A 57671-nucleotide genomic window follows, 5' to 3' on the forward strand; every position below is an offset into this window, starting at 1 on the left:
ACGGTACAGTCGCCCTGCCCGCCGTCCTGGTCCTCCTCCTGTGGACGGTACTGGCCGGTGCCGCCGCCATCCGCTGGTTCAAGTGGAACTGACCCGGCCCGGAATCAACCAACCAAGCAGAACTGAGAAGTGAGAAAACTGTGAGCACGGCTTCGCGCCTTCCGAAAACCGTCCAGCGCCTGACGTCCAAGTTGCCGACCGAGGTCAACACGACTGTCCGCCGTCTGGCCCTGTTCTCGCTTATCGGGCAGACCGTCCTGGTTGTCACCGGCGGCGCTGTCCGCCTCACTGCCTCCGGCCTGGGTTGCCCCACATGGCCGCGGTGCACCAGCGACTCGCTGGTGAACACTCCTGAAATGGGAGTTCACGGATTCATCGAGTTCGGCAACCGACTCCTGACATTCGCCCTCGCGGCCGTCGCCGCGCTCATGTTGGTGTACTTGTGGAACCTCCGCAAGGAACGGCGCGATCTCTTCCTTTTGGCGTTGGGCCTGCTGGCAAGCATCCCGGCGCAGGCCATCATCGGCGGAGTCACTGTCCTGTCCGGGCTTAACCCCTGGGTGGTGGGTCTGCACTTCCTGGTGTCCATGGCACTGGTTGTCTTTGCGACACTCCTGGTGAACCGGGCATACGGCCGGACGGGCCGTTTCATGAACCGCACCTTGCCGGCGCTGCCAAGCGTAGCCCGTCCGCTCATGCTTGCCGTTGCTGTGTTCTCTGCTCTCTCCGTCATGCTGGGCGTCGTGGTCACAGGTGCCGGGCCGCACGCCGGCGACGCAGACGCGCCACGCAACGACCTTGACTGGGATCTTTTCTCGCATATCCACGCCGTGCCTGCGTACCTCATTACCGGCGGCACCCTCTTCGCCATCTACCTGGTAATCCGCCACCGCATACGGGGGCTTTTCCGCACTGCAGCGTACTTGCTGCTCGGGGTGACACTGCTCCAGGCCGTGATCGGCTTCACGCAGTACTACAACGGTATTCCGGCCCTGCTTGTGGGTGCGCACATGTTCGGTGCGGCCGTCCTGATGAGCGCCGCCACCAATGCTGCCGACATTGCGACGTCCAGCCCGGTGCGCTAGCTTCGGATCAATTGGGCCGGGTTGGCCCGTGAGGCGATCACTGCAGGGTAGACCGCAGAGAGAATTCCGCTGAGCAGTCCGGCCAGGATTCCCCAGCTTGCCGTGTAATCGGGGAGGATCGGCACCCAACCTTCGCTGGAGGCATAGGCCAACGCCGCGAAGATACCAACGGTTGCCCCTGCAGCACCCCCGAGGACGCCCACTACTGCCCCCTCCACCAGGAACATGGCCGCTACGGTGCTTCTCCGCATCCCCAGGGCGAGCCTGAGGGCAATCTCGGCCGACCTTGCAAGAACGCCCACGTACATCGTTGTTCCTGCGCTGAGGCTGGCGATGGCAAGCAGGATCACCGAAACTATCGCCACCAGTCGTCCGAGGTCCGTGTTGATGCCGTGCTTGAGGTCCCTCAGGTCGGCCACGGTCTGTACGTCGACAGTATCTGTCGCTGCGGGATCCAGGGCTTTCGGCAGCGCTTCAGCTATGGCAGCAGGCGCTCCGGGCTGGGTACGCACCACCACCTGCGCTGCCATTTTCGACGTCATGGGGTAGGAACCAACGCCCACCACCACGGCACCCGAGAGCACAGGATCGCGGCCCGGTTCTTCGATGAGTCCCACCACGGGCACGGGTTGGCCATACAGCCAGAGCACGACGCCGGGTCCTGGCCTTCCGACGCCCAGTTGACGGGCAGCATCCAGGCCAATGAGGGCCACGGGCCTTCCGAACGATTGGTCAAGCAACGCTGTGTCACCGTACCGGACAGCTACTCCTTGTGTCCGCAGATAGGCGGAATCCGCCACACGGACGGCACCGTTGAAAGCATCCGGTGCCGGCAGGGACCCCGGACGGAACGTCGATGGCTGCACCTCGCTGGCTGGAAGGTCTGCCACCACACCAGCGTCAACCACCCCCGGTAACGCCAGCACCGACGACACGTCGCTCCGCACCGCTTCCCAGGATGAATACCCGGTTTTCCTGGAGACTTTGACCTCGTCGTGGGCTTCGACGTCCAGGCGGGTCGAAACCTTGATGGCGGCGCTTTCACTGAGTCCTACGGCCGCCCCAAGACCACCACTTCCCAACAGGAACGCCAGAACCAGGAGGAGGGCTTTGGCAGGGCGAAGTGTCAGCGCTGAGAGTGCATCCGCCGTAAGGTCGACGATTTCATGACGACGGCGCCTCACCAGACCGGGCCGGTGGCCGGCCGGGGCAGGATCCGTGCCTGCAGCGGTCCTTGCTGGTTCGCAACTGCCGGTATCACCGACGATCCAGCCATCCTGCATGGTCACGATCCTGTCCGCCGAGGCAGCAAGGCCCGGATCGTGCGTGACCAGGATGACGGTCGTGCCGGACCGATGAAGCTCTCGGAGGTGGTCCACAACGATCTGCCCATTGGCAGAGTCGAGACTGCCCGTGGGTTCATCAGCCAACACCACCTCGGGAGCTCCAATGACGGCCCTCGCCATGGCAAGGCGTTGACGTTCGCCGCCGGAGAGCATGGAAGCCGGTGTGTTCCTGCGGTGCTCCAACCCGAACCTGCGCAAGGCCGGCACCAGCAGCTGTGCCTGTGTCTTCGGAGCAATGCCCCGCGCCCTGAGTCCAAGTACTGCGTTACGGGCCGTTGAGTCCCGGCCCACCATGTTCGACTCCTGGAAGACGAAACCAAAGACTCTCCCTCGCAGCTCGGCCCGCTGCTTGGTCCGGACTGCCGCAATGTCCTCGCCGTGGAGGAGATAGGTGCCTGAACTGGGGGTATCAAGGAGTCCAAGGATGTTCAGGAGCGTGGATTTTCCGGAACCCGATGGGCCCACGATCGCAAGGAATTCACCTGGGTGGACATCGAGGTCCACCTCCTGCAGGACTTTGGCGCCCGGGAATGCACGGCCCACATTTCGCAGGGAAAGGAGCGGCCTTCCGTCGTGCCGCTGTAGCTGATGTTCTCCTTCGCTCATGGCAGCAGGACCGAATCTCCCACGGCGAGGCCGCCGCCGTCGTCTATGGCGGCCCAACCGTCGGCTTGTGCCGTAACGGTCACGTCGATCCGGCGTGGGCCATCAGGGCCGCTGAGCTGGACGTATGCTATGCCGTTCTCCTGTCGGATCGCGATAAGCGGTACCGCCAGCGATTCAGGAGGAACACTTCCCGAGGTCACGGTCACAGACTGTTCAGGACTGAGTCCCTGGGCTCCGGCGGGTATGGGCAGGGTGATGTCCACTCCCGGGACTTCGTTCTTGCTCTCATCTCCTTCTACGAAGGCACTGACCGCGGCTACCGAGGAATCCATGCTTGCGGAGCCTGCCCTGACGGTGGCCGGCGCGCCCACTGCGAAATCCTTGGCTTGAAGAAGATTCGCCCTCGCCACGATCGTGTCCTCAGCAATGGCAATATGGGCCACGACACCATCCTCCGGCAGCAGCGTTCCGACGGCGGCCATGGAGGCGATCCTGCCTGTGTCACCAGGAACCTGCACAAATTCCCGCCAGGAAAACATGACGGTCGAAGCTTCCAAGGTTTTGCCGCCGCCGTTCGTGGCCGCGGAAACAGATTCCAGCGGTGAAGGGGCCTCGAAGCCTGCGTTGCCGTACCAGGTCTTCAAGGCGCTTTGCGTGGGCTGATCAAAGATGCCACTGATTTTCACAGCAAGACCGAGCCCGACCAAGGCCCGCTGCAGCGCTTGGACGTCCATGCCCGCATCGCCGGGCTTGATGTCGCGGTATAGCGGCACGCTGGCCTGGATCATCAGGAGGGGGCGGCCGGATACGACGGCGAGCAGTTCCCCGGGAGCTACGCTGTCCCCTGCCGCTTTCGGCGTTGATGTGAGAATCAGCCTGTCTGTACCCTCAGGCAGGCTGGCCCGGACAGCGGACGTTGCCCCGGCGACCACCCTGCCGGTAAGGATGGCCTGCTGGTTCACCGCCCGCTTCTGGACAGTTGCAGAGACGGGAATCTCCGCAGGGGGCTCGTAGTGTGGCCCCGCGGACGCCGCTGCAGCCGATCCGGCCCAGTAAGCTGCGACCAAGCCTGCGACCACCAGCGCGACACAGGACAGAAGCAACCACCATCGTGGCACGCGCGTCATGGCACGGCGGCTGAGTGCCGTCTCAGAGTCGGGCATCAGCCACGCCATGATCGCGGAGGACTTGCCTGGCCCTCTCCACCGCAGCGCTCTTTTGTTCCGCCAAAGCGTTCAGTTCTGCCTGGTGATCCTTCATTTGGGCTGCCTGGTACTGCGCAAAGATGTCGTACGGCTTGCGTGCGCCCCCGCTGGATTCCTTGCATTCAACGTCAAGCAGTGCAACGCGGATTTCATCCTCCGTTGACCCGCTCGACTCGACGGTCCAGGTATCACCGGCCCTGAGCTTCAATCCTTTCGAGGCGAGGCATCGCTGCCAGGCCTCGCGATATTCGACGTACTCAGCATCACGCTCTGTGAGCCCGACAGCATTTTGAGTTATCTGTTGCTGGACAGACAGGTCACCGGCCAGCCCCTCAAGGAGCTCCGGAAACCCGGCCCGTCCTACAGCGTTCATGCACGTGGTTTCTGCCCGCTGATGCTCCGGGCTCAAGGCAGGTCTGGCCGGCTGTTCCGGCATCACGCCGGGGATCTTACGGATCTCGGGCTTTTGACCGTTCTTAGCGGCCAGCATCTTGGACCACTGCCCGTAACGGCGGTCTTGAAGTCCTTTCCCGTCGCCGCCCCATGGTGCCACGGTGTATCCGGCGTGCTCGACGCAGTCGTAGACAAGGAATGCCACCGCGGAATTGACCAGGATATTCTCCCGGTCGGAGTACCAGTAGGCACTCATCGGGAGCGCTACCTCTCCAGTGGCGTCATTGAGGACCGCCCGCGCACCTGCTCCTGCTGCGCGATTCACAACAGGAAGGCTCGGCGTTGACGTTGGCGCGGGCGGGACGTGGTCCACGGGCGAACAGGCTGTGACGATGCCTGAAACCACCAGCATCGTCACAGCGCCGCATACGGCTTGAGGCAGGGTCGTTGCATTGCGCAATCGGTCAGCCCCAGACACTCGTGATTTCGTCGTCCCAGTTCCTGCCGGCCACCATGGCACTGCCCCTCAGGTCGTTCATGGCGTTCCCGCCCCGGAAGATGATGCTGTATCCCGAGAAGTTGTCATCAACGTAGAAATAGACATACGGAGAAGCCGGATCGGCCGCTGGCCCTACCACCAGGGAACTTGCCTTGTCGTTGGCTGCCGTTCCGACGTTGGAGGTCACCCAGCCGAAGGTTCGCTGCGTTCCCGTAAACCAATAGTCGTCGTAGAGGCAGACCCTTGCCGTGGAGCAAGCCGGTGCGGCCTGGGCGGCGGAAACGCCCGTCAGGACCGAAGCCCCTGCAATGGTCATCACTCCGGCAGTACGCAATGGCTTCTTCATCGCTTCCCCAAGTCTTCGTCGGAAATGGAACAGCTTTGTTCCGCTTCGAACGGTAGGGGGTGTATTGCGACACCTAGTCGCCATCCAGCCCAACTAGGTGTTGTTTGCGCAGAAAATGAGTGCACGGAGCCCTGAACTAGGTGCTGAAGGAAGCCGTGTAGGTGGTGCGGGCAGGCGCGGTGCGGTGGGTGAAAGCAAAAGGCACGACGCCGCACCCGGGTAAGTGGCGGCGTCGTGCCTTTGCGTTGGGGTAACTGAAGAGTCGGCTTAGCCGCCGATAAGCGGTGAACCAATGAAGGGATCGACTGCCAGCGCGATGAACAGCAGTGTCAGGTAGCTGATGGAGCCGTGGAAGACCTTCATGGCGCCCTTGTTGGAGACGTCGCCGCCCTGTGCACGCTTGTAGAGGGCGTGGCTCTCGTAGAGGAACCAGGCGCCGGCAGCAACCGCGACGATGGTGTAAACCCAGCCGGCACCGCCAACAGGAACCATGAGGAGCGAGCAGGCAACCATGGCCCAGGCATAGAGGACGACCTGCACCGAAACCACTTTGGCTCCGGCGATTGCTCCGAGCATGGGTACGTTGGCGTTGCGGTAATCCTCGCCGTAGCGCATGGACAACGGCCAGTAGTGCGGAGGCGTCCAGAGGAAAATCACCATGAAGAGGACAATCGCCGGCCACTCAACGGTGTTGGTCACAGCGGCCCAGGCGATGAGGACCGGGAAGCAACCGGCGGCGCCGCCCCACACGATGTTCTGGGCTGTTCGGCGCTTGAGGATCATGGTGTAGATCACCACGTAGAAGACAATTGCCCCCAGGCCAAGCCATGCGGACAACGGGTTCGCGCCGAACCAAAGGATCGCGATGGAAGCGGCACCAAGGATCCAGGCGAAGACCAGTGCCTCCCGCGGAGTCACTTCACCGGTAACCAGCGGACGCTTCTCCGTGCGGTGCATCAGTTTGTCAATGTCGCGGTCGATGTAGCAGTTGAAAACGCCCGCACTGCCGGCAGCGAATGCGCCACCGACCAAAGTTGCCAGGATCAGCCCGATGGAAGGGAATCCCCGCTGCGCAAAGATCATGGTGGGCAGCGTGCTGACCAGCAGGAGTTCGATGACACGGGGTTTGGTCAGAGCCAGATACGCCTTGAATTTACGGGACATTCCAATGCTTCCCCGGGCCGGGGACGCGTTGACGGGCGTATCAGTTGTGCTCACGGCGGCAGTCACTCTGTTCTATGCTCTGGGGTTCTCGCAGCGGCTGCCGTCCCGGTTTTCGAAAGCAAACACGGGCGCATGAACCGCTGGTGGCCTCCAAATATCATACCGTGGCCGGAAGTGGCCCAATGTCCGCAAAATTCGTCAATGTTTCCGAATCTTCACTCCCGCGCCGGGCCATCGTGATTCATATAAGGGAATTTCTGTCCAGTTATTGGGATTCCCTGAGTTCCATGACACGTTTGGGGCTAAGCTGGTGAGCAGATCAGCACACGTTGAGCATCCGGGAAACCGTATTCTCGGATATCCGTGCGTCTGGATGAGAGATCAACGTTTCAATGGTGAACGGCTGGTAGACACATTGCAGCGGGCGCCATCCTGTGCTTCCTGCGTGCTGTCCGTACGCCTGCCGTCAGCACAGAGAGGGGCTCGGTTTTCGTGCCACATTTGGAAGAGCAAGAACTGTCATGGACCGATCTGGACAAGAAGGCTGTTGACACCGTTCGCGTGTTGGCCGCCGACGCCGTGGAGAAGGTCGGCAATGGCCACCCTGGTACGGCAATGAGCTTGGCTCCGGCAGCGTACCTGCTGTTCCAGAAGCTGATGCGCCACGACCCGAAGAACCCGGACTGGATCGGCCGTGACCGTTTCGTCCTGTCCCCCGGCCACACATCGCTGACGCTCTACATCCAGCTTTTCCTCTCCGGCTATGGCTTGGAGTTGAAGGACCTTGAGGCACTGCGTACCTGGGGTTCGCTGACCCCGGGCCACCCCGAGTACAAGCACACCGCCGGTGTGGAGATCACCACCGGCCCGCTCGGCCAGGGCCTCGCATCCGCCGTTGGGTTCGCTTACTCGCAGCGCCGCCAGCGCGGCCTGTTCGACGCCGATGCTCCCGCCGGCGAATCGCCGTTCGACCACACCATCTGGGTGATCGCATCCGACGGCGACCTGCAGGAAGGTGTCACGTCCGAGGCGTCCTCGCTGGCCGGGCACCAGGAACTGGGCAACCTCGTAGTGATCTACGACGAGAACCACATCTCCATCGAAGACGACACCGACATCGCCTTCACCGAGGACGTCCTCAAGCGCTACGAAGCCTACGGCTGGCACACCCAGCGCGTGGACTGGACCAAGACCGGCGACTACGTCGAAGACGTCCAGGAACTGTACTCGGCCCTGCAGGCTGCGAAGGCTGAAACGAACAAGCCGTCCATCATTTCGCTGCGCACCATCATCGGCTACCCGGCCCCGAAGAAGCAGAACACCGGCAAGATCCACGGCTCCGCACTGGGCGCCGAGGAAGTCGCAGCGCTCAAGACGGTGCTCGGTTTCGACCCGGCCAAGTCCTTCGACGTTGACGAAGAAGTCCTGGCCCACGCCCGCAAGGTCCTGGACCGCGGCGCTGAGTCGCGTGCTGCCTGGCAGACCTCGTTCGAGGCATGGCAGGCCGCCAACCCGGACGCTGCTGCCCTGCTTGAGCGCGTTGAAGCCAAGAAGCTTCCCGTTGGCATTGACGCCGCACTTCCGGTGTTCGAAGCCGGCAAGGATGTATCCACCCGTGCCGCCTCCGGCAAGGTCCTGAACGCCATTGGCCCGGTCCTTCCCGAACTCTGGGGCGGCTCCGCCGACCTCGCCGAGTCCAACAACACCACGATCGAAGATTCGCCGTCGTTCATCCCGACGTCGCGTTCCACGGACGCCTGGAAGGGCAACCCGTACGGACGTGTCCTGCACTTCGGTATCCGTGAGCACGCTGCCGCGTCGATCGTGAACGGTATCTCCCTGCACGGCCGCACCCGGGCATTCTCCGGCACGTTCCTGATCTTCAGCGACTACCAGCGCCCGGCCATCCGCCTCGGCGCACTCATGGGTGTTCCGTCCCTGTACGTCTGGACCCACGATTCCATCGGCCTGGGCGAAGACGGACCTACCCACCAGCCTGTCGAGCAGCTCGCGTCACTGCGCGCCATCCCGGGCCTGGACGTTGTCCGCCCCGGCGACGCCAACGAGGTCTCTGCCGCATGGAAGGCCATGCTGGAGAACCACGAAAACCCTGCCGGCATCGTGCTCACCCGCCAGAACATCCCCACCTACGCCCGCGGCGAAGGCGAGGCTGCCGGTGACACCTTCGGTTCCACCGCAGGTGTTGCCAAGGGTGGCTACGTCCTGGCCGAAGCCTCCAAGGACGGCGAGACGGTCGACCCGCAGGTGATCCTGATCGGCACCGGTTCAGAGGTCCAGCTCGCGGTCGCTGCCCGCGAAGCCCTCCAGGCCGAAGGCATCGCTGCCCGCGTGGTTTCCATGCCCTGCGTTGAATGGTTCAACAAGCAGGACGAGGCCTACCGCGAGTCTGTCCTTCCCGCGTCCGTAAAGGCCCGCGTTTCCGTTGAGGCCGGCCTGGCCCTGGGTTGGAAGGAATTCGTCGGCGACGCCGGCCGTTCCATCTCCCTGGAACACTTCGGCGCCTCCGCCGACTACAAGCGGCTCTTCAACGAGTTCGGCATCACCGCCGAAGCCGTTGCCGCCGCAGCCAAAGACTCCCTCGCGGACACCAACGCGTAACAGTCTGAACCCCAAAACAGGAGAAATACACATGTCTACTACTCCCACCCAGCAACTCTCCGACGCCGGCGTTTCGATCTGGCTCGATGACCTCTCCCGTACACGCCTTGAGACCGGCACCCTGCAGAAGTTGATCGACGAGAAGAACGTGGTTGGCGTGACAACCAACCCGTCCATCTTCCACGCCGCCATCACCGCCGGTACCGACTACGACGCCACCATCGCCGCCAAGGCCGCTGCCGGCGCCAGCGTCGAAGAGACCATCTTCGAAATCACCACAACGGATGTTGCGGACGCCTGCGATCTGTTCGCACCGATCGCCGCTGCCACCAACGGTGTCGATGGCCGGGTCTCCATCGAGGTGGATCCCCGCCTCGCCTGGGACACCGAGGGAACCATCGCCGAAGCCAAGAACCTCTACGCCAAGGTCAACAAGGACAACGTCCACATCAAGATCCCGGCAACACTGGAAGGCCTGGAAGCCATCACGGCAACCTTGGCCGAGGGAATCAGCGTCAACGTGACCCTGATCTTCTCCCTGGAGCGCTACCGCGCCGTCATCAACGCTTTCCAGTCCGGCCTGGAGCAGGCCAAGGAGAACGGCCACGACCTCTCCAAGATCCACTCCGTGGCTTCCTTCTTCGTCTCTCGCGTTGACTCCGAGATCGACAAGCGCCTCGACGCCATTGGCACCGAAGAGGCCAAGGCACTCAAGGGCAAGGCAGGCGTAGCCAACGCACGCTTGGCCTACCAGGTCTACGAAGAGCTCTTCTCCACTGAGCGCTGGGCAGTACTGGCCGCGGCCGGGGCCCTGCCCCAGCGGCCGCTGTGGGCGTCCACAGGCGTAAAGGACCCGGCGTACCCGGACACTCTTTACGTCACCGAGCTCGTTGCCGCCGGAGTGGTCAACACCATGCCGGAGAAAACGCTCGACGCCACGTTCGACCACGGTGTCGTCACCGGGGACACCATCACGGGGACCTACGACGAAGCGAACGAGACCCTCAACGCCCTCGAAGCACTGGGAGTCTCCTACAACGACGTCGTCACCCTCCTGGAGACCGAAGGCCTCGAGAAGTTTGTTGGCTCCTGGAAGGAACTCCTCGCCGACGTCGAAGGCGCACTCGTCACCGCACGGAAGGCTTCCTAACCCACTATGAGCACAATCAGCTACGACGCCAGCGGTGCCGCCCAGCAGGCCATCGCCCAGCACATCGACGGCCTGGTCGAGGAAAAGATCGCCACGCGGATTTTCGCCAAGGACCACACACTGTGGGGCCCTGATGCGGAGTCCGAGTCGGCGATCCGCCTCGGCTGGGTAGAAGCCGCCACAGTGTCCCAGGCCTTGGTCGCGGACATCCTGGAACTTCGTGATTCCCTCCGTGCCGAAGGAGTCTCACGCATTGTCCTCTGTGGCATGGGTGGCTCGTCCTTGGCTCCCGAGGTTATTGCCGGCACCGCCGGCGTCGAGCTGACCGTGCTGGACAGCACCGACCCCGAACAGGTAGGTGCTGCCCTGGCTGACCGGCTGGAGGAAACGGCCATCGTCGTTTCCTCCAAGTCGGGCTCCACCGTGGAAACCGACTCGCAGCGGCGCGTATTCGAGAAGGCGTTCACAGACGCCGGTATCGATGCCAAGAGTCGCATCGTCATCGTCACCGATCCTGGTTCCCCCTTGGACAAGGCATCCCGCGAGGCAGGCTACCGGGCGGTGTTCAACGCCGATCCCAACGTTGGCGGCCGGTTCTCTGCACTCACTGCTTTTGGCTTGGTTCCTTGTGGCCTTGCCGGAGTGGACATCCAGGCGTTCCTGGATGAAGCCGAGGAAGCGGCCGAGATCCTCAACGAGGACTCGGCAGACAACATCGGCCTGGCTTTGGGCAGCGCCCTGGGCGGCACCAACCCCCTTCGCAACAAGATCGTCATTGCAGAGGACGGCTCCGGCATTGTTGGCTTTGCCGACTGGGCTGAACAGCTCATTGCGGAATCCACGGGCAAGCTGGGAACCGGCCTCCTGCCGGTCGTGGCCGGTCCTGAATCCCCGGAGGCCCTCAACGGAGCCGAGGATGTCCTGGTGGTTCGGCTGGTAGGTGCCGACGCCGACGTCGAACTTCGCGAAAACGAGGTTGCAATCGCCGGCGGACTGCCTACCCAGATGTTCGTCTGGGAGTTTGCCACCGCGGTCGCGGGCCGTCTTTTGGGCATCAACCCCTTTGACCAGCCCGACGTCGAAGCCGCCAAAGTGGCCGCCCGCGGCCTGCTTGATGCACGCCCGGAGCCCACACCGGCCGCTTTCACGGACGGTGTGGTGGAAGTGCGCGGTGGTGACTGGCTCGGTTCTGCTGCGACCGTGGCCGAAGCCGTGCAGGCGCTCCTCGACCAGCTCGGCGCGGACGGCTACCTGAGCGTCCAGGCGTACCTGGATCGCATTTCCTACGCCCCCCTTGAGGGGATCCGGGATGAGCTTGCCGCTGCGAGCGGCCGCCCGGTCACGTTTGGCTGGGGTCCCCGGTTCCTTCATTCCACCGGCCAGTTCCACAAGGGCGGACCGGCCATCGGCGTTTTCCTGCAGGTCACTGCCGCCGCTTCCACCGATCTCGAAATCCCGGAGCGCCCGTTCACGTTCGGGCAGCTCATCGCCGCGCAGGCATCGGGTGACGCCCAGGTCCTTGAAGGACACGGCCGTCCTGTGCTGCGCCTGCACCTCACCGAGCGCGCCGCAGGTGTAGCGCAGCTCCAGGACGTCGTCGCTGCGCTTGCCGGCCAGGCCAGCGCACTCGAAAGCTAAGGCACAAAACACAACATGCCAGAAACTGAAAACGGCAGGAAGAACGCCGGCCTGCGGAACCCCTTGCGGGATCCGCGGGACCGGCGCCTGAACCGCATCGCCGGGCCTTCGTCGTTGGTGTTCTTCGGAGTCACCGGCGACCTCGCCCGTAAGAAACTCATGCCCGCGGTCTACGACCTCGCAAACCGTGGCCTGCTGCCTCCCAGCTTCGCTTTGGTGGGCTTCGGCCGGCGCGAGTGGGACAACGCCGACTTCGCCGCCGAGGTGAAGGAAAACGTCAAGGCCAACGCCCGGACAAAGTTCGATGAAGGGGTCTGGGAGCAGCTTGCGTCCGGTATCCGCTTTGTCCAAGGCGAGTTCGACGACGACGACGCTTTCGAGCGCCTTGGCGACGTCCTGGACGAACTTGACGAGACGCGCGGTACCCGCGGCAACCATGGTTTCTACCTGTCCATCCCGCCCAAGGCTTTTGAACAGGTGTGCCGCCAGCTGTCCAAGCATGGCTTGGCCCAGGCCAAGCCCGGCCAGTGGCGTCGTGTGGTCATTGAGAAACCTTTCGGCCACGACCTGGAATCCGCGCGTCAGTTGAACGACATTGTCGAATCGGTGTTCCCGCCGGACGCCGTGTTCCGGATCGACCATTATCTGGGCAAGGAGACGGTGCAGAACATTCTCGCCCTGCGCTTCGCGAACCAGTTGTTCGAGCCGCTCTGGAACGCCAACTACGTTGACCACGTGCAAATCACCATGGCCGAAGACATCGGCACCGGGGGCCGTGCAGGCTACTACGACGGCGTGGGCGCAGCCCGCGATGTCATCCAGAACCACCTGTTGCAGCTTCTGGCCCTAACGGCCATGGAAGAACCCATCTCCTTCAACGCCGATGACCTGCGCGCTGAGAAGGAAAAGGTCCTCGCCGCCGTCAAGCTGCCCGAAGACCTGTCCACTCATTCGGCGCGTGGGCAGTTCACCGGCGGCTGGCAGGGCGGCGAGGAAGTCCTCGGATACCTGGACGAGGACGGTATCCCCGCCGACTCCAAGACCGAGACCTACGCTGCGATCCGGGTGGACATCAACACCCGCCGTTGGAACGGTGTTCCGTTCTACCTGCGTGCGGGCAAGCGCCTCGGCCGCCGCGTCACCGAGATTGCAGTGGTGTTCAAGCGTGCACCAAACCTGCTTTTCCGTGACCACGGTGAGGACGACTTCGGCCAGAACGCCGTGGTGATCCGCGTCCAGCCCGATGAGGGCGCCACGATCCGTTTCGGGTCAAAGGTACCGGGCACCCAAATGGAAGTCCGCGATGTCACCATGGACTTCGGGTACGGGCATTCGTTCACGGAGTCCAGCCCCGAAGCGTACGAACGCCTCATCCTGGACGTGCTGTTGGGCGAGCCGCCGCTGTTCCCCCGGCACCAGGAAGTCGAACTGTCCTGGAAGATCCTCGACCCGTTCGAGGATTACTGGGCCGGGCTCGACGAACAACCGCAACCTTACGCCCCCGGCAGTTGGGGGCCGGCCTCGGCCGACGCCCTGCTGGCACGTGACGGACGAACCTGGAGAAGGCCATGATCGTAGATCTTCCCGATACCACCACTTCCAAGATCTCCAAGAAGATCATGTCGCTCCGCGAACAGGGCGGCGTGATCGCCCTGGGCCGCGTCCTTACCTTGGTGGTCGTCACCAAGTCCGGGCAGGAAGAGGAAGCCATCGAGGCGGCCAACGAAGCCAGCCGGGAACACCCCTGCCGGATTATCGTGCTCGCTGACGCCGGCGCTGAAGGCCCTGACCGCCTGGACGCGCAGATCCGCGTCGGTGGCGACGCCGGCGCGTCCGAGGTCATTGTCCTGCGCGGCCACGGCCATATGGCCCACGAAAGCGAATCCCTGGTTGCCGCTTTGCTGCTTCCGGATGCTCCCATCGTTGCCTGGTGGCCGCACGGTGCACCGGAAAGCGCGTGTGAGACGTCGATCGGCCGCATAGCGCACCGCCGGATCACGGATTCGGCCAACGAACCCGATCCGCGCCTGGCGCTGGAGAACATCCGGTCCACGTACAAGGCCGGCGACACCGACCTCGCGTGGACGCGCCTGACCAACTGGCGCATGCAACTGGCCGCTGTCTTCGACCAGGTGGACGGAGACCCCGTTTCGGCCATTGCGGTCGAGGGTGCCTCGGATTCTCCCAGTACGTTGCTGCTCGCTGCGTGGTTGAGCCTTGCCCTGCAGGCCCCCGTCACGATTGTGGCTGATCCGGCAGGCACTGGCATTCGCCGGGTCCGCCTGACGCGTGCCAGCGGTGACGTGCAGTTGTTCCGCCCCGGCCTGTCCGTGGCGGAACTGACCCAGCCCGGTCAACCGGCCCAGCGCATCACGCTTCCCCGCCGGAGCCTCAAGGACTGCCTGGCCGAGGAACTGCGTCGACTCGATCCCGACGAAGTCTTCGGAGAAGTGATTACGATGGGACTGCCACTTACCAGCCAGAGGAGAGTCCAGACCAGTGCACGCTGAGCCAAGAGTAAGCATCCACCCCGACTCCAAGGTGCTGATGGCCGCCATTGCGGCCCGCCTGATCACCAAGCTCGTGGACGTCCAGGACAAACACGGTGAAGCCACGGTAGTCCTGACCGGCGGCACTGTTGGCATTGGAACATTGAAGGCAGTGGCCGACTCGGCTGCGGCTCCCGCGGTGGACTGGTCCAAGGTCAACTTCTGGTGGGGCGATGAGCGTTTCGTTTCTGCGGACAGCGATGAAAGGAACACCCGCCAGGCGCACCAGGCTCTGTTGTCCCACCTGGATGTGGATCCGGCCCGTGTCCACGAACCCGGTTCGACCGACCAGTTCGCTTCCTCCGAGGAAGCAGCTGCTGCCTACGCCGATGAGCTTAAGGCTGCCGCAGAAGCGGAACACGCAGCAGACATGTCCGATGACAGGCCGGAGCACCCGGGCGTACTCCCCCGATTCGACATCCTTCTTCTCGGCGTTGGCCCGGACGCGCATGTGGCGTCCCTGTTCCCTGAACAGGCGGGCATCCGGGAGAAGACCCGCACGGTGGTAGGCGTAGAGAACTCGCCGAAGCCGCCGTCGTCGCGCATCTCGCTGACTCTTCCAGCCATCAACACCGCCCAGGAAATCTGGATGGTGGTTGCCGGTGAGGATAAGGCCGGTGCTGTTGGGCTGGCCCTTGCCGGCGCCAACCCGGTACAAGTCCCGGCAGCGGGCCCTGTGGGCCGGTCGAGGACTCTGTGGCTTATCGACGAGAACGCAGCGTCACGTGTCCCCCAGCAACTTGTCCGGAAGGACCCCGCGGGCGCGTAACCGCTCCAACGCTCCAGCCAGGACCACTTCAGCGTCCTGGCTGGAGCGTCGCTCTTTAACGTAGTCCAAGTGCGATTTGAAGATCTCGTCCTCCGGCCGCGATGAGGCAGGATGGCTGGGGTCCCTGGAAGCAGGCAGGCCGCATTTGGGGCAATCCCAGGACTTGGGTATCTGCTCTTCCGGAAGTTTCAGGAACACCAGTTGCGTTTCGTGGCCCTTGGCGCACCAATACGGCACGCGGATGCGGGGCAGCTGTTGCCCTTCGCCATGGTCGCTGTGATTTCTTGGTGCGGATCCTTGGGCGACCCCTACTCGGGTGCCCCGGTAACCGGGCGTGCCATGAACCATTTTCGAACCCCTAGCGAGTCGGTGGTCGGCCGTCACGGCCCTGCAGGCCTTGCGGCCGACACGCCAATTCTAATCCGGGGAGCCCGACGGCGGCACTGCTGTTTGGTGCGGATCAAGAAAAAAGGGGAGGCTCCCGTGAAGGAACCTCCCCTGTTCAGGGACGACTAGGAGTCGCCACCTGAAGCAAAACGCATGATCAGGCCCAAGCCAATGATGACTACGCCCCAGGTAATTCCGAGAATAATGGTGAAGCGGTTCAGGTTGCGCTCGGCAACACCTGAGGAGCTCAGACCCGAGCTCATGCCGCCACCAAACATGTCGGACAACCCGCCGCCACGTCCCTTATGCAGGAGGATGAGCAACGTCAGCAGGAGGCTGGTGATGCCCAGCAGGATCTGCAGAATGACTTGAAGAACGTCCACGACGGCCTTTCGAAGAAGCGGAAATCGGGAGCCGGACTAGTCGGTGACCAGGTGGTTCTCGAACCTGACAATGTTAGCAAACTCCGCCGGGTCCAGGCTGGCGCCACCCACAAGCAAACCGTCGACGTCGGTTTCGGCCATGATGGCCGCAGCGTTGTTGGCTTTGACGGAGCCGCCATACAGCAACCGCGTCTTGGACGCGACGGTTTCGTCAAACAGCACAGCAAGCTCGGCACGGATGGCGGCACACATTTCCTGTGCATCCTCAGGACCGGCTACTTCCCCGGTTCCGATGGCCCAGACGGGCTCGTAGGCAACGACGAGCTCAGCACCCTGTTCGGCGGTGAGACCCTCAACGCCGGCCCGCAGCTGGGCCAAGGTGTGTTCGACGTGCGTTCCGGCCTGGCGGACTTCCAAGCCTTCTCCCACGCACAGCACCGGGGTGACGCTGTGGCGGAAGCCTGCCTTGACCTTGGCGTTCGCGACTTCGTCGGACTCGTTGTGGATGGTGCGGCGCTCACTGTGGCCCACCAGGACGTAGGCGCAGCCCAGCTTGTTGAGGAACTGACCGGAGATATCGCCGGTGTAAGCGCCGGAGTCGAACTGGGACAGGTCCTGGCCGCCGTAAACGATTTCCAGGTCGTCGCCCTGAACCAGGGTCTGGACGCCGCGGAGATCGGTGAACGGAGGGAAGACGGCTACCTCTACCCGGTTGTAGTCGTGCTTGGCGTCGGACAGGGTCCAGGCGAGCTTCTGCAGCAGGGTGATGCCCTGGACATGGTCCATGTTCATCTTCCAGTTGCCGGCGATGAAGGGTTTGCGAACGAAGTAGCCGTTGGCAGAGGTAGTCACATGAACTCCAAAGATTACGTTGTGATGTGGAACGGCCGGCAGGACGCATAGGCGTCCTGCCGGCCGGTTTGGTGCTTAGCGGTCCAGGACGCTGAGCCCCGGAAGTTCCTTGCCTTCAAGGTATTCCAGGCTGGCGCCGCCACCGGTTGAGATGTGGCCGAACTGCGAATCGTCAAAGCCGAGGGTGCGAACCGCGGCCGCTGAGTCGCCGCCGCCCACCACTGTGAAGGCCACAGTGTCGGTGAGCGCCTGCGCGATGGCACGGGTGCCGGCAGAGAAGGCCTCAAATTCGAAGACGCCCATGGGGCCGTTCCAGAAGACGGTCTTGGCTCCCTCGATTTGTGCTGCGAAAGCCGAGGCCGTTTCGGGTCCGATGTCCAAGCCGATGCCGGAAGCTCCGAAAGAGCTTTCTTCAATGGCATCGGCCCTGACAACCTCGTGGTCGGCATCCGCTGCGAAGCGGCTGGCTACCACCACGTCAGTTGGAATGACAAACGACGTTCCGGCGTCGGCGGCACGGTTGAGGTAGTCCTGGACGACAGGGATCTGGTCTTCCTCCAGGAGGCTTGCTCCAACCTTGTGCCCGGCAGCAGCCAGGAAGGTGAACAGCATGCCGCCGCCAACCAGGATGGTGTCAGCCTTGCCCAGCAGGTTGTCGATGACAGCCAACTTGTCGGAGACCTTGGAACCGCCGAGGACCACGACGTAGGGGCGCTGCGTGTCGCTGGTCAGTTTCCGAAGAACTTCAACCTCGGTGTGGACGAGGTCGCCCAGGTAAGAGGGCAGCCGCGTGGCGACGTCGTAAACGCTGGCGTGCTTGCGGTGTACCGCACCGAAAGCATCGTCCACGAACGCACCGTTGCCACCTGTCAGTGCAACGAGTTCGTCAGCGAACGCGCCGCGCTCGGCATCGTCCTTGCTGGTTTCCCGGGCGTCAAAGCGAACGTTTTCGAGGACCAGCACGTTCCCGTCCTGCAAGCCACTGGCAAGCTCCTTGGCGGAGGCGCCAACGGTATCCTTGGCGAGCTGCACGGAGAAGTCCGCGAGTTCAGCCAGGCGGTCCGCTGCGGGCTTCAGGGAGTACTTTTCCTCGGGGGCACCCTTGGGGCGGCCGAGATGGGCGGTTACGAGCACACGGGCACCGGCGTCCGAGAGCTTCTTGATGACCGGCAGGGACGCTTTGATGCGGCCGTCGTCGGTCACTGTAGAGCCGTCGAGCGGCACATTCAGGTCACTTCTGACCAAAATGTACCGCCCGCGGACACCTTCAGCGATGAGTTCGTTGAGGGTGTGAGATGTCATGTGTCTACCCTAGCCCAGCTTGGATGCGACGAGCTCCGTGAGGTCGACGAGGCGGTTGGAGTAACCCCACTCGTTGTCATACCAGGAAACAACCTTGACCTGGTTGCCGATGACTTTGGTGAGGCCGGAGTCGAAGATGGACGACGCCGGGTCGCCAACGATGTCCGAGGACACGATCGGAGCGTCCGTGTAGGAGAGGATGCCAGCCCACTGTTCGGACTCTGCTGCGGCCTTCACTGCGGCGTTGACTTCCTCGACCGTGACTTCGCGGGAAACCGTCACCGTGAGGTCCGTTGCGGAACCGGTAGGGACGGGAACGCGAATGGCGTAGCCGTCGAGCTTGCCCTTGAGTTCGGGCAGGACGAGGCCGATTGCCTTGGCCGCACCGGTGGAGGTGGGAACCATGTTGATGGCTGCTGCACGGGCACGGCGGAGGTCGCCGTGCGGGCCGTCCTGCAGGTTCTGGTCGGCCGTGTAGGCGTGGACCGTGGTCATGAGGCCACGCTCGATGCCGAAGGCGTCGTTGACGACCTTGGCCAGCGGGCCGAGGCAGTTGGTGGTGCAGGACGCGTTGGAGATGATGTTGTGCGCTGCCGGGTCGTAGAGCTCGTGGTTCACGCCCATCACGATCGTGATGTCTTCGTCGCTGGCAGGTGCCGAGATGAGGACCTTCTTGGCTCCGGCGTCGATGTGCTTCTGCGCTGCGGCGGCCTTGGTGAAGAAACCGGTGGACTCGATAACGATGTCCACGCCCAGCTCGCCCCACGGAAGGTTCGCGGGATCGCGCTCTGCCAGGACCTTGATCGACTTACCGTCGACAACCAGGTTTCCATCGACAACTTCCACGGTCTGGGCGAGGCGTCCACCGACGGAGTCGTACTTCAGGAGGTGGGCGAGGGTCTCGGGGCTGGTGAGGTCGTTGACTGCGACGATCTCAAGGTCTGCGCCCTGGGCCAGTGCTGCGCGGAAGTAGTTACGGCCGATGCGGCCGAAGCCGTTGATACCAATACGGGTGGTCACTATGTGTCAATCTCCTTGGTGCTCTTGCAAGCACGCCTAGTGAGTCGGATCAGATATTTCCAACTAACAGACCCCGCACGCCGTTGGGCAGAGGTGATTATCAGATCGGAGGGCGACCAGCCACGTTGCTGAAGGCTAACCGCCTTCCGTGATCCATCTTACGTTTAACTAAGCCTGCCCCCGCAACTGCGGAGGCAGGCTTTTCAGCATTTAGCCGGAATTCACGCTAAAAGTGACTTTTGTTACATCTGCGTGAAACCTTGCTCACCACTAGAGGACGATGAGGCCCGTGGCGTTGGTGCGTGCGGCTTCGAAGCGCTTGGCGACGTCTGCCCAGTTTGCGATGTTCCAGAAAGCCTTGACGTAGTCAGCCTTGACGTTGACGTAGTCCAGGTAGAAGGCGTGCTCCCACATGTCCAGCATCAGCAGCGGGGTGGTGCCGAGCGCAACGTTGCCCTGCTGATCGTAAAGCTGCTCGATGACCAGGTTTCCGCCGATCGGCTCGTAGGCAAGGAATGCCCAGCCCGAACCCTGCAGGGCCAGTGCAGCAGCGCTGAACTGTGCGCGGAAGGCATCGAAGGAACCGAAAGCGTCGTCGATGGCTGCTGCAAGTTCACCTTCGGGCTTGTCGCCGCCGTCCGGGGAGATGTTGTTCCAGAATACGGAGTGGTTGATGTGGCCACCGGTGTGGAACGCGAGGTCCTTGGAGAGGCGGTTGATGTTGGCGAAGTCGCCCTTGTCGCGGGCTTCTGCGAGCTGGGAGAGCGCGTTGTTCGCGCCCGCGACGTAGGCCGCGTGGTGCTTGCTGTGGTGCAGCTCCATGATCTTTGCCGAAATGTGCGGCTCGAGTGCTGCGTAGTCGTAGCCGAGCTCGGGCAGAACGTACTCTGTCACGAAATCCTCCAATGTAATGGACTGATGTCCGGGTTGGTAACTCGTTATTTCATCCGGCCAGCGGACCGGCCGGAAATCCTTGGCGAAGAAGCCTGCTCCTGCGTCCACCGGGAACAACCCGCCGGGCCCTCACAGTATTTCCTCCGCACTTTTTCGATTCTATGGGTGTGGCCTACTCGTCCATCATTTCGGGAGTCACATTTGCCTCGGTGCCCGGGATGCCCAGGTCCAGGGCGCGCTTGTCAGCCATGGCCAACAGGCGGCGAATACGACCCGCGATGGCGTCCTTGGTCATGGGCGGATCAGCGAGCCGGCCCAATTCATCCAGGCTTGCCTGTTTATGGGCGACGCGGAGCTCCCCCGCGTACTTGAGGTGGTCCGGAACGTCGTCACCAAGGATCTCCAGGGCACGGTCCACCCTTGCGCCGGCCGCAACGGCAGCCTGGGCCGAGCGGCGCAGGTTGGCGTCATCAAAGTTGGCAAGCCTGTTGGCCGTGGCCCTGACTTCCTTGCGCATCCGCCGTTCCTCCCAAACCATGAGTGCGTCGTGGGCTCCCATACGGGTCAGGAGGGTGGCGATGGTGTCCCCATCACGGATGACGACGCGGTCCACGCCGCGCACTTCGCGGGCCTTGGCTTGGATTCCCAGGCGCCGGGCCGCACCCACCAGGGCAAGGGCCGACTCTGGCCCGGGGCAGGTGACTTCAAGGGATGACGAACGTCCCGGCTCCGTCAGGGACCCGTGCGCGAGGAAAGCGCCCCGCCAGACAGCCTCGGCGTCAGCTGCTGAACCGTTGACGACAACCGATGGAAGCCCCCGGACCGGGCGGCCACGCCCATCCAGGAGGCCCGTCTGACGGGCCAGTGCCTCACCGTCCCGGACTACCCGGACAACGTAGCGGCTCCCGCGGCGCAGGCCGCCCCCGGAAACAACGATGATTTCGCTTTGGTGGCCGTAAACCTCGGCGATCGCGGCGCGCAGGCGCCGTGCCGTGGAGGCGAGGTCCACTTCGGCCTCAATGACGATGCGCCCGGAGATGATGTGCAAGCCGCCCGCAAAGCGCAGCATTGCCGAAACCTCGGCCTTGCGCACCGAAGATTTCTTGATGTCAAGCCGGGACAGTTCGTCCTTGACCGACGCAGTAAGTGCCATCGTGTGTTCCTAACTGTTCCCGAAAATATCGTGGTAGGCCGCTGCCAGCAGCAATGGATCATGGACGGGGCGCCGCCTCGACGCCCCTACTCTACCCAACACCACTTCCGCACCGAGCATCCCGGCAGCCTTCTCGAAGGCCTTCAGGTCCTGGATTGCAGCGGGGTCGGCGAGAACCACATCCACGCTGAACTCCGGTGCGTACCGGCGCAGGACATCCAAATGGTCCGCTGCCGTCATACCCGAGGTTTCCTTGGTCTCGACGTCCAGATTCATGGTCAGGCAGCGCTTGGCCGCGGTGTCCCCCAGCGCCTGGCGGAGCTCAGGGAGCAACAGGTGCGGGAGCACCGAGGTGTACCAGGAACCGGGCCCGAGGATCACCCAGTCGGCGAGTTCGATGGCGGTTAGCGCCTCCGTGCAGGCCGGGGCGGCTTCGGGAAGGAGGGTAACGTCTTCCAGCTTCCCGGCTACGGCGCACTTCGCCTGGCCACGGACGGTCTGCAGTTCGTAGCCGCCGTCGGGGAGTTCCACCCTGGCCCTCCCCTCAATGGTGAGGGGAACACTGGACATGGGCAGTACTTGCCCGCGGGCACCGAGCAGTGCTCCTGCCCATTTCAGTCCGGCGACGGTGTCCCCGAGCAACTCCCACAGGGTGACGATGAGCAGGTTGCCCATGGCATGGTTGTCCAGCGACCCGCCCTTGGCCGAGCCGGCGTCAAAACGATGCTGCATGACGTCCCGCCAGGTGCGTCCCCAGTCGGTATCGTCGCAGAGCGCACTCAAGGCCATCCGCAGGTCCCCGGGCGGGAGGACGCCGTACTCGTCACGGAGACGCCCGGAAGATCCGCCGTCGTCCGCTACTGTCACGATTGCCGTCAGCTCGGACGTCAGCAGCCGCAGCGCCGACAGTGACGCTGCCAGTCCATGTCCGCCTCCCAAGGCGACCACCGACGGGCTTTTCTTCTGTTGGCTGCCGGGGACACCTTTCGGTGGAATGAGCGGCAGCGGGCCGGTCAGGACCCCCACTACTCGCGCCCCAGGTCGCGGTGGGTGGTGGTGACAGTAACGCGTGGATACTGCGCCAGGCGCTTGGACAGCTCGACGGCGACGGCCACCGAACGGTGTTTGCCTCCGGTGCAGCCAACGGCCAGGGTGGCGTAATGCTTGTTCTCCTGGCGGTAGCCGTCCAGTACCGGTTCGAGGGCGCTGACGTAGCGGTCCACGAATTCGTGGACGCCATCGGCCGCGAGGACATAGTTGCTGACGTCCTCATCCAAGCCGGTGTGCGGCCGGAGTTGCGGAACCCAGTGCGGGTTGGGAATGAAGCGTGCGTCGGCAACGAAGTTGGCGTCCACGGGAAGCCCGTACTTGAAGCCGAAGCTCATGACGTTCAGACGCAGGGTGACAGGTCCGGTGTCGCTGAACAGTTCGGTGATGGCCGTGGCAAGCCCGTGGACGTTGTACTCCGTGGTGTCCAGGACGACGTCAGCATGCTCGCGCAGTTCCCGCAGGACCTCGCGCTCGATGCCGATGCCATCGAGGATCCTGCCGCCGCCCTGAAGCGGGTGGGGCCTGCGGCCTTGCTCGAACCGGCGGACCAATACTTCGTCACTGGCATCCAGGAAAAGCACGCGGAAGGTGATGCCCGTGGCGCTCAAGGCTCCCAGTGCCGTTTGGATGTCAGTAAAGAGGTCCTTGCTGCGGACATCGACCACAACGGCCAGCTTGGGAATCGATTTGGGGGCGTGCGAAACAATTTCAGCCAACGTACCCAGCATTTGCGGGGGCAGGTTGTCCACGACGTACCAGCCATGGTCTTCCAAGGCGTCCGAGGCCGTGCTGCGCCCTGCCCCTGACATGCCAGTCACTACCAGCAGTTCCGCCTCCGGTGGTTTGACCGGCGTGAGGCCGTCCTGCTCCGTGCCGGACCCTGTTGCCTCATCCATCAAGTGTTCCCCGTTCAGTTCGGAATGGTCGTTGCAGCAACTTCTTACCCTAGCTAAGATTCAAGGATTTCGCCGGTGGTCATGTTGATCGCCGGAGTTGCCTCCTCGGAGTCCGCAGTGGAGCCCAGGTGCTGGACAACGGCGGCTGCCAGTGCCGGGCCGATGCCCTTGGCGGAGGTGAGCTCCTCGACGGACGCGGCCCGAATTTTCTTCAGCGAGCCGAAGTGTGCCACCAGCGCCTTGCGTTTTGCTTCACCGAGGCCAGGAACCCCGTCCAGCGCGGAGACCGTCATGGCCTTGCCACGCTTTTGCCGGTGGAAGGTAATGGCAAAGCGGTGGGCTTCGTCCCGGATCCGCTGGAGAAGGTACAGGCCTTGGGAGGTTCGGGGCAGGATGACCGGGAAGTCGCTGTCGGGCAGCCAGACTTCCTCGAGCCGCTTGGCCAGTCCTACGACGTAGACGTCGTCGACTCCCAGATCCGCCAGGGCGCGCGAAGCCGCGTTGACCTGAGGTTGACCGCCGTCCACCACCACCAGGTTGGGTGGGTAGGCGAACTTGGCTTTCGGTGCCGGCATGGTGGGGTCCGACGGCGGCGCCTCACCCGCGCGGGCACTTCCGGGCCGGGCGGGGTTGCTGATTTCGCCGGAGACCACAGGGACCTGTGCCACCTTGTCCGCCAGGTAATGCCGGAACCTGCGCGTCAGGACGTCATGCATGGCTGCGGTGTCGTCCGCCGCGGCGGCACCGGTGATGGAAAACTTGCGGTAGTCGGCTTTCTTGGGAAGGCCATCCTCCACGACCACCATGGACGCCACCACGTTGGTCCCTTGCACATGCGAGATGTCGAAGCACTCGATCCTAAGCAACGGCACAGGAATGTCCAAGGCTTCCTGGAGTTCCTGGAGGGCCAAGGACCGGACGGTGATATCGCCGGCACGCCGTGTCTTGTGCAACTTGAGTGCCTGCTCCGCGTTCTCGCGGACCGTGGACATCAACGCAGCCTTGTCCCCACGCTGCGGAACCCTGATGTCCACTTTGGCACCGCGAAGGCCTCCCAGCCATTCAGTCAGTTCAGCGTGGTTGCTGGGGTTCTCGGGGACCAGGACTTCCCGCGGAATGCGGCCCTGGACTTCGCTGTCCTCGCCATAGACCTGCTGCAGCAGATGTTCGATGAGCTCGGGCGTGGTGGCATCCTCGACCTTCTCCACCACCCATCCGCGCTGGCCCCGGACGCGGCCTCCGCGCACGTGGAAGACCTGCACCGAGGCCTCCAGCTCGTCGTCATGCAAAGCGAAGACATCGGCGTCGGTGTCCTCGGCAAGCACTACGGCATTGCGTTCAAAGACCTTGCGCAGGGCGATGATGTCATCCCTGAGCCCCGCCGCGCGCTCGTAATCAAGGTCGGCTACCGCTGAGGCCATCTCTTTCTCGAGCCGGCTGATGAAGCGCTTGGCTTCACCTCCCATGAACGAACAAAAGTCCTCTGCGAGCACCCGGTGCTCATCGGCAGTGACCCTGCCGACACATGGCGCAGAACATTTGTCGATGTAGCCAAGGAGGCACGGCCTTCCGCTGGACTCGGCCCGCTTGAACACACCGGCACTGCAGCTGCGGACCGGGAATACCCTCAGCAGCGTGTCCATGGTTTCCCGGATGGCACCGGCTGTGTAGGGCCCAAAGTACCTGGTCCCTTTTCTCCGCTCGCCCCGCATGACCTGTACCCGGGGGTATTTCTCGCCCATGGTCACAGCAAGGTACGGATACGTCTTGTCGTCACGGAAGACGACGTTGAAGCGGGGCTTGAATTCCTTGATCCATGTGTATTCGAGTTGCAACGACTCGAGTTCACTGCCAACCACGGTCCATTCAACGCTGCTGGCAGCATGGACCATGGCATGGGTCTTGGGGAGCAAGCCTGCCGGGTTGGCGAAGTACGAATTCAGCCGCGAACGGAGGTTCTTGGCCTTGCCTACATAAATGACCCGGCCGTGGGGGTCGCGGAAACGGTAGACGCCCGGCGTGGTGGGAATTTCACCTGTTTGGGGTCGGTAACTTGCTGGATCTGCCACATGTCCAGTCTAGTGAACCGGACCGACACCAGATGCCACGGCCAAGCCAGGGCCCGGGTGGCTAGTCCACGGATTTGCTCTGGTTGTAGCTCGTGGAGCGTTCCTGTCCGCTGAGCAGCGCAATGGCGTCCATGATCTTGTCCGTGACCTCGCGGCGGGCGGGCAGCGAATGATCCGGACCCGTCTTATCGAAGTAGAGCGGTTCCCCAACCTTCATGGTGAAGTGCTGGGGACGGACGGCATTCTTATCCGCCGGCTGGAGCTTCTCTGTGCCGATCAGCCCCACGGGGATGACAGGTGCACCCGTAGTCAGGGCAAGCCAGCCCACGCCGGTGCGACCACGGTAGAGGATTCCATCGCGGGACCTGGTGCCCTCGGGGTAGATGCCGATGCCCTTGCCCGATTCAAGGATATCCAGCAGGGTCTTCAACGCCTGGACGCTGGCCGCCTGCTCGCCCCGCTCTACGGGTATGGAACCAACGGCTTCAAAGAAGGACTTCATCACAGCGCCCTTGACGCCCTTGGTTGTGAAGTATTCCGCTTTGGCAAAGAACGCGACCGGTCGTGGCATCAGTGCCTGAACGATCACGCTGTCAAGGAAGGAGAGGTGATTGGGGGCCACAATGAACGGGCCGTCGGTGGGTACGTTCTCAAGTCCAATGACCGTAGGGCGGCAGGTGGACGAAATGAGCCCGCGGGTAGTCCACCGGATCGCATCAAATACTGCCATCGTTTTGTACCTCGCTCAGGGCTGCCGCGCGGACAGCGTCAAGTTCTTCGATTGTGCTTTTCAGTTCGAGCGCGGTGCCCACCACGGCCACTGCCCCGGCCTGCTCGAGTTCGCCGTCGGGGGCAAAACCCCAACCGACGCCGATGCAGTCCAGCCCGTTGGCCATGGCACCTGCTACGTCCTGGTGCCTGTCCCCCACCATGACTGCGGGCTGCGAGTGCAGGTCGGCCAGGGCTGCGCCCACGATTTCAACCTTGCCGGAAGCAGTGTTGGCGCCCAAGGACTCGTCGTCGGCCGCGCCCCTTATGGAGACGAAGAAACCGGCAATGCCGTGATGCTCCAGGACAAGGCGGGCCATGGACTGTGGTTTCTGGGTAGCTACTGCCACCGGACGGCCGGACTCAGCAAAGTCCTGCAGAAGAGCGTGGATACCCGGATAAAGCTTGCTCTGGGCAATTCCGGTTTCCTTGTAGTGGCGCCGATAACGATCAATGACCTCGTCCACCAATTCTCTGGGGACATTGGCCAAATGCAAGAGCGAATCACTGAGCTTCGGGCCGACCATGGAATTCAGGACTGCCTGCCCTGGAACAGGAAGGTCCATTTCCCTGAGGGCGGCAGAGATTCCCCCGGTTATGCCGCCGGCAGGATCGACAAGGGTGCCGTCCAGATCGAATATTACGGGCACCTTTGTTTGAGTCACCGGGTTAGTTTCTCACGAGTAGCGGCATGCCTGAAACTCGCATGCCGCTACGGGAATACTTCTATCCCAGAATCTCGGCCAGGAATGTCGCGGTGTGACTCTCCGTGGATTTAGCCACTTGCTCGGGTGTTCCCGTGGCAATAATCCGGCCACCGCCGGATCCACCGTTGGGGCCAAGGTCCACAATCCAGTCAGCAGACTTGATGACGTCCAGGTTGTGTTCAATGGTGATAACGGTGTTGCCCTTGTCGACGAGCCCTTGGAGGACCATCAGGAGCTTCCGGATGTCCTCGAAGTGGAGCCCGGTGGTGGGCTCATCCAGGACGTAGATGCTCCTGCCGTTGGAGCGCTTCTGGAGTTCGGCTGCCAGCTTGACGCGTTGTGCCTCGCCCCCGGACAACGTGGTGGCAGGCTGGCCGAGCCGTACATAGCCCAGGCCAACGTCCACCAGGGTCCTCAGGTGCCGCGCGATGGGGGTGAAGGCCGCAAAGAATTCCGCGCCTTCCTCGATGGGCATGTTGAGGACGTCGGCGATCGTCTTGCCCTTGTAGTGGACCTCAAGGGTTTCCCGGTTGTAGCGGGCTCCATGGCACACTTCGCAGGGAACGTAAACGTCCGGAAGGAAGTTCATTTCGATCTTCAAGGTGCCGTCACCGGAGCAGGCTTCACAGCGCCCACCCTTGACGTTGAAGGAGAACCGTCCCGGCTGGTAGCCCCGGACCTTGGCTTCGGTGGTCTCGGCGAACAGCTTGCGGATGTTGTCGAACACACCGGTATACGTTGCCGGGTTGGACCGGGGCGTGCGGCCGATGGGACTCTGGTCGACGTGGACCACCTTGTCCAGGTGCTCCAGCCCCGTCACGGTCTTGTGGCGACCGGCGACCTGCTTGGCGCCGTTGAGCTTATTGGCCAGCACCTTATAGAGGATCTCGTTTACCAGCGTGGACTTGCCGGAACCGCTGACACCTGTGACGGCGGTGAAGAGTCCCAGGGGGAACGTCGCGTCAACGTTGTTGAGGTTGTTCTCCCGGGCACCAACAACCTTCAATTCGCGCTTTTTGTCGTATTTACGACGCTTCTTGGGGATGTCGATGGTGCGGCGGCCTGACAGGTAGTCGCCAGTCAGCGACTCGGTGTTCGCCAGGAGCTCTTTGTAGGTTCCGGAGTGCACAACCTGGCCGCCGTGCTCGCCGGCGCCCGGTCCGATGTCCACCACCCAGTCGGCCTCGTGGATGGTGTCTTCGTCGTGCTCCACGACAATCAGCGTGTTACCGAGGTCCCGGAGGCGCGTCAGCGTCTCGATGAGCCTGCGGTTGTCGCGCTGGTGGAGTCCGATCGATGGCTCGTCGAGGACATACAGCACACCCACAAGGCCAGAGCCGATCTGGGTTGCCAGCCTGATCCGCTGCGCTTCGCCGCCGGACAAGGTGCCGGAGGGCCGTTCGAGGTTGAGGTACTCCAAACCGACATCCAGGAGGAAGGTCAGCCGGGCCTGGATTTCCTTCAGCACCTGGTTGGCAATCTGCGCCTCCCTGCTGGTCAGGGTCAGGCTGCCCAGGAACTCCGCGCACTCCCGCATTGGCAGGGCTGCGACTGCGGCGATCGACTTGCCGTTGATCAATACCGACAGAGACGCCGGGTTCAGGCGCGCGCCATTGCACTCAGGGCAGGGGATTTGGCGCATGTATTCTTCGTAACGGTCGCGGGCCCAATCCGAGTCCGTTTCCCCGTGCTTCCGGTGGACATACTGGATGGCGCCTTCGAAGCCGGTACTGTACTTGCGCTCCCGGCCGAAACGGTTCTTGTACTGGACAACGACCTTGTGGTCCTTGCCGTGGAGCACGGTGTTGCGGACGTCCTTCGGGAGTTTCTCCCACGAGGTCTTCATGGAGAAGCCCAGTTCGTGGGCCAGGCCCTCCAGGAGGCGGTTCCAGTATTCGGTGGTCGCCGTACCCAGCGACCATGGGGCGATGGCGCCCTCGCCAAGCGAAAGTTCCGGGTTGGGAACTATCAATTCCTCGTCGACTTCAAGCTTGGTGCCAATACCACTGCAGGCGGAACACGCACCGAAGGGATTGTTGAACGAGAAAGAACGTGGCTCGATCTCATCGATGGCCAGGGGATGTTCGTTGGGGCAGGCCAGGTTCTCGGAAAACGCCCGGATGCGTCCAGGATCTTCGGCATCGAGGTCGACGAATTCGACCAGGACGCGCCCCTCGGCCAAGCCCAGGGCTGTTTCGACAGAGTCGGTGAGCCGTTGGCTGATGTCTTCCTTGACCACCAGGCGGTCCACCACAACTTCGATGGTGTGTTTGAACTGCTTGCCCAGCTTGGGAGGATCGCTCAGCTGTACCAGCTCACCATCCACGCGGGCACGGGAGTAGCCCTTGGCGGTCAGTTCTTTGAAAAGGTCAACGAATTCTCCCTTGCGTCCGCGCACCACGGGTGCGAGGACCTGGAAGCGCGTACCCGTCTCCAGCTCCAGGAGCTGGTCCACGATTTGCTGGGGAGTCTGGCGGGTGATCGGCTCGCCGCACACTGGGCAGTGCGGGCGGCCGACGCGGGCCCACAGGAGCCGCATGTAGTCGTAAATCTCAGTGATGGTGCCCACGGTGGAGCGCGGATTCTTGCTGGTGGACTTCTGGTCGATGGACACCGCAGGTGACAGGCCCTCGATGAAATCGACATCGGGTTTGTCCACCTGGCCGAGGAATTGGCGCGCGTAGGCGGACAGCGATTCCACGTACCGGCGCTGGCCTTCAGCGAAGATAGTGTCAAAAGCCAGCGATGACTTGCCGGAACCCGAGAGTCCCGTAAACACGATCATGGCGTCCCGCGGCAGGTCCAGGTCCACGTTGCGAAGGTTGTGTTCCCGGGCGCCCTTGACCACCAGGCGCGACAGGTCCGGCCTGGCGGGCTTGGTTTCAAGAACGGCTGGGATGCTGTTCGGCGATTCGATGGCGGTATCTTCAGCTAAGGCTTTGGGCACCTACCAATGCTAATCGAAAACTTCTTCGAATTTCCATGTCGTGCCTCACACCCTACTGATCGGTATCAGTCGGCGTCGTAGGCGGCCGCAAGAAGCTGCACCGCTTCAGCGAAGGAAGCCCCCTGTGCTTTCGCGGCAGCCGCATATTCGGCAGCTACGCCGGCCAGCGCTCCCCATCGGTCATCCCGCGCGCAGACGACCGTGCCGTTCCTCCCCCGGGTAGCCACAACGCCGGCCGCTTCCAGCTCCTTGTACGCGCGGGCCACTGTATGGGGTGCAACATCCAGCGCACCCGCAAGATTGCGGACCGGAGGAAGCTTCGCCCCGACCGCAAGGGCTCCGGAGTCAACCAGTTCGATGATCCGGAGGCGCAACTGTTCAAAGAGCGCTACGGCGCTCCCGGTGTGGGGCCGCCAAGTGCCGGGGAACTCGCCTGTGGGAGTCATCAGTAACTCCGGCCGGTCACCGGCGTCGTGCGCGGCGTGAGGGGTTCGAAACGTCCATGGTCCATGTCGAAAATTAGACCAGCGACGCCGGTACGGGACAAGCCGGTCCGGCGGGGGAAACTGTCGGCTGCTGGAATTGGCGGCAATCCGGGGTTCAATTCTTGCGCGCGACCGCAAAGATCCGCCGGAAAGGAAAAACTGTGCCGTGTTTCGTGGCCGGATAAGCTTCCCGCAGCATCGCGGCGTATTCCTGCTCGAAGTCTGCGGCTTCCTCCGCGGACAAAGCCGCCAGCACAGGTCGCAAGCCCGTGCCGCGGACCCACTCCAGAACAGGGTCTTCGCCGGTCAGTACCTGCTGGTAGGTGGTCTCCCAAGCGTCAGCCGTACAACCGGCGTCGAGCATGATGCCCAGGTAATCCGCAGGACTGCTTACAGCGCCATCGTGCCGAAGGACTCCAGCCAACCGGGGCGACCACCGCGGCGACTCTGCCAGTCCGCGCATCAGGGCGTGGGACGGAGAGGTGAAATTTCCCGGTACCTGCATGGCGAACCAGGCGCCGGGTTTGAGGTCGCGCAGCCAAGCAGCCACCATTTCCTGGTGGCCCGGTACCCATTGGAGCGCCGCGTTCGTGACAACCACATCGGTATCCGTATCCGGTTCCCAGCGGGCGATGTCGCCCAGCTCGAACTCCAGCCGCGCGGTCTGCTTCGCCAGCGACTCCGCTTTGCGGAGCATCTCCGCCGAGGAGTCAACGCCTACCACGCGGGCCTCGGGCCATCGATCGGTCAGCGTCGCCGTCAGGTTTCCGGGGCCGCAACCGAGGTCCACCACCTTCCGCGGGTCGTTGGCCTGGATCCTCCCCACGAGGCCATGGAACGGCCTGTCCCGATGATTACCGAACTCGGTGTACTTGGACGGGTCCCACTTCATTAGAGCCTCCTCGCGTCTGGCATCACTGCTGGGCCGAGCCTAAACCGTGCGGGCACTAAGCTGGAAACCAATGAAACTTCTTGAGCAGCTTCCCGGTTCCGCCGACACCGGTCCCCTGGACCCGGACGAAATTTACACACGGTTCGTGGAGTGGACGGAGAGTCGCGGGCTTCAGCTGTACCCGGCGCAGGACGAAGCGATCATGGAGCTCGCCTCGGGCGCCAACGTCATCCTTGCCACTCCCACGGGCTCCGGAAAGTCCCTGGTGGCGATCGCTGCGCACTTCGAAGCCATGGCGCGCGGCCAACGGAGCTACTACACCGCCCCCATCAAGGCGCTGGTGTCGGAAAAGTTCTTCGCCCTGTGCGACATTTTCGGCGCAGAGAACGTTGGCATGATCACCGGTGACTCCGGGGTGAACCAGGATGCGCCGATCATTTGCTGTACAGCTGAGATCCTCGCGAACATCGCCCTCCGCGAGGGTGCTTCTGCCGAGTTGGGCTCCGTCATCATGGACGAGTTCCACTTTTACTCCGACCCGCAGCGGGGGTGGGCCTGGCAGGTGCCACTGCTGGAACTCCCCCAGGCCCAGTTCCTCCTCATGTCCGCGACGTTGGGCGATGTGACGCGCTTCGAGGCCGGCCTGTCTGATCTCACCGGCCGCTCCACCACCACTGTGAGCTCGGCCGAACGCCCCATCCCGCTGCACTACTACTACCAGGTGACGCCTGTCCACGAGACCCTTGAGGAGCTGCTCGCCACCAAGCAGGTTCCGGTGTATGTGGTCCATTTCAGCCAAGCCGAAGCCATTGAGCGCGCCCAGAACCTCATGAGCATCAACATGTGCAGCCGTGACGAGAAGGACCGGATCGCTGAACTCATCGCGGGCTTCAGGTTTGCCGCCGGATTCGGAAAGACCCTCAACAGGCTGGTCCGGCATGGCATTGGCGTTCACCACGCTGGAATGCTCCCCAAATACCGCCGCCTGGTGGAGCAACTCGCCCAAGCAGGACTCCTGAAGGTTATTTGCGGCACTGACACGTTGGGCGTTGGCATCAACGTGCCCATCCGCACTGTGCTGTTGACGGCCCTAAGTAAATACGACGGCGTTCGAACCCGCCCCCTGAACTCCCGTGAGTTCCACCAGATCGCCGGCCGCGCAGGCCGTGCCGGCTACGACACTGCAGGCACGGTGGTCGTCCAGGCTCCCGAACACGTGGTGGAGAACACCAAAGCCATGGCCAAGGCCACGGCCAAGTTCGGCGACGACCAAAAGAAGCTGCGCCAGGTGGTCAAGAAGAAACCGCCGGAGGGATTTGTTTCCTGGGGCGAGCCGACGTTCAACAAACTGGTGGAATCCATTCCGGAGCCGCTGACGTCCAGCTTCACCGTCACCCACGCGATGCTCCTGAATCTCATGGAACGTCCTGGCGACCCCTTCCAGGCAACCCGCAGGCTTCTGAGCGAAAACCATGAGAGCCGGCCCGCACAGCTGAAACTGATGAAGAAAGCCTTGGGAATCTATCGTGAGCTCCTGGCAGCAGGAGTTGTTGAACGGATCCCTGAGGACCAGCAGGAAGCCGAGGGGCGCTCGGTTCGTCTCACAGTGCACCTGCAGGCAAACTTTGCCCTGAACCAGCCGTTGTCCCCCTTCGCCCTTGCCGCGTTGGAGTTGCTCGACCCGGAGTCGCCGTCATATGCCCTTGATGTTGTGTCCGTGATCGAGTCAACGCTTGAGAAGCCACGACAGATACTCTCCGCCCAGCAGAAGAAGGCACGCGGCGAGGCGGTTGCGGCCATGAAGGCTGACGGCATCGAGTACGACCAGCGCATGGCCATGCTCGACGAAGTAACCTACCCCATGCCGTTGGCCGAAATCCTGGGCGAAGCCTTCGAGGTCTACCGCAAGGCAGCCCCATGGGTTGGCGACTTCGAACTCGCGCCGAAGTCGATTGTCCGCGACATGTATGAGCGGGCCATGAACTTCGGGGAGTTCGTCCAGTTCTACGGCTTGGCCCGTTCGGAGGGCATTGTCCTCCGCTATCTGGCGGACGGTTTCCGGGCCCTCCGGCAGACCGTTCCCCAGGACCTGCTCCGCGAGGATCTCGAAGACCTGATCGCATGGCTGGGGGAACTGGTGCGCCAGGTGGACTCCAGCTTGCTGGATGAATGGGAGGAACTCACCTCCGGGGCTGCCCCGACGCCGCACGATGCGCCACCGCCCCCGCCTCCGTCGCTGACGTCCAATATCCGGGCCTTCCGGGTGATGGTCCGTAACGAGATGTTCCGCAGGGTTGAACTTTTCGCCGACGAGGATTCCAATGCCTTGGGCGAACTCGATGCCGATGCCGGCTGGGATGCCGGGCGTTGGGAAGACGTGTTGGACGATTACTTTGACGAACACGACGACATCGGCACCGGACCCGACGCGCGCGGACCGGGCTTGCTCATCATCACCGAAGAGCCCGGCACGTGGAAGGTCCGGCAAATCTTCGATGACCCGGCAGGCAACCACGACTGGGGCATATCGGCCGAAGTGGACTTGGCAGCCTCCGACGAGTCCGGCACTGCAGTGGTCCGCGTGACGGACGTCAACAGGCTCTGAGCGGGAATCCCATGGGAACCATCCCCGACCTCGTTGCAGGCCTGCGGAAACTTGGGGCATTGGTTGAAGTGCCTCCCGCTGCCTGCGACGGTCCGCGCCGGTGGTGGGGTGGTGCATTGGACGTCGAAGGCCTCGCGCTCGGCTCAGTCCAAGCGGTGGCAACTGCGCTCAACGCACTTACCGGATCTCCCGGCAGGTATTCCACCTCAGCCGCTCCTGCGGCGGCTGCATTCGATTCACTGGGTCACCTGAGAATCGCTGGGCAGAAACCAGTGGGCTTCGCTCCGATGTCGGGCTTCAGGCCCACGAAGGATGGCTGGATCCGCCTTCACGCCAACTATCCCCACCATGCTGCCCGTTTGCTGGAAGCCCTTTCAGCGACCAGCCCACAGGACGTGGACCGTACGCTCTTGTCGATGACCTCCCTGGAGGCCGAGGCCGCGATCGTGGCCAACAAGGGCGTGGCTGCGGCCGTCCGGAGCCGCACCGAATGGCTCGCCTCGCCGATGCATCATGCGGCGGCCTCCGGCGGCTGGATCGACATCGAATCTTCGGCTGAGCATGCTGCCGCTTCGCACCGGACGGCGTGGTTTCCTGCCACAAACCCACGGCTGCCGCTGGACGGATTACGGGTCCTGGACCTGACCCGGGTCATTGCCGGCCCCACCGCAACTCGGCTCCTGGGGGCCCTCGGCGCGGACGTACTACGCATCGACCCGCCCCAGCTTCCGGAATTGACGGACGCTTTCGTCGATTCAGGTTTCGATAAGCGAAGCGCCGAGGCGGATCTTGGTCGGGCGGCGGACTTGGGCGTCATCAACGGGCTGGTTGCTTCGGCCGACGTTGTGGTCACGGGATACCACGACGGCGGCCTGGACCGTTTCGGTCTGGGGCCCGGTGCGCTGTTGGCGAGCAGGCCCGGCCTCGTCGTTGCCACCTTGACCGCGTGGGGCCGCAGCGGACCATGGAAGGGGCGGCGTGGATTCGACAGTCTGGTGCAGGCGGCCACCGGGATCGCCGAACGGTATGGACAGCCCGACGACGCAGGGTGGCAGCCCGGGGCGTTGCCTGTCCAGGCGCTTGACCATGCCACAGGGTACGGACTGGCTGCTGCCGTCATCGCCTTGCTGGGCGAACGGCTCCATACAGGACGCGGTGGTTTGGCCAGGATGTCATTGGCGCGGACCGCCGAGGAACTTTTTGCCCTCCCCCGGGACTACGGGGATGTTGCAGCCAGTAGGCTGCCGGAACCTGATGTCGTTGTCACGGACAGCCCCTACGGGACGCTCGAGTTCGTGGCGCCGCCCCTCCTGGTGGGAGGCACACAGCTGATGTACCGGGAGCCGCCCGTACAGTACGGATCCTCAGTGCTGGCCTGGCGGCGGCAGGCCGATCTGCCCTAGTAAGCTCGATGCCATGAGTGTAATCCGACCCGCCACAGTTGAAGACGTTCCCGCAATCCTTCGTATGATCCACGATCTTGCGATCTACGAGAAGGAACCGGACGCCGTCAAGAACACTCCTGAGATGCTTTCGGACGTCCTCTTTGGGGACAACCCCCGGGTATACGCCACCATCGCCGAGAATGCCGCGGGCACGGTGCAAGGCTTTGCTTTGTGGTTCCTGAACTATTCCACGTGGGAAGGGGTCCACGGTATCTACCTTGAGGACCTTTATGTGGAACCGGATGCGCGCGGCGAGGGCCACGGCAAGGCGCTGTTGCAGCACCTGGCCGCAACCGCCGTCGAACGTGGATATGCGCGTGTCGAGTGGAGTGTCCTGAACTGGAACGAGCCCTCGATCAACTTCTACAAGAACCTTGGAGCCTTCCCCATGGCGGAGTGGTCAACATTCCGTTTGACAGGTGACGCGCTTGAAGCCTTTGGCGCGACTTCCGACCCCGCCAGCCAGGCACTCACCCGTGGCTGAAACCGTGCTGCCCAACAACGGCCACAGTATCCGCGGCCGCCACGAGTTCCGTGGGATCCGAACCGTGGAGCACTACTTCACAGTCCCCCTGGACCACGCAGCGGAGAGCCAGAGCGGTTCCGGGGAAACCATCTCGGTATTCGCCCGTGAATACTCCTCCACTGCGCACACCCCCGAAGCTGCCAGCCGCTTGCCCTGGCTCCTGTACCTGCAGGGCGGCCCGGGTGGCCGGGGCAACAGGGTCACTTCCCTCTCCGGGTGGATGAAAGCCGCCGCGAAGGATTTCCGGATCCTCATGCTCGACCAACGCGGCACGGGGTTGTCCACCCCCGTCGAGCCCAGGAGTCTGGAACGACGGGGAGATGCGGAGGCGCAGGCGGAGTACCTGACGCATTTCCGCGCGGATTCCATCGTTGCCGACGCTGAGCACATCCGATCGGTCCTGGACTCGGGACCCTGGTCCGTCCTGGGCCAAAGCTTCGGCGGGTTCTGTGCCTTGACGTATCTCTCCTTTGCGCCCGAAGGACTGCGGGAAGTGCTGATTACGGGCGGGCTGGCCCCACTCCAGGGTGCGGCCGACCGCGTGTACCAGGCCACCTTCCGCCGTGTCGCGGCCCGTAACGCCGAGTACTTTTCCTGGTATCCCGAGGACCGGGAACTTGTAACCCGGATTGTGCGCCATCTGGAGGAGCAGCCGGAGTTCCTGGCCAGTGGCGAGCGGCTGACGCCTGAGCGGTTCCAAATGGTGGGATCATTCCTGGGAGGCAACGGCAGGGTGGATGCACTGCATTACCTCCTGGAGGACGCGTTCATCGAGACCAGTAACGGCCCGCGGCTCTCTGAGTCGTTCCTCGAACAAGTGCGGGCGCTGGTGAGCAGGGGAACCAATCCCCTCTACGCCGTGATGCACGAGTCGATCTACGGCCAGGACGAGGCTACGGATTGGGCCGCTTGGAGGGTCCTGCGGGAATACCCCGAGTTCGAGCCCGGTGCTGAAGCGCCGCTGCTCACCGGCGAAATGGTGTATCCGTGGTACTTCGAGCAGGACCCATCCCTCGCCCCAATGCGCGAGGTGGCCGGCCTGCTGGCCAGCAAGAAGGACTGGAAGCCCTTGTACGACACCGAGCGGTTGGCAACCAACACTGTGCCTGTTGCGGCTGCGGTGTACAAGGACGACATTTACGTTGACCATGACCTTTCACTGGAGACGGCAGCCGCCGTGCGTGGGCTCCAGCCGTGGGTCACCGCCGATTTCCACCACGATGGCATTGGCGAGGACGGTGAAGGCATCTTCGGACGGTTGTTGGGCATGGTCCGGACTGCCCGCTAGGCCACGAATCACCGCACCGCTGCCAGCACTGGGTCGAACCGGGGTCACTGCGGTGTCTGCTGGCGGGGCTGCCCTGCGTGGCGGACGGGTCCCCGAAAGGCCGCAACGCCGGCGAGGGCCAGCACTGCCGCCGCCACCATGCTCGAAGCGATGTTGAGGCCTTGGTAGCCGATCCAGGCCAGGAGCAACCCCGAGGTGGCACCGCCTACCGCTCCGGCTGCGCCCATCAGCGTGTCCGATACACCCTGCACAGTGACGCGTTGGCCTGGTGCGACGCTCTCTCCCAGCAGGGTTGAGCCGGCAATCGTGGCTGCGGACCAGCCCAGTCCGAGCAGGATCAGTCCGCTGGTGACCAGGATGGGTTCGTGCTGGCCGAAGCCGGCGATGAACACGGCCAGCAGCAAGAGGCCGTGCCCCAGAGCGATGGTCTGCAGCCGCCCGGCCCTGTCCGTCAACCAGCCCCACAAGGGCGACAAGGCGTACATTCCCGCAATGTGCAGCGAAATGGTCACGCCTATGATCACCAAGGCGTCCGTGCTCTCGGTGGTGCCTCCGTGGTGCCCCTGATGCGATCCACCCAGCAGCTGCTGCAAATGCAATGGCGTCATGGACATGACAGCCACCATCACGCCGTGGGCGCCCACCACCGCCGTGAGGGCCAGCATCGCCTGCGGCGACGAGCGGACAGCCCGCAGTCCGGACCCGACAGTGCCCCTGATGGGTTTTTCCCCCGCCTCGGCAGGCCCATCGGCGGCGGCCAGACGACGGGCCAGCAGCAAGGGATCCGGCCGTAGGCCGACGAAAAGCAGAACGGCTGCCAGCAGCAGCCCAGCCGCGGAAAACACGAACGGTCCAACGATCGGAGGCAGGCCCAAAGCGGCTCCGACGACAGCGCCGGGCTGGATCAGGTTCGGCCCTGCGACCGCGCCGATGGTGATCGCCCAGACCACCGTCGAGAGCGACCGGCCACGGTGCTCGGGTTGGGCAAGGTCGACGGCGGCAAACCTCGCCTGGAGGTTCGCCGCGGTACCAAGCCCCAGCAACGCCGCACCCAACAGCAGGACGACGAAGAGTTGGCTCATCACGGAAACGATGATGAGAAGCGCCCCCGCCATGGCTGCCACTAAACCGGTCACAAGACCGACACGGCGCCCCCGCGACTCCGCCAACCGTGCCAACGGTAGGGCCGCGACCGCTGCGGCCAGGGTCAGGACCGTTGTAATGGAACCCGCCCAGGCCTCAGAACCGGTCAGGTCCACGGCCAGGAGTGACCCGATGGACAACGTGGCTCCGTTGCCGACTCCGCTAAGGAGCTGGGCTGAGCTGAGCAGGAAAACGGAACGGCGCTGGACCCGTTGAGGGTCCAGCGCCGTCGTCGAAGTGGTGTTCACTTCATGAGACTACAACGATCCAAGCCTGTTATTCGGCTTCGCTCAGGCTCTTTCGTGCGTCCTCTTCCAGCCTGGCATCCATCTTGGCTTTGCGGGCTGCCGGGCTCAGGAGGCTGGCCACGACTGCCACAATGATGGTTCCGACGATGACCGCGAGCGAGACGTACGTGGGGATCTCCGGAGCCCACTCGATGTGGTGGCCACCGTTGATGAAGGGCAGTTCGTTGACGTGCATGGCGTGGAGGACCAGCTTGACGCCAATGAACGCCAGGATCACGGACAGTGCGTGCTTCAGGTAAACCAGGCGTGTCATCAGGCCACCGAGCAGGAAGTACAACTGGCGCAGGCCCATCAGCGCGAAGATGTTCGCGGTGAAGACGATGAACGCGCTCTGGGTAAGCCCGAAGATCGCCGGGATGGAGTCGACAGCAAACAGGAGGTCTGTCAGGCCGATGGTCACGAAGACGATCAGCATGGGGGTGAAGACCTTCTTGCCGTTTACGGTGGTCCGCAACTTGCCGCCGTCGAACTTCTCCGACATGGGCAGGACCTTGCGGAGGCGCGCAATAAGCGGGTTCTCGGCGCCTTCTTCCTCATCTTCACCGGAGTCCTTGGCCTGCTTCCAGGCAGTCCACAGCAGGAACGCGCCAAAGATGTAGAACACCCAGCTGAACTGCTCGATGACTACAGCGCCGAGTGCAATGAAGATTCCCCGAAGGACCAAGGCGATGATGATACCCACCATCAGCACTTCCTGTTGGTACTTACGGGGCACCGCGAACCGGGCCATGATGATGATGAAGACGAACAGGTTGTCGATGCTCAGGCTGTACTCGGTAACCCAGCCCGCGATGAATTGGCTGCCGTACTCCGGACCGGTGAAATAGAACATTGCTCCGGCGAACACCATGGCCAAGGCCACATAGAAGGCGACCCACAGGCCGGCTTCCTTCATTGAGGGTTCGTGGGGGCGTTTGACGACCAGCAAGAGGTCAATCAGCAGAATAATTCCAAGGACGACGAACGAGCCGACCTCGAACCAGACAGGGAGCTCCATTTAGGGGCCTTTCGCAGGGTACGTGAAAGCGGTGTAAGTCTCTCCGGCCGCCCTGGAGACTTAATGCTCTGACATGGCGACCCGCTAGGCCCGGCGAGGCAACCATGCCTTGCGTGCTGACGGACTTAGCGCTTGGGATACTCCCCTACGTGCTTCCAACCTTACCTTAGGCGTGGCCCGCGGTCTGCATCTGCCTTAGTTCGCGCTTCAACTCCTTGACCTCATCACGGATCCGGGCAGCCACTTCGAACTGCAACTCGGCCGCCGCCCCGTGCATCTGTTCCGTGAGTTGCTCAATGAGTCCCACAAGGTCCTCAGCGGGAGCTGCAGCGAGCCCGTCCTGCCGGACCGTCGCGGCACCCTTCGCGGCTGACTTACCCCGCTTGGCACCCTTGGCCAGTCGGTTGTTGTTCAGCAGCTCCTGGGTGTCGGCGTCCTCCTTGGCCAGCTGATCGGTGATATCGGCGATCTTCTTGCGCAGCGGCTGGGGGTCGATGCCATGGTCGGTGTTGTACTGGACCTGGATGGCACGGCGCCGGTTGGTCTCCTCAATGGCGTGGGCCATGGAGTCCGTGATCTTGTCGGCGTACATGTGCACCTGGCCCGAAACGTTGCGTGCAGCACGGCCGATGGTCTGGATCAGGGACGTCGAGGAACGCAGGAAGCCCTCCTTGTCCGCGTCAAGGATGCTGACGAGGGAGACTTCGGGCAGGTCGAGGCCTTCACGGAGCAGGTTGATGCCCACCAGGACATCGAAGACGCCCATGCGGAGCTCGCGGAGCAACTCGACGCGCCGCAGGGTGTCGACGTCGGAGTGGAGGTATTCCACTTTGACGCCGTGGCCCACCAGGTAGTCGGTGAGGTCTTCCGCCATCCTCTTTGTCAGGGTGGTGACAAGGACGCGTTCGTTCTTTTCGGTCCGTGTCCTGATCTCCCCCAAAAGGTCGTCAATCTGGCCCTTGGTGGGCTTGACCACGACCTCGGGATCGATGAGGCCCGTGGGACGAATGATCTGCTGGACATAGCCATCGGCCTTGCCCAGCTCATATTTGCCAGGGGTGGCGGAGAGGTAGACGGTCTGGCCGATCCGTTCCAGGAACTCATCCCATTTCAGGGGCCTGTTGTCCATGGCGGAGGGCAGCCGGAACCCGAAGTCCACCAAGTTTCGCTTGCGGGACATGTCGCCCTCGTACATGGCACCGATCTGGGGAATGGTGACGTGCGACTCGTCGACGACCAGGAGGAAGTCGTCGGGGAAGTAGTCCAGCAGGCAGTGGGGTGCCGTCCCGGGGGCGCGGCCGTCAATATGTACCGAATAGTTCTCGATGCCGTTGCAGAAGCCCATCTGCTGCATCATCTCAAGGTCGTACGTGGTGCGCATCCGAAGCCGTTGTGCTTCCACCAGCTTGTTCTGCCCCTCGAGCACTTTCAAGCGGTCGGCAAGTTCGTCCTCAATCCGCTTGATGGCACGTGCCATCCGTTCCGGTCCGGCCACATAGTGGGAGGCCGGGAACACGTACATTTCTTCTTCCTCCCGGAGGACTTCTCCGGTCAGCGGATGCAGGGTCTGGATATTCTCGATTTCATCGCCAAAGAATTCGATCCTGATGGCCAGTTCTTCATACATCGGGATGATCTCCACGGTGTCGCCGCGGACCCGGAACGTTCCCCGGTGGAAGTCCATGTCGTTGCGGGTGTACTGCATGGAAACGAACCTGCGCAGCAGGTGGTCCCGGTTCATCTCCGCTCCCTTGCGGAGGGTGACCATTCCGGCAATGTATTCTTCCGGCGTGCCCAGGCCGTAGATGCAGGACACCGTTGCCACCACGATGACGTCGCGGCGGGTGAGCAGCGCGTTGGTGGCGGAGTGGCGCAGCCTCTCGACTTCCTCGTTAATGGAGGAGTCCTTCTCGATGAAGGTGTCCGTCTGCGCTACATATGCTTCCGGCTGGTAGTAGTCGTAGTAGGAGACGAAGTACTCCACCGCGTTGTTGGGCAGCAGTTCGCGGAATTCATTGGCCAACTGCGCAGCGAGGGTTTTGTTCTGGACCATCACCAGTGTGGGTCGCTGGACCTGCTCGATGAGCCACGCCGTCGTTGCGCTTTTGCCTGTACCTGTGGCGCCGAGGAGGACGACGTCTTTTTCGCCGTTGTTGATGCGTTCTGTCAGCTCAGCAATGGCGGTCGGCTGGTCACCGGCGGGTTTGAACTCGCTGATCACTTCGAACGGTGCGACGACACGGTTGATTTCCTGGGCAAGGCTCATGAATCAAATCTACCCCCGTCCGAGGACAGCTACTGTCCGCGTTTGCCATCAGCGGAAGAGGAATACGACGGCGGCAGCCAGCCTGTGCGGGCAGCCCACTCATCCATGAGCGGCCACGCCACAGCGGCGAACCACGGTTCCTTGGCGTTCGCGTAGGCAGCGGTGTCCAGGTCTTCGGAGTGGTGGGCCACGAGCTCCCGCTTGTGCTCTTCGTAGAGACGCGCAGCAGAGGGTTCGGCCCGCAGCCAGTCGCGGAACTGCAGGGCATAGCGCCACCCGGCTGACCCTGCCGCCCGAACGTGGAGGTTCACCGGCCGGCCCGGGTCCGCGTTGGCATGGAACCTCTTTTCCCACTGCCGGGCATCCGGAAGGGAGGGTTTTGGCGTGTCATGGGTGATGCCTGGGACAGCGGGATAACCGGCAGCGGCCAGCAGCGGCGCTATCCGGTCCGCCGTCCCTGGATCAGCTACCGTGACCTGGAGATCGATAACATCCTTGGCGGCCAAACCGGGCACGGACGTCGAGCCTATATGGTCAACGGCAAGGATCTCCCCCGGTGCGGATGCAGCGATGCGGGCCGCGAGCCGCCCGGCCTGCAGGCTCCACGTGGGGTCGGCGGGAACCATGACGGCCGCACCCGGCCTTGGAGCGCGTTTGCCTTGCCGCAGGTTCTCCACGAACGGCACCAGGCGTTGCTCCCAGAGGACGTCGACGCGGGCCAGCAGTTCCTCCCGCGTGCCTACATTGGCCAGCACTGCGTCTGCGGCGGCATTGCGGGTTTCGCGCGTCGCCTGGGCAGCGATACGTGAGCGGGCATCCTCCGGTGACATGCCGCGAAACTCCACCATTCGCTGCAGGCGCACGTCGTCCGGCGCATCCACCACCAGCACCAGGTGGAAGTTACTGCCCTGCCCTGTTTCAACCAACAGCGGAATGTCCTGCACTACGATGTCACCGGCGCCGGCAGCTGCTACGACCGCTGCGGCGGCTTCACGGACCAGCGGGTGGATGATGCCATTGAGCACTTCCCGCTGCCCGGCGTTGCGAAACACGATGGAGCCCAGCTGGGGCCGGTCCAGCCTGCCGTCCTGGTCGAGGATGCCCTGACCGAACGCCTCCACCACACGCTCCAGGCCGGGAGTGCCGGGTTCCACCACCTGCCGTGCAAGCGCGTCAGCGTCGACGAGGACAGCGCCCAGTTCCTGCAGCCGTGACGCGACCAGTGATTTTCCTGAGGCGATGCCGCCCGTCAGCCCAATCTTCAACACCACTCAACACTAGACTGAAGCGGTGGAAATTGAGGACGACAGCCGCGCAACAACCTACACAACGCTGGCCGCGGGACCTGATGTCCGCCACGAACTGGAAATCCGCCGATCCCGGTTCATTACCGTGCTGCGTCGTTCGCCTGACGAGGAGACCGCCCGTTCGCTCGTGTCGGACTTACGGCGGGAATTCCATGACGCCCGCCACCATTGCTCTGCGTTCGTCATCGGGCCGGACCGCATGGTCCAACGTTCCAGTGATGATGGTGAGCCCTCGGGAACGGCCGGCATTCCCATGCTCGAAGCCCTCATCAAACGCGAAACAGCACCGCAGGTGACCGACCTGAGCGACGTAAGTGTCGTCGTCGTGCGCTATTTCGGTGGGATCCTGCTGGGTGCGGGAGGGCTGGTGCGTGCCTATTCGGAGTCCGTCTCGTCAGCCTTGGAGTCCGCTCCCCTGGTGAACCGCCGACGGTTGCGGCTCTGTGCAGTGGAAGTCCCGCACGCAGAAGCGGGTCGCCTCGAAAATGAACTCCGGGGCGCCGGGTACGTCATGGCCGAAACCGGTTACGAGGCCAGGCACACCATCCTCCGGCTGGCCCTCGCGGACAACCCCGCAGAGATAGCCAAGGCCCAGGGCAGGTTGGCGTCCCTGACGGCAGGGTCCGTCGAGTTGCGGCCCGAAGGAACTGAATGGATCGACATGCCCGTGTGATAAACCCGCTCCCGCCCCGATCCGACGAACGCAAAAGGACCCCTGCCCGGAGGCAGGGGTCCTTTTTGGCTATTCAGCACATCCCGTGAGGGAGGCGGAATTAGTTGCCGGTGAGCTTCTCGCGCAGAGCGGCGAGTGCTTCGTCGGACGCCAGGGTGCCGGCGTTGGACTCAGCAGCGGCCGGCTCCGAGGAGTAGCTGGTGGTGCCGGAGTCGCTCTCGCCGGACGTTGCAGCTGCAGCGTCGTCGGCAGCGTGCTGGGCAACCTGCTTCTTGTGGGCTTCCCAGCGGGTCTGGGCGTCAGCGTACTGCTGCTCCCAGGCTGCACGCTGGTTCTCGTAGCCTTCGAGCCATTCGTTCGACTCGGGGTCGAAGCCCTCGGGGTACTTGTAGTTGCCCTCTTCGTCGTACTCAGCGGCCATGCCGTACAGAGCGGGATCGAACTCGGTGCTGTCAGCGTCCACACCCTCGTTGGCCTGCTTGAGGGAGAGGGAGATGCGGCGACGCTCGAGGTCGATGTCGATGACCTTGACGAACAGTTCGTCGCCAACGGAGACAACCTGCTCGGCCAGCTCCACGTGGCGGACAGCCAGTTCGGAGATGTGCACGAGGCCTTCGATGCCGTCTTCGACGCGAACGAACGCACCGAACGGAACCAGCTTGGTGACCTTACCCGGAACAACCTGGCCGAGGGCGTGGGTGCGGGCGAAGGTCTGCCACGGATCTTCCTGCGTAGCCTTGAGCGACAGGGAGACACGCTCGCGGTCCAGATCCACTTCGAGGACCTCGACGGTGACTTCCTGGCCAACCTCGACAACCTCGGACGGGTGGTCGATGTGCTTCCAGGACAGCTCGGAAACGTGAACGAGGCCGTCTACGCCGCCAAGGTCCACGAATGCACCGAAGTTGACGATGGAGGAAACAACGCCGGGACGAACCTGGCCCTTTTCCAGCTTGTTGAGGAACGTGGAGCGAACCTCGGACTGGGTCTGCTCGAGCCATGCACGGCGGGAGAGGACAACGTTGTTGCGGTTCTTGTCCAGTTCGATGATCTTGGCTTCGATCTGCTGACCGATGTACGGAGCCAGGTCGCGGACACGACGCATTTCGACGAGGGATGCGGGCAGGAAGCCGCGCAGGCCGATGTCCAGGATGAGGCCACCCTTGACAACCTCGATGACGGTACCGGTAACGACACCGTCTTCTTCCTTGACCTTCTCGATGTCGCCCCAGGCACGCTCGTACTGAGCACGCTTCTTGGAGAGGATCAGACGGCCTTCTTTGTCTTCCTTGGTGAGGACCAAAGCTTCGACCTGATCGCCAACAGCGACAACGTCGCCGGGATCAACATCGTGCTTGATGGAAAGCTCGCGGGAAGGGATGACACCTTCGGTCTTGTAACCGATGTCGAGCAGAACTTCGTCGCGGTCGACCTTGACGACGGTACCTTCGACGAGGTCACCGTCGTTGAAGTACTTGATGGTGGCGTCGACAGCTGCGAGGAAGTCCTCAGCGGTACCGATGTCGTTAATGGCGACTACGGGGGTACCGGGCTTCTCGGTGGAGGTGATGGTCATGTAGTAGGGGCTCCGTTGTGGATAGTTAGTCGGTCAGGCGAACCGCTGCCGCCCGGGTCCGGACGGCAGAACACGGCAAATTACCGGGTCATCCTGATTTGTGGATTAATACAAAATGGATGCATGCACGTAGTACACGCCCGTTTATTCTAGTCGCATTGGCAAAGCATGGTCAAAAGGAGTCCTACGGGGTGAGCACGTCGCTGAGCCGCCCGAACCCGATGCCCCTGTCCAGCAGCCTCGGCAGGACAAGCGCATAGCCTTCCGCCGTGCCCCCGGCCGGCCGGTTGAAGTGTGAAATGACGATGTCACCGGCGGCTACCCGACCCACCTCGGCGGCGACGGTTGCCGCCGGATAGGTGGCTCCGCCGTCGCCGTTTACGGAGAAGTTGACGGGCACCAGGCCCACCCGGTGCGTCATGGCAGCAGCCACGTCGTCGTAGTAGGCAGTCCCTGGGCGGAAGAAGCGTGGCCTTGTCCCGGTCAGTTCGTGCACCACTTCCTGGTTGCCCATGAGCTCGTCGTAAGCCGCCGAAGCGGTAGCGGTTCCGGCGATTCCGTATGCCGACTTACCATTCACGGACAAGGGAAGGTGCGCAGTTCCGTGGTTGGCCAGCTCGAACAGCGGGTCGGCGGCCAGCTCCGCAGACAGCCCCTGGTTGGCACGGATCCAGCGGCTGTTCAAGAAGAGGGTGGCGGGGATGTTGAGCCGGCGCAGCGTTTCCAGCAGCTTCTGGTCGCATGCTGCCCCTCCCGGCCCGCCGCAAGCATCAAAGGTGAGGGCTACTTGCCGGGACTGCGAGTTGTTCACCACCCCGGTCACGTGGAGGCCCCATTCCTTGGGGCGGCGTTCGGCGAACTCCGCCAGGATCTGCTGCTTGTCCGGCACCGCCGGGGCCAGGGCAGCAGCGGCCTGCTCACGGGACCTGGCAGCGATGGACGGCGGCGGAGTAGCGGGGCCTGTTGCCGGGCCTGACGCCGGAAGCGTCGCCTCTCCCGTTGCGTCGGCATCCGTGCCGGAAGCGTTTGCTGTCTCCGAGCATGCTGCCAGGGCCGCTGACGCGAAGCCCGCTATTCCGAGCAGCACTGATCGACGGCGGACCAACGGCCGCCGCGTGGAATCCCCCATGGATGTCCCCGTCTTGTTGTGGCTATCTGATGATGTTTGGTTCGGGCTAAGGCTTAGAAGTGGGTCATGCAGTGTGCGGACCGCTCAACTGCGAAGAGCTGCTGGGCTTGGAGCGCAGCGCCTGGACGCTTCTCCTTGATGCGTCCCGCGGCGGCCAACGTCACCGGCGACACGGCGCCCAAATAGATCGACGCGAGGTCCGCCACGTCCAGCCTGAGGTCGGGCGTTTCGCCCGCAGCGTCCCGCACGACGGCGGTGCTGCCGCCGTCGGACTCCACGACCCAGGCACCATCCGCCATTCCCAACGGATCTGCTACTTCCATGACCAGCCTCCCCGCTGACGCGTAGTGGCGGGCCTGCAGGGCTGCCGGAGTATCCAGGATCCGGAGCCACAGCATGTCGCGGATTTCCGAAGCATCGATGCACCTCGGATCTTCAAGGGCCCACGCCAGGGGGTCATCCACGGGAGCCTCGGCCCATGTGATCTCGTCAATGAGGTCGATGCTGCCCAGGAATCGCCAGAGATCAAGATACCCGGCGTTGGTCGCCGCCACCAGGTCAACGATTTCCATGGTGTACGGCTTGTGCTCCCACCCTTTGAAGCGGTAGGAAACGTAGCCGTCCAACGCTCCGGAAAGATCATAGTGCAGGGCGCAGCGAACGCTGGTGTCGGGCTTGCCGTCGGGGCCAATGGAGCCGGACGCGATCAGCCGGTAATACTCCTGCCGGTCCACTGAACCCGGCGATAGCCGGTGGACGCGCTCAAATACCTTCGGCGCCACGTCCAGGAGCACCGCAGGATCGGCGACCTCGACGGTGCCCTCCGATTCGCCCTTCAGGCGGAAGCGTGGCCCGGTATCAACTTTGATGCTCCGTTCGAACGTAGCCACCCCGAAGCCAAAGCGGCCATAAATGGAGCCTTCGGACGCCGTAAGGGCAGCCATGGCCAAGCCATCGTCCTTGGCAGACTCCAGGTCGGCCGTGATCATTCCGCGAAGGATTCCGTTCCTGCGGTGGGTGCCACGGACCGTCACTGACGTAACCAAATTGGTTTCCAGCTGGCGTCCGAAGCCGATGTTCAGGGACTTGCGCATCGTGGCGTATGTCGCCACGGGCACGTCGGCACCCAAGGAATGGTCCGGCACGGTCCCGTTGACGTAAACGCCGGTCAGCTGTCGCTGGTCAGTCTCGTAAGCAGCGAGCGTCTTGGCCAGGAATTCGTCATCGCGCCGTTGCTGGTGGAAGCCATGTGAGACTGCCTGCACCCACGTGGCGCATCGGCCGTAATCGGCATCTTCCGGGTTTCCTACGGCAGGAAATCGCCGGGCGGAGTATTTTTCAAGGTTTGGTTCATTGGGATCAGCCACGCTCCCGAGCCTAACCAGACGCCGGAGGGCGCGCCACCATCTCGGCGGCGCGCCCTCCGGCGATCCATTGAATGCCTGCCCGGGTTAGTGTCCGGCCTCGTACCAGCTTGAACCCACGCCGATCTGCACATCCAGCGGGACTGAAAGGTCAGCTGCCGAGCCCATCTGTTCGATGACCAGTTTCTCCACTGCCTCGCGCTCCCCTGGTGCCACCTCGAGAACCAGTTCGTCGTGGACCTGTAGCAGCAGGCGGGATTTCAGGCCCTGGGTGGCCAGCTCCGCGGAAACGCCCAACATGGCGCGCTTGATAAGGTCCGCCGCCGAGCCCTGGATGGGTGAGTTCAATGCGATGCGTTCTGCAGCCTCGCGGGCCTGCCGGTTGGTGCTGGTCAGGTCCGGCAGGTAGCGCCGGCGGCCTTCGATGGTGGCCGTGTAGCCATCCGTGCGGGCCTGGTCCACGACGCCGCGCAGGTAGTCGCGAACTCCACCGAAACGGTCGAAGTAATCCTTCATAAGGGTGCGCGCCTCATCGACGGAGATCTCCAACTGCTTTGAAAGGCCAAAGGACGTCAGGCCATACGCCAGGCCGTACGACATCGCCTTGACCTTGGAGCGCATGGCACTGGTGACCTCAGCCGGCTCAACGTTGAAGATCCGTGAGCCCACGAAGCGGTGCAGGTCCTCGCCGTCGCGGTAAGCCTGGATCAAGGCTTCGTCGCCGGACAAATGCGCCATGATGCGCATCTCGATCTGTGAGTAGTCCGCGGACAGCAAGCACTCGTAGCCCTCGCTGACGACAAAGATGCCCCGAACACGCCGTCCTTCCTCGCTGCGGACGGGGATGTTCTGCAGGTTGGGGTTGTTGGAGGAGATACGGCCGGTTGCTGCGATGTTCTGCGCATACGTGGTGTGGATGCGGCCATCGTCGGCAACGGACTTCTTGAGGGTCTCCACCATCTGGGCCAGCTTGGAGGACTCCCGGTGCGCCATGAGCTGGACCAGGAACTCGTGTCCGGTCTTCTCCAGCAGCCCCTTCAAAGACGCAGCATCCGTGGTGTAGCCGGACTTGATCTTCTTGGTCTTGGGGAGCCCAAGTTCGTCAAAGAGGACGGTCTGGAGCTGCTTCGGCGATCCGAGGTTTACCTCGTGGCCGATCGCAGCGAACGCCTGTTCCTGGGCATTGCCGATCACCTTGGTGAGGTCGGCAAGTTGCTCATCCATTCGGTCCGTGGAGACGTAGATACCCGTCAGCTCCATCTGCGCCAGGACGCGCGCGACGGGAAGTTCAAGCGTCGTCAGCAGGGCATCGGCCTTGATGTCGGCAAGTTCGGTTTCGAAGTGCTTGCTGAGTGCGTGCACGACGGCGGCATGCTGGACGAGCGCTGTTGCGGCAACTTCGTCGGTTTCCCCGGAAAGGTCCAGCTCCAGCTGGCCGGAGGGGGCTGCAGCCGCCGCGAGCGAAATTTTCAAGTGCACCTGGGCGAGCTCGGCGAGGTCGTAGCTGCGACGGTCGGGCTGGATCAGGTAACCGGAAATTGAGGTGTCATCCACCACGCCCTCAAGTCCAAGGCCCCGGTTGTGCAAGGCCTTGAGCGCCGATTTGAACTCGTGCAGCACTTTGGCTTCTTCGGGGTCCCGAAGCCAGCGAAGCAGCACGGACTCTGCCGCGGCATCCAGGTCCGCGAGTTCAATGTACGCAGCACCGTTGTTGCGGACTACTGCCAGGGCACTCGCGTCGTCGCCGATGCGCCCGGGAACCAATTGCACCGCGAGGGCTGAGCGCATGCCGGCCCCTGCGCCGAAGAACGCCTCCAGCGACTCAGCGTCCGTGATCCTGGAAAACTCCGGAGCGTCGATGGTGTCCGGTGCGGCACCGGCCGTGTCGTCGCCGTAAAGGTCGAAGAGCCGGGTGCGGAGTGTCCTGAATTCGAGCTCTTCAAAGAGCTCCTCAATGGCTTGGCGGTCAGGGCGTGGTTCGTGCAGGTCCGCCAGTGTGAGGGGCAGGTCAAGATCGGACAGCAGTTGGTTCAGCCTGCGGTTGCGCTTGACGTTCTCCAGGTTCTCCTTGAGGGCACCGCCGACCTTGCCGCCGATGGAATCGAGGTTTTCCAGGATGCCTTCAAGGCCGCCGTAAAGGTTGATCCATTTGGCAGCGGTCTTGGGGCCAACGCCCGGTACACCAGGGAGGTTGTCCGCCGATTCGCCGACCAGCGCGGCGAGGTCCGAGTAGAGGCTCGGTTTGACGAAGTACTTCTCTTCGATGGCAGCAGCGTCCATCTTGGGGATGTTGCTGACGCCCTGCTTCGGGTAGAGCACAAAAACGTTGTCGTTGATGAGCTGGAAGGCGTCCCTGTCACCGGAGACAAGGAGGACCTCGAAGCCCGCCGCGTCGCCCTGTGCTGCCAGCGTAGCCAGGACATCGTCCGCTTCATATCCGGGCATGGCAATGGTCCGGATCCCCCATGCCTCCATGACCTTGGCAATGAGTCCGATCTGGCCCGCGAACTCCGCGGGGGTGGCGTTGCGTCCGCCCTTGTATTCGCTGTACTCGGCCTTGCGGAACGTGGTGTCGTCGGAAACGTCGAAAGCCACGGCAACGTGGGTGGGCTTCTGATCCTTGATCAGGTTGATCAGCATGGACGTGAAGCCGTGCACTGCGTTGGTGTATTGCCCCCGTGCCGTGGAGAAATTCTCGGCGGGAAGGGCATAGAACGCCCTGAACGCCATGGAGTGGCCATCGAGGACCAGCAACCTTGGCCGGCCCTCCCCCGTGCTGTTGGCGGAAGGTGCGGGTGCTGTAGCGACGGCAGCAGCCTGGGCCGTTGGAACCTGGTCCGGTTTGGTTGTTTCACTCACAGGTGCCAGCCTAGTTGGCATGAAGGACAATTTCACGCCGAACCCGTTTGTCGACGAGCTGAATGAGGCAGGTGTGCCTGAAGAGTTCCATGATTGGCTGTCGGCCCACGGAGTTGGCGCCCTGGTGGTGAAACTCGGCATCCGTTTCACCGAAATGGGAGCCGAACGCATCGTGGCGACTATGCCCGTTGAGGGCAATACCCAGGTGGCCGGGATCCTCCATGGCGGGGCCCACGTGGTCCTCGCCGAGACACTGGGATCCTTCGCCGCATCACTGCATGCCGGAAGGGGCAGGCATGCAGTCGGCATCGAAGTGGGCGCCACCCATCACCGCTCGGTTGCTGCCGGCCTGGTGACGGGAACCTGCACGGCCATCCATCTGGGAGGAACCCTTGCCACACACGAGATCGTCATCACCGACGACAAGGGCCGCCGCCTCTCAACGGCCCGGATCACCAACATGATCCGGGACAACCGGCACTAGCCAGTGGTGACGGACTGCGGCATCCGGTAATGCAGTTCCGCAGCGGCGCCCCCAAGGATGCGGGACGAGACCAACTCAAGGGGCGCCGTCGGGCCTTTCAACGGCAGGAGCCGCTTGCCGGCGCCCAGCACCACCGGAATGATGGTGACGATCATTTCGTGGAGGAGTCCCGCGTCGGCAAATTGGGCCACCAAATCTCCGCCACCGACCAACCAGACGTTCCTATCGCCAGCGGCCTTGAGAAGGTCAGGGGCGAAGCTGCGAACGTCACCACGGACGAAGGTAATATCCGATCCCGCCGGCGCAACGTAGTCCTGGTGGGTGAAGACCCAGCATGGCGTTTCCGGATACGGCCAGTTGTCCGGCTCGTGCTCGATCAGCCATCGGTAGGTGTCGCCGCCCATGGCGATACAGCCCACTCCCGCCATGAAGGACCCGATGCTCTCGTTCACGCCGTCCACCTGGTCGAACTGCAGGAGCCAGGCCAGGTCGTCATCAGGTGAGGCGATGAAGCCGTCAACGGTTGCCGCTACGTAGTACTGGAAAAGTGACATGGCCCCAGACTAGCCAGCGGACGGACAGGTGAGTACCTGGACCTGCCCCTAAGGTGCGGCCGTGGTGGACGGTTCAGGCGACGTGGAGGGAGTAATGGAGACGTCCGGCGGCTGTGTTGCGGGAATGGTCCCGGGGGACGGCGACGGACCTCGGGCACCCGTGGACAGGCCGGAGTCCTCGTAGAAGAACGTGACAGTTCCTGCGACCTCCATCGTGTCGGTGATCGAGATCCTGACCGAGTCCCGACCCTGTGCCGGGGGCATCCGGAGGTAGACCGTTCCATAGTCGTGCCGGTCACCAACAAAGTCGACATCCGCAGGTACGCCGTCGAACAGGACCTCGCTTACATGCACGTAGTACCCGTCCAGGCGGACAATGGTGCCGCCCGTGCTGGGACCCGTTGCGCGGGTTGTGCCGGGAAGCGGGTTGAGCTCCTCGTCCACCACGGTCAACCCGACCAGCTGCCTGGGGCAGGCCTCTCCTTGCCCGGGCTGTACGTTGAAGGCCGCCTGCGGATTACTACGGTGCTGGGCAAGCAATGATGCAGCGGTAATCGCAACCCTGAATTCCAGGCACTTGCTTTGTGGAATCTGCGGAGTTGCGCCCACGGCTTTGGATGCCCGTTGCCAGTCCTGCTGGCTTCCGCTTTGCACAGCCCGGCAGACAGCCGCTCCCGCCTGCCACACAGCAGCGTCCTCAGCGCCTTCGAGGCTTTGGGCCAAGGCGTCACATTGGAATTGTTGAAGCAGGAGATATCGCTGTCCCGACACTGGGTCGTTGGGCCCAATGGGTCCGGCAGGCAACCACTGCACAACTTGCGCGTCCGCCTGCGGCCCGCCGGAGGTGGCCGGCGCGTCGGCCGGTTCCGGCGCACTGGAACTGGCCGGCGCTCCCGAGACTGCCGGATCGGTAGCTTCGCGGGGCTGGGCGGTAGTTGGAGCGGCGATGGTTGGCTGCATTTGCTGCGATTGCTGCGAGGTGTCCTGGCTGGCTGCGCTGGAGCCTTGGTCAGGCCGGAGTCCTTCCGTGGATGGGGGAAGGCAGGCAGAGAGTCCCAGCATCAGGATCGGCGCCAAGGCCAGCCCGATGATTTGGTTCCGGGATTGGCATTTCATGACAGCCCCACATCTGCCGGATCACGATCACGCAGTCACGTGCACAACTACACTGCTGATTATTCTCCCGATGGGGTGTGACTGCCAGAGCGGCCGCTATTTACCGAAGTAGGGGACGATCAGGTAGATGCCGAACAGGACGGCTACCCCGCACACGCCGAAGCAGACGTAAGCCAGCGAGCGGATCAATGCGGGTGACTTCTGCTGGGCGTCACCGGCGATGGCCGTCAGGCGTACCCCCAGTGAATACAGGACAACCAAGGTAACGGCAGCCACAAGGGTGACACCTGCAACCTGCAGCAATTCCAACCATTTCATCGCTGCACGTCTCCGCTCGGGGTGGTCTTTCGGTTTTTCTTCTTTTTCCTGAACTGCACTGCGTGGCCGGCCTCGTCGACTTCCACGGCGTTATGGTGGCCGACATGGGACCTACGTGAAACCACGAACATGAACACCACAGCGGACGTTCCAACCACTGCTGCGATGACAACGCCAACGACGCCGGTGCCCACCAGGAGCGCCGTCAGGGCACCGACGATCGCCGAGGCCGGGAGGGTGAACAGCCAACCTAAAGCAATCTTGCCTGCGGTTCCCCATCGGACCGAAGTGCCTTTACGGCCCAGGCCGGAACCGATGACCGAACCCGACGCAACCTGCGTGGTGGAGAGCGCGAAGCCCAAGTGCGATGACGCGAGGATGGCCGAGGCCGTGCTTGTTTCAGCGGAGAATCCCTGCGCGGGCTTAACCTCGGTCAGACCGGAGCCCATGGTCCGGATGATGCGCCAGCCGCCGGCATAGGTGCCGATCGCAATCGCCAGGGCGCAGGCGGTGATGACCCAGAATTGGGGGCCGCTGCCGGGGGCCTGGGTGCCTCCAGCGATCAGGACCAGGGTGATGATACCCATGGTCTTTTGGGCGTCGTTCGTACCGTGGGCGAGGGCCACCAGGCTGGACGTGAAGATCTGGCCCGTGCGGAACCCACCGCGTTTCTGGGTGAGTTTGTCGCCGGTCTCGGGATCGTGCCGCGACGTAAGCGCGTAGGCCAGGCGGGTACAGATGTAAGCCACGAACCCCGCGATCAGGGGTGCGATGACTGCGGGCAGAATGACCTTCTGCAGGACAGTTTCAAAGTTGATGGAGTGGAAGCCAATGCCAACCACTGCAGCGCCGATCAGGCCGCCGAAAAGGGCGTGCGAGGAACTTGAAGGCAGACCCTTGAGCCAGGTGATCATGTTCCACAGAACTGCGCCCATGAGTCCCGCGAAGATAATATCCGGCGTGATGTGGATGCCGTCCGTACCTTCCCGGATCAGGCCTCCGGAAATGGTCTTGGCCACTTCGGTGGAGAGGAACGCGCCCACAAGGTTGAGCACAGCCGCCAGGGCAACAGCCGTTTTGGGCTTGATCGCCCCCGTAGCGATGGGTGTAGCCATCGCATTGGCTGTGTCGTGAAACCCGTTGGTGAAGTCAAAAAATAGGGCCAACGCTATTACCAGCGCGACCATGAAGGTGATATCCACCTGTTGCCCAATCTGCAGAGTCGACGTTCAGCAGTTCCACTTCCCCGTACCTGCCATCCACAGCATAGTTCAGCATCTGTTCAACTGACTCGACTTGCGGGATTCATTCTGGCGGGCTTGAAACCTTAAGAATCCTACGTGGCGGGGCCCTGAGCGGACAAACGTACCCGGGGCAGGCATCAACCCAAATATGCCCGGACGGCCGCCAAATCCTTACGCGTCAGCCCCTTCCGTGGATCCGGGGAGACGCACAGCACACGGTCCTGCTGGTACTCGGCCCAGGAACGTGCCTCGGGCTCGGCACTGAGTTGGTCATCCAGCCAGATCATCCGATCACTACCGGCCGACGCCAGATCCTTCTGGAGGGCCACCAGCTTCCACCATTCGGGGCCCTCGTCCCAGCCCTGGCTGGAGAGTACCGGCCAGTCCTCACCCCTCAGTCCAATGGCGGGGCAGAGGAACTCGGGCGCCAACCGTTCCCAGGTGGTGAGCCAGACGAAGCGGGCAGCCGGGTGGCCGGAGAGGTCATTAAGCTCGGCCACGGCCTCCGGCGCGAAAGCAACTTCGAGGATGCCCGCATCGGCGAAGGTCCATTCGTTACCCCAGTCAGTGGTTCCTACGGGACTGAAGGGGTTCACCACGCCGTCGACATCCAGGTAGATCGACACCGGAGCTGTCCGCCTGTGGGTGGATTCCATGTCCACTCCCCCTTCCCCAACGGTTCAGCATCAGCCTACGGGATGGCGCAATCGCCGGTTGGGGGTTGGGCAGAATCAAACTCTTGACGTTCGTCATGCAAGTGATATTCTCAAGGCATGGAAAAGCCCCCCGCCCATTCCCCGCAGAGTGTCCGCCACATCGAAGAAGGTGTCCGCACCGATTTCCGCCATGCGATGTCTTACGGCGGATATCTGGACCTTGACCAATTGCTCAGTTCCCAGCACCCGCTCAGCGAGCCGGAACATCATGACGAACTGCTGTTCATCATCCAGCACCAGACCAGCGAGCTATGGCTCAAGCTTGTCCTGCACGAACTCCTGGAAGCCCGGAGGTTGTTCGACGCCGACAACCTGGGAAAAGCGCTCAAGTGCATCGCCCGCGTGAAAGCCATCCAGCGCACCATGACCGAACAATGGTCCGTCCTGGGCACCCTGACGCCTCGCGAGTACTCCCAGTTCCGCGGCTTCCTGGGGAGTTCCTCGGGTTTCCAGTCCTTCCAATACCGCGGCGTCGAATTCCTGCTGGGAAACAAGAACCGGGGAATGCTGCGCGTGTTCGAAAGCGAGCCCGAGGCCCACGCACTGCTCGGCAGGTTGTTGGAGGAGCCAACTCTCTACGATGCGTTCCTAGGCGTCCTTTCCCGTGCCGGCTACGACATTCCTGCCGACATCCTGGAGCGGGACACCAGCGAACCCTGGACCTTCCGCCAAGACCTCGTTCCCATCTTCCAGAAGATCTACGAGTCCGATGACACACAGTGGGGACTCTACGAAGCGTGCGAAGACCTGGTGGACATCGAGGACAACTTCCAGGCATGGCGGTTCCGGCACCTCAGGACCGTCCAGCGCACCATCGGGTTCAAGGTAGGAACCGGCGGATCGTCCGGAGTGGACTTCCTCAAGCGCGCCCTGGACCTGACCTTCTTCCCCGAGCTCTATGCCGTCCGGACCGAGATCGGCAACTAAGCAAGACTGCCCGCCTACACCACAGGAGGAACCATGACCACCGCACAGCAAACCCACCGGCCAACGTCGGCCGAACTGGATGCCGCCGATCCCCTCGCCGCCCAGGGTGAAGCCTTTTACGCGCCCGACGCCGATCAGCTCACCTCATATTTGGACGGCAACTCACTAGGACGCCCCCTGAAGGCCACCGCCGCACATCTGGCGTCCTTCGTCCACGACGCCTGGGGCAGCCGCCTCATCCGGGGCTGGGATGAACAATGGATGGACGAACCCACAAACGTTGGCGACCGCATCGGTGAAGTGACTCTTGGCGCGGCGCCGGGACAGACCACAGTTGGCGATTCTACGTCGGTAATGCTTTACAAGATGATCCGCGCCGCGGTGGATTCCCAGCCCGGACGCGACGAGATCATCATTGACCGCGACAACTTCCCCACCGACCGGTTCATTATTGAGGGAATCGCCAAGGAACGCGGCGCAACCATCAAGTGGATCGCTGCCAACCCCGCCAGTGGTGTCCGCGCGGACGACCTGGACGGACTGCTTGGCGAGCGGACCGCCGTCGTGGTCCTCAGCCATGTGGCGTATCGCTCGGGGTTCCTTGCGGACGCGAAGGGAATCACCGCCAAGGTCCACGAGGCCGGTGGGCTGATGCTCTGGGACCTGTGCCACTCAGTCGGTTCCGTGCCATTGGAACTGGACGCGTGGGGAGTCGACCTCGCGGTGGGCTGCACGTACAAGTACCTCAACGGTGGACCCGGCTCACCGGCCTTTGCCTATGTGAATGCCTCGCAGCAGGACCGTTTGCAGCAGCCCATTTGGGGATGGATGGGCGCCGCGAACCCCTTCGGCATGACGGATTCCTACGAGCCTGCGCAGGGAATCCGGCGGTTCATCACGGGAACACCGCCGGTGCTGGCCATGCAGCCCCTCAAGGACATGGTGGAACTGATCGCTTCGGTAGGCATGGAGGCCGTCCGGGATAAGTCGATCAAGATCACCGAGTATGCGATCGCTTTGGCAGAGGAACACCTGGTGCCTCTCGGCGCCGAAATCGTGAGTCCCCGGGACCCTGCCGAGCGTGGCTCGCACATTACCGTGGACCACCCGCTCTTCGCTGATGTCACTGCCGCCCTCTGGGAAAAGGGGGTCATTCCCGATTTCCGCCCGCCGCACGGGCTGCGCATTGGCCTCTCGCCGTTGAGCACCAGCTACGCCGAGGTTGAGCTGGGAGTGACCGCCATCCGGGACGCCCTCGCCGAACTGCTGTGAGCCTGAAGTGAGCGCTGTACTGGACGATATGGACTCCCGCCCCGGGAGTACCACTTCATTGCTGCGGACCGTCATTGGCCTGTACTTGAGGGATGCCGGGGGTTGGATGTCGGCGAAGGACATCGTTGCCCTGATGGAGTCTCTCGGCACGTCCGGCACAGTCACCCGGACCGCCTTGGGCCGGTTGCGCAAGAAGGATGTGGTCCTGCAGGAAAACCGTGACGGACTCCCCGGCTATACGCTCACCGACGGCGCCTCCACGATGCTGGCCCGTGGCGACCGCCGGATCTACAACCCCCGCAGCATGGGCGACGCCGATCCGTGGTGCCTGATCTCGTTTTCCATTCCGGAGACCGAACGCGAAAAGCGCCACCAGCTGC

At 63.1% G+C, this 57671-nt stretch carries 50 protein-coding genes (2 of these 50 cut by a window edge); 17 read left to right on the forward strand and 33 right to left on the reverse strand.

Features of this window, described 5'->3' with window-relative positions:
- Window positions 1-92, forward strand: partial view of an ABC transporter permease gene (locus NEK97_RS01625; RefSeq protein WP_257368132.1) — the 3' end only. Its footprint begins 673 nt before the window's first position; only the last 92 of its 765 coding nucleotides appear in the window; its start codon lies beyond the left edge, outside the window; it ends in the stop codon at window positions 90-92.
- Window positions 93-140: 48 nt separating this feature from the next.
- The gene (locus NEK97_RS01630; protein WP_257368133.1) at window positions 141-1085 is read left to right on the forward strand and encodes a COX15/CtaA family protein; all 945 of its coding nucleotides are present in this window, start codon (window positions 141-143) and stop codon (window positions 1083-1085) included.
- Here the strand turns inward: NEK97_RS01630 and NEK97_RS01635 are convergent.
- The 5 genes from NEK97_RS01635 to NEK97_RS01655 all read right to left on the reverse strand — a co-directional run bounded on the left by NEK97_RS01635 (window position 1082) and on the right by NEK97_RS01655 (window position 6710).
- Window positions 1082-3037, reverse strand: a complete 1956-nt coding sequence (locus NEK97_RS01635) for an ATP-binding cassette domain-containing protein (RefSeq protein ID WP_257368134.1) — start codon at window positions 3035-3037, stop codon at window positions 1082-1084. The genes NEK97_RS01630 and NEK97_RS01635 overlap by 4 nt on opposite strands.
- Window positions 3034-4200 carry a hypothetical protein gene (locus NEK97_RS01640; RefSeq protein ID WP_257368135.1) on the reverse strand — a complete coding sequence of 389 codons (1167 nt, stop codon included), beginning with the start codon at window positions 4198-4200 and terminating at the stop codon, window positions 3034-3036. The genes NEK97_RS01635 and NEK97_RS01640 overlap by 4 nt, the downstream gene beginning before the upstream one ends.
- Entirely contained in the window at window positions 4187-4960 is a 774-nt protein-coding gene (locus NEK97_RS01645; protein ID WP_257368136.1) for a hypothetical protein, read from the reverse strand. The genes NEK97_RS01640 and NEK97_RS01645 overlap by 14 nt, the downstream gene beginning before the upstream one ends.
- A gap of 139 nt (window positions 4961-5099) precedes the next feature.
- Window positions 5100-5480, reverse strand: coding sequence for a peptidase inhibitor family I36 protein (locus tag NEK97_RS01650; protein WP_257368137.1), 381 nt, complete (start codon window positions 5478-5480; stop codon window positions 5100-5102).
- Between the two features lie 267 nt (window positions 5481-5747).
- Complete coding sequence (locus NEK97_RS01655) at window positions 5748-6710, reverse strand: heme o synthase (protein WP_257368138.1); 963 nt, start codon at window positions 6708-6710, stop codon at window positions 5748-5750.
- A gap of 435 nt (window positions 6711-7145) precedes the next feature.
- Between NEK97_RS01655 and tkt the strand changes: the two genes are divergently transcribed.
- Genes tkt through pgl form a run of 6 tightly spaced genes read left to right on the forward strand, consistent with a single transcriptional unit; the run spans window position 7146 to window position 15369 of the window.
- A complete protein-coding gene (gene tkt / locus NEK97_RS01660) occupies window positions 7146-9263 on the forward strand; it encodes a transketolase (protein ID WP_257368433.1) in 2118 nt (705 codons plus the stop codon).
- Window positions 9264-9294: 31 nt separating this feature from the next.
- Window positions 9295-10413: a transaldolase gene (tal, locus tag NEK97_RS01665; RefSeq protein WP_257368139.1), complete on the forward strand. Its 1119-nt coding sequence runs from the start codon at window positions 9295-9297 to the stop codon at window positions 10411-10413.
- Window positions 10414-10419: 6 nt separating this feature from the next.
- Window positions 10420-12051 (forward strand): glucose-6-phosphate isomerase, encoded by a 1632-nt coding sequence (locus NEK97_RS01670; RefSeq protein ID WP_257368140.1) that lies wholly within the window; start codon window positions 10420-10422, stop codon window positions 12049-12051.
- Window positions 12052-12066: 15 nt separating this feature from the next.
- On the forward strand, window positions 12067-13623 hold the full coding sequence (zwf, locus tag NEK97_RS01675; protein WP_235521733.1) for a glucose-6-phosphate dehydrogenase: 1557 nt from the start codon (window positions 12067-12069) through the stop codon (window positions 13621-13623).
- Window positions 13620-14561, forward strand: coding sequence for a glucose-6-phosphate dehydrogenase assembly protein OpcA (locus NEK97_RS01680; protein WP_257368141.1), 942 nt, complete (start codon window positions 13620-13622; stop codon window positions 14559-14561). Before zwf ends, NEK97_RS01680 begins: the two co-directional genes overlap by 4 nt.
- Window positions 14551-15369, forward strand: coding sequence for a 6-phosphogluconolactonase (pgl, locus tag NEK97_RS01685; RefSeq protein WP_257368142.1), 819 nt, complete (start codon window positions 14551-14553; stop codon window positions 15367-15369). The genes NEK97_RS01680 and pgl overlap by 11 nt, the downstream gene beginning before the upstream one ends.
- On the opposite strand, the gene NEK97_RS01690 is transcribed toward pgl, so the two are convergent.
- From NEK97_RS01690 to NEK97_RS01760, 15 genes are all read right to left on the reverse strand, one after another.
- Complete coding sequence (locus tag NEK97_RS01690; protein WP_257368143.1) at window positions 15322-15717, reverse strand: RNA polymerase-binding protein RbpA; 396 nt, start codon at window positions 15715-15717, stop codon at window positions 15322-15324. The two genes, pgl and NEK97_RS01690, sit on opposite strands and share 48 nt — an antisense overlap.
- Window positions 15718-15881: 164 nt before the next feature.
- Complete coding sequence (secG, locus tag NEK97_RS01695) at window positions 15882-16139, reverse strand: preprotein translocase subunit SecG (RefSeq protein ID WP_211712625.1); 258 nt, start codon at window positions 16137-16139, stop codon at window positions 15882-15884.
- Between the two features lie 36 nt (window positions 16140-16175).
- Window positions 16176-16991, reverse strand: coding sequence for a triose-phosphate isomerase (gene tpiA, locus NEK97_RS01700; RefSeq protein WP_257368144.1), 816 nt, complete (start codon window positions 16989-16991; stop codon window positions 16176-16178).
- 75 nt (window positions 16992-17066) lie between these two features.
- The gene (gene pgk, locus NEK97_RS01705) at window positions 17067-18293 is read right to left on the reverse strand and encodes a phosphoglycerate kinase (protein ID WP_257368145.1); all 1227 of its coding nucleotides are present in this window, start codon (window positions 18291-18293) and stop codon (window positions 17067-17069) included.
- Between the two features lie 9 nt (window positions 18294-18302).
- A complete protein-coding gene (gene gap, locus NEK97_RS01710) occupies window positions 18303-19313 on the reverse strand; it encodes a type I glyceraldehyde-3-phosphate dehydrogenase (protein ID WP_024821016.1) in 1011 nt (336 codons plus the stop codon).
- 270 nt (window positions 19314-19583) lie between these two features.
- Window positions 19584-20207: a superoxide dismutase gene (locus NEK97_RS01715; RefSeq protein WP_211712622.1), complete on the reverse strand. Its 624-nt coding sequence runs from the start codon at window positions 20205-20207 to the stop codon at window positions 19584-19586.
- Window positions 20208-20379: 172 nt separating this feature from the next.
- On the reverse strand, window positions 20380-21360 hold the full coding sequence (whiA, locus tag NEK97_RS01720) for a DNA-binding protein WhiA (protein WP_235521726.1): 981 nt from the start codon (window positions 21358-21360) through the stop codon (window positions 20380-20382).
- A 9-nt stretch (window positions 21361-21369) separates the two neighbouring features.
- Window positions 21370-22386: a uridine diphosphate-N-acetylglucosamine-binding protein YvcK gene (gene yvcK / locus NEK97_RS01725; protein ID WP_235521725.1), complete on the reverse strand. Its 1017-nt coding sequence runs from the start codon at window positions 22384-22386 to the stop codon at window positions 21370-21372.
- Window positions 22386-23306, reverse strand: a complete 921-nt coding sequence (gene rapZ / locus NEK97_RS01730) for an RNase adapter RapZ (RefSeq protein WP_235521724.1) — start codon at window positions 23304-23306, stop codon at window positions 22386-22388. Before rapZ ends, yvcK begins: the two co-directional genes overlap by 1 nt.
- A 53-nt stretch (window positions 23307-23359) precedes the next feature.
- Window positions 23360-25375, reverse strand: a complete 2016-nt coding sequence (gene uvrC, locus NEK97_RS01735; protein WP_257368146.1) for an excinuclease ABC subunit UvrC — start codon at window positions 25373-25375, stop codon at window positions 23360-23362.
- A 61-nt stretch (window positions 25376-25436) separates the two neighbouring features.
- Entirely contained in the window at window positions 25437-26105 is a 669-nt protein-coding gene (locus tag NEK97_RS01740; protein ID WP_235521722.1) for a 1-acyl-sn-glycerol-3-phosphate acyltransferase, read from the reverse strand.
- The gene (locus tag NEK97_RS01745) at window positions 26092-26808 is read right to left on the reverse strand and encodes an HAD hydrolase-like protein (protein WP_257368147.1); all 717 of its coding nucleotides are present in this window, start codon (window positions 26806-26808) and stop codon (window positions 26092-26094) included. The genes NEK97_RS01740 and NEK97_RS01745 overlap by 14 nt, the downstream gene beginning before the upstream one ends.
- Before the next feature lie 61 nt (window positions 26809-26869).
- Window positions 26870-29797: an excinuclease ABC subunit UvrA gene (uvrA, locus tag NEK97_RS01750; RefSeq protein WP_257368148.1), complete on the reverse strand. Its 2928-nt coding sequence runs from the start codon at window positions 29795-29797 to the stop codon at window positions 26870-26872.
- Window positions 29798-29862: 65 nt separating this feature from the next.
- Window positions 29863-30243, reverse strand: a complete 381-nt coding sequence (locus NEK97_RS01755) for a GntR family transcriptional regulator (protein ID WP_257368149.1) — start codon at window positions 30241-30243, stop codon at window positions 29863-29865.
- A 154-nt stretch (window positions 30244-30397) separates the two neighbouring features.
- A complete protein-coding gene (locus tag NEK97_RS01760) occupies window positions 30398-31174 on the reverse strand; it encodes a trans-aconitate 2-methyltransferase (RefSeq protein WP_257368150.1) in 777 nt (258 codons plus the stop codon).
- Between the two features lie 70 nt (window positions 31175-31244).
- Here NEK97_RS01760 and NEK97_RS01765 point away from each other — a divergent pair, with 70 nt between their 5' ends.
- Genes NEK97_RS01765 through NEK97_RS01780 form a run of 4 tightly spaced genes read left to right on the forward strand, consistent with a single transcriptional unit; the run spans window position 31245 to window position 37038 of the window.
- Complete coding sequence (locus NEK97_RS01765; protein ID WP_257368151.1) at window positions 31245-33779, forward strand: RNA helicase; 2535 nt, start codon at window positions 31245-31247, stop codon at window positions 33777-33779.
- Window positions 33780-33790: 11 nt separating this feature from the next.
- Window positions 33791-35182, forward strand: coding sequence for a CoA transferase (locus tag NEK97_RS01770; protein ID WP_257368152.1), 1392 nt, complete (start codon window positions 33791-33793; stop codon window positions 35180-35182).
- A 13-nt stretch (window positions 35183-35195) separates the two neighbouring features.
- Entirely contained in the window at window positions 35196-35708 is a 513-nt protein-coding gene (locus NEK97_RS01775; RefSeq protein WP_257368153.1) for a GNAT family N-acetyltransferase, read from the forward strand.
- The gene (locus NEK97_RS01780) at window positions 35701-37038 is read left to right on the forward strand and encodes an alpha/beta hydrolase (RefSeq protein ID WP_257368154.1); all 1338 of its coding nucleotides are present in this window, start codon (window positions 35701-35703) and stop codon (window positions 37036-37038) included. The genes NEK97_RS01775 and NEK97_RS01780 overlap by 8 nt, the downstream gene beginning before the upstream one ends.
- Before the next feature lie 44 nt (window positions 37039-37082).
- Here the strand turns inward: NEK97_RS01780 and NEK97_RS01785 are convergent, their stop codons facing one another.
- The 4 genes from NEK97_RS01785 to coaE form a co-directional block, all read right to left on the reverse strand.
- On the reverse strand, window positions 37083-38429 hold the full coding sequence (locus NEK97_RS01785) for an MFS transporter (protein WP_257368155.1): 1347 nt from the start codon (window positions 38427-38429) through the stop codon (window positions 37083-37085).
- Between the two features lie 28 nt (window positions 38430-38457).
- Window positions 38458-39486 (reverse strand): TerC family protein, encoded by a 1029-nt coding sequence (locus tag NEK97_RS01790; RefSeq protein WP_257368156.1) that lies wholly within the window; start codon window positions 39484-39486, stop codon window positions 38458-38460.
- 166 nt (window positions 39487-39652) lie between these two features.
- Window positions 39653-41752, reverse strand: coding sequence for an excinuclease ABC subunit UvrB (uvrB, locus tag NEK97_RS01795; RefSeq protein WP_257368157.1), 2100 nt, complete (start codon window positions 41750-41752; stop codon window positions 39653-39655).
- 29 nt (window positions 41753-41781) lie between these two features.
- Window positions 41782-43020: a dephospho-CoA kinase gene (gene coaE, locus NEK97_RS01800; protein ID WP_257368158.1), complete on the reverse strand. Its 1239-nt coding sequence runs from the start codon at window positions 43018-43020 to the stop codon at window positions 41782-41784.
- Window positions 43021-43042: 22 nt separating this feature from the next.
- On the opposite strand from coaE, the gene NEK97_RS01805 reads away from it, so the two are divergent.
- Window positions 43043-43732, forward strand: a complete 690-nt coding sequence (locus NEK97_RS01805) for a YigZ family protein (protein ID WP_257368159.1) — start codon at window positions 43043-43045, stop codon at window positions 43730-43732.
- A gap of 100 nt (window positions 43733-43832) precedes the next feature.
- Here NEK97_RS01805 and rpsA read toward each other — a convergent pair whose 3' ends face one another.
- The 4 genes from rpsA to polA form a co-directional block, all read right to left on the reverse strand.
- Complete coding sequence (gene rpsA / locus NEK97_RS01810) at window positions 43833-45308, reverse strand: 30S ribosomal protein S1 (protein WP_090821282.1); 1476 nt, start codon at window positions 45306-45308, stop codon at window positions 43833-43835.
- A gap of 184 nt (window positions 45309-45492) precedes the next feature.
- On the reverse strand, window positions 45493-46437 hold the full coding sequence (locus tag NEK97_RS01815; RefSeq protein ID WP_257368160.1) for a polysaccharide deacetylase family protein: 945 nt from the start codon (window positions 46435-46437) through the stop codon (window positions 45493-45495).
- Window positions 46438-46490: 53 nt separating this feature from the next.
- Window positions 46491-47804: a GNAT family N-acetyltransferase gene (locus NEK97_RS01820; protein ID WP_257368161.1), complete on the reverse strand. Its 1314-nt coding sequence runs from the start codon at window positions 47802-47804 to the stop codon at window positions 46491-46493.
- An 84-nt stretch (window positions 47805-47888) separates the two neighbouring features.
- The gene (gene polA, locus NEK97_RS01825; RefSeq protein ID WP_374111498.1) at window positions 47889-50660 is read right to left on the reverse strand and encodes a DNA polymerase I; all 2772 of its coding nucleotides are present in this window, start codon (window positions 50658-50660) and stop codon (window positions 47889-47891) included.
- 19 nt (window positions 50661-50679) lie between these two features.
- Between polA and NEK97_RS01830 the strand changes: the two genes are divergently transcribed.
- Window positions 50680-51144 carry a hotdog fold thioesterase gene (locus NEK97_RS01830; protein WP_211712601.1) on the forward strand — a complete coding sequence of 155 codons (465 nt, stop codon included), beginning with the start codon at window positions 50680-50682 and terminating at the stop codon, window positions 51142-51144.
- Here the strand turns inward: NEK97_RS01830 and NEK97_RS01835 are convergent.
- From NEK97_RS01835 to NEK97_RS01855, 5 genes are all read right to left on the reverse strand, one after another.
- Window positions 51141-51698 (reverse strand): dihydrofolate reductase family protein, encoded by a 558-nt coding sequence (locus NEK97_RS01835; protein WP_257368162.1) that lies wholly within the window; start codon window positions 51696-51698, stop codon window positions 51141-51143. The two genes, NEK97_RS01830 and NEK97_RS01835, sit on opposite strands and share 4 nt — an antisense overlap.
- Window positions 51699-51746: 48 nt before the next feature.
- Window positions 51747-52814 (reverse strand): hypothetical protein, encoded by a 1068-nt coding sequence (locus NEK97_RS01840; RefSeq protein ID WP_257368163.1) that lies wholly within the window; start codon window positions 52812-52814, stop codon window positions 51747-51749.
- Between the two features lie 96 nt (window positions 52815-52910).
- A complete protein-coding gene (locus NEK97_RS01845) occupies window positions 52911-53132 on the reverse strand; it encodes a hypothetical protein (protein WP_257368164.1) in 222 nt (73 codons plus the stop codon).
- A complete protein-coding gene (locus NEK97_RS01850; protein WP_235521703.1) occupies window positions 53129-54334 on the reverse strand; it encodes an inorganic phosphate transporter in 1206 nt (401 codons plus the stop codon). The genes NEK97_RS01845 and NEK97_RS01850 overlap by 4 nt, the downstream gene beginning before the upstream one ends.
- Before the next feature lie 179 nt (window positions 54335-54513).
- Window positions 54514-55032: an HAD domain-containing protein gene (locus tag NEK97_RS01855; protein ID WP_257368165.1), complete on the reverse strand. Its 519-nt coding sequence runs from the start codon at window positions 55030-55032 to the stop codon at window positions 54514-54516.
- Window positions 55033-55149: 117 nt separating this feature from the next.
- Here NEK97_RS01855 and kynA point away from each other — a divergent pair, with 117 nt between their 5' ends.
- The 3 genes in view from kynA to NEK97_RS01870 are tightly spaced (at most 33 nt apart) and all read left to right on the forward strand, a layout consistent with a single transcriptional unit that may run on beyond the window.
- Complete coding sequence (gene kynA / locus NEK97_RS01860; RefSeq protein ID WP_257368166.1) at window positions 55150-56019, forward strand: tryptophan 2,3-dioxygenase; 870 nt, start codon at window positions 55150-55152, stop codon at window positions 56017-56019.
- Between the two features lie 33 nt (window positions 56020-56052).
- On the forward strand, window positions 56053-57291 hold the full coding sequence (locus NEK97_RS01865; protein ID WP_257368167.1) for a kynureninase: 1239 nt from the start codon (window positions 56053-56055) through the stop codon (window positions 57289-57291).
- Between the two features lie 7 nt (window positions 57292-57298).
- A protein-coding gene (locus NEK97_RS01870) for a PaaX family transcriptional regulator C-terminal domain-containing protein (protein ID WP_257368168.1) crosses the window boundary here: on the forward strand, window positions 57299-57671 show its start. It continues 482 nt past the right edge of the window; only the first 373 of its 855 coding nucleotides appear in the window; the start codon lies at window positions 57299-57301; its stop codon lies off the right edge, out of view.

The sequence above is a fragment of the Paenarthrobacter sp. UW852 genome (assembly GCF_024608385.1).
In the GTDB taxonomy this organism is placed as follows: domain Bacteria; phylum Actinomycetota; class Actinomycetes; order Actinomycetales; family Micrococcaceae; genus Arthrobacter.

What these genes read in the sequence shown, in the direction of transcription:
- NEK97_RS01635 (WP_257368134.1), bottom strand. Translation starts at nt 3,037, where the DNA reads ATGAGCGAAGGAGAACATCAGCTACAGCGGCACGACGGAAGGCCGCTC.
- NEK97_RS01640 (WP_257368135.1), bottom strand. Translation starts at nt 4,200, where the DNA reads ATGCCCGACTCTGAGACGGCACTCAGCCGCCGTGCCATGACGCGCGTG.
- NEK97_RS01650 (WP_257368137.1), bottom strand. Translation starts at nt 5,480, where the DNA reads ATGAAGAAGCCATTGCGTACTGCCGGAGTGATGACCATTGCAGGGGCT.
- tal (WP_257368139.1), top strand. Translation starts at nt 9,295, where the DNA reads ATGTCTACTACTCCCACCCAGCAACTCTCCGACGCCGGCGTTTCGATC.
- NEK97_RS01670 (WP_257368140.1), top strand. Translation starts at nt 10,420, where the DNA reads ATGAGCACAATCAGCTACGACGCCAGCGGTGCCGCCCAGCAGGCCATC.
- zwf (WP_235521733.1), top strand. Translation starts at nt 12,067, where the DNA reads ATGCCAGAAACTGAAAACGGCAGGAAGAACGCCGGCCTGCGGAACCCC.
- NEK97_RS01680 (WP_257368141.1), top strand. Translation starts at nt 13,620, where the DNA reads ATGATCGTAGATCTTCCCGATACCACCACTTCCAAGATCTCCAAGAAG.
- NEK97_RS01690 (WP_257368143.1), bottom strand. Translation starts at nt 15,717, where the DNA reads ATGGTTCATGGCACGCCCGGTTACCGGGGCACCCGAGTAGGGGTCGCC.
- pgk (WP_257368145.1), bottom strand. Translation starts at nt 18,293, where the DNA reads ATGACATCTCACACCCTCAACGAACTCATCGCTGAAGGTGTCCGCGGG.
- whiA (WP_235521726.1), bottom strand. Translation starts at nt 21,360, where the DNA reads ATGGCACTTACTGCGTCGGTCAAGGACGAACTGTCCCGGCTTGACATC.
- rapZ (WP_235521724.1), bottom strand. Translation starts at nt 23,306, where the DNA reads ATGGATGAGGCAACAGGGTCCGGCACGGAGCAGGACGGCCTCACGCCG.
- NEK97_RS01740 (WP_235521722.1), bottom strand. Translation starts at nt 26,105, where the DNA reads ATGGCAGTATTTGATGCGATCCGGTGGACTACCCGCGGGCTCATTTCG.
- NEK97_RS01755 (WP_257368149.1), bottom strand. Translation starts at nt 30,243, where the DNA reads ATGACTCCCACAGGCGAGTTCCCCGGCACTTGGCGGCCCCACACCGGG.
- NEK97_RS01760 (WP_257368150.1), bottom strand. Translation starts at nt 31,174, where the DNA reads ATGAAGTGGGACCCGTCCAAGTACACCGAGTTCGGTAATCATCGGGAC.
- NEK97_RS01765 (WP_257368151.1), top strand. Translation starts at nt 31,245, where the DNA reads ATGAAACTTCTTGAGCAGCTTCCCGGTTCCGCCGACACCGGTCCCCTG.
- NEK97_RS01770 (WP_257368152.1), top strand. Translation starts at nt 33,791, where the DNA reads ATGGGAACCATCCCCGACCTCGTTGCAGGCCTGCGGAAACTTGGGGCA.
- NEK97_RS01775 (WP_257368153.1), top strand. Translation starts at nt 35,196, where the DNA reads ATGAGTGTAATCCGACCCGCCACAGTTGAAGACGTTCCCGCAATCCTT.
- NEK97_RS01790 (WP_257368156.1), bottom strand. Translation starts at nt 39,486, where the DNA reads ATGGAGCTCCCTGTCTGGTTCGAGGTCGGCTCGTTCGTCGTCCTTGGA.
- uvrB (WP_257368157.1), bottom strand. Translation starts at nt 41,752, where the DNA reads ATGAGCCTTGCCCAGGAAATCAACCGTGTCGTCGCACCGTTCGAAGTG.
- rpsA (WP_090821282.1), bottom strand. Translation starts at nt 45,308, where the DNA reads ATGACCATCACCTCCACCGAGAAGCCCGGTACCCCCGTAGTCGCCATT.
- NEK97_RS01815 (WP_257368160.1), bottom strand. Translation starts at nt 46,437, where the DNA reads ATGGGGGATTCCACGCGGCGGCCGTTGGTCCGCCGTCGATCAGTGCTG.
- NEK97_RS01830 (WP_211712601.1), top strand. Translation starts at nt 50,680, where the DNA reads ATGAAGGACAATTTCACGCCGAACCCGTTTGTCGACGAGCTGAATGAG.
- NEK97_RS01835 (WP_257368162.1), bottom strand. Translation starts at nt 51,698, where the DNA reads ATGTCACTTTTCCAGTACTACGTAGCGGCAACCGTTGACGGCTTCATC.
- NEK97_RS01840 (WP_257368163.1), bottom strand. Translation starts at nt 52,814, where the DNA reads ATGAAATGCCAATCCCGGAACCAAATCATCGGGCTGGCCTTGGCGCCG.
- NEK97_RS01845 (WP_257368164.1), bottom strand. Translation starts at nt 53,132, where the DNA reads ATGAAATGGTTGGAATTGCTGCAGGTTGCAGGTGTCACCCTTGTGGCT.
- NEK97_RS01855 (WP_257368165.1), bottom strand. Translation starts at nt 55,032, where the DNA reads ATGGAATCCACCCACAGGCGGACAGCTCCGGTGTCGATCTACCTGGAT.
- kynA (WP_257368166.1), top strand. Translation starts at nt 55,150, where the DNA reads ATGGAAAAGCCCCCCGCCCATTCCCCGCAGAGTGTCCGCCACATCGAA.
- NEK97_RS01865 (WP_257368167.1), top strand. Translation starts at nt 56,053, where the DNA reads ATGACCACCGCACAGCAAACCCACCGGCCAACGTCGGCCGAACTGGAT.